This window comes from Asticcacaulis sp. YBE204 (assembly GCF_000495855.1).
Taxonomy (GTDB): Bacteria; Pseudomonadota; Alphaproteobacteria; order Caulobacterales; family Caulobacteraceae; genus Asticcacaulis.
In genome coordinates this window covers 111,289-167,161 of record NZ_AWGF01000013.1, presented here as the reverse complement: position 1 = coordinate 167,161, position 55,873 = coordinate 111,289, and the positions used below count along the sequence as shown (strand labels likewise).

Annotated in this window: 56 protein-coding genes and 1 tRNA gene (2 of these 57 running past the window's edge); 35 read left to right on the top strand and 22 right to left on the bottom strand. The window is 60.1% G+C overall.

Annotation, left to right across the window (positions count from 1 at the left end):
* From AEYBE204_RS35530 to AEYBE204_RS35480, 11 genes are all read left to right on the top strand, one after another.
* A protein-coding gene (locus tag AEYBE204_RS35530; RefSeq protein ID WP_023463399.1) for a hypothetical protein crosses the window boundary here: on the top strand, positions 1-144 show its final stretch. Its footprint begins 540 nt before the window's first position; only the last 144 of its 684 coding nucleotides appear in the window; the start codon falls outside the window, past its left edge; the stop codon is at positions 142-144.
* Positions 145-264: 120 nt separating this feature from the next.
* Positions 265-1,089 (top strand): GIN domain-containing protein, encoded by an 825-nt coding sequence (locus tag AEYBE204_RS35525; RefSeq protein WP_023463398.1) that lies wholly within the window; start codon positions 265-267, stop codon positions 1,087-1,089.
* 293 nt (positions 1,090-1,382) lie between these two features.
* Positions 1,383-1,458, top strand: a tRNA-Trp gene (locus AEYBE204_RS35520).
* Between the two features lie 119 nt (positions 1,459-1,577).
* A complete protein-coding gene (gene secE / locus AEYBE204_RS35515; RefSeq protein WP_023463397.1) occupies positions 1,578-1,880 on the top strand; it encodes a preprotein translocase subunit SecE in 303 nt (100 codons plus the stop codon).
* A 5-nt stretch (positions 1,881-1,885) separates the two neighbouring features.
* Positions 1,886-2,455 carry a transcription termination/antitermination protein NusG gene (nusG, locus tag AEYBE204_RS35510; protein ID WP_023463396.1) on the top strand — a complete coding sequence of 190 codons (570 nt, stop codon included), beginning with the start codon at positions 1,886-1,888 and terminating at the stop codon, positions 2,453-2,455.
* 97 nt (positions 2,456-2,552) lie between these two features.
* Positions 2,553-2,909: a DUF6559 family protein gene (locus tag AEYBE204_RS35505; RefSeq protein ID WP_023463395.1), complete on the top strand. Its 357-nt coding sequence runs from the start codon at positions 2,553-2,555 to the stop codon at positions 2,907-2,909.
* Between the two features lie 57 nt (positions 2,910-2,966).
* The gene (locus AEYBE204_RS35500; protein ID WP_023463394.1) at positions 2,967-3,950 is read left to right on the top strand and encodes an NAD(P)-dependent oxidoreductase; all 984 of its coding nucleotides are present in this window, start codon (positions 2,967-2,969) and stop codon (positions 3,948-3,950) included.
* A 319-nt stretch (positions 3,951-4,269) separates the two neighbouring features.
* Positions 4,270-4,698, top strand: a complete 429-nt coding sequence (gene rplK / locus AEYBE204_RS35495; RefSeq protein WP_023463393.1) for a 50S ribosomal protein L11 — start codon at positions 4,270-4,272, stop codon at positions 4,696-4,698.
* 11 nt (positions 4,699-4,709) lie between these two features.
* Positions 4,710-5,396 carry a 50S ribosomal protein L1 gene (gene rplA, locus AEYBE204_RS35490; RefSeq protein WP_023463392.1) on the top strand — a complete coding sequence of 229 codons (687 nt, stop codon included), beginning with the start codon at positions 4,710-4,712 and terminating at the stop codon, positions 5,394-5,396.
* A 102-nt stretch (positions 5,397-5,498) separates the two neighbouring features.
* The gene (locus AEYBE204_RS35485; RefSeq protein WP_023463391.1) at positions 5,499-5,753 is read left to right on the top strand and encodes a type II toxin-antitoxin system ParD family antitoxin; all 255 of its coding nucleotides are present in this window, start codon (positions 5,499-5,501) and stop codon (positions 5,751-5,753) included.
* Positions 5,750-6,049: a type II toxin-antitoxin system RelE/ParE family toxin gene (locus tag AEYBE204_RS35480; RefSeq protein ID WP_023463390.1), complete on the top strand. Its 300-nt coding sequence runs from the start codon at positions 5,750-5,752 to the stop codon at positions 6,047-6,049. Before AEYBE204_RS35485 ends, AEYBE204_RS35480 begins: the two co-directional genes overlap by 4 nt.
* Here AEYBE204_RS35480 and AEYBE204_RS35475 read toward each other — a convergent pair whose 3' ends face one another.
* Genes AEYBE204_RS35475 through AEYBE204_RS35465 form a run of 3 tightly spaced genes read right to left on the bottom strand, consistent with a single transcriptional unit; the run spans position 6,050 to position 8,463 of the window.
* Complete coding sequence (locus AEYBE204_RS35475; protein WP_023463389.1) at positions 6,050-6,856, bottom strand: ThuA domain-containing protein; 807 nt, start codon at positions 6,854-6,856, stop codon at positions 6,050-6,052.
* Positions 6,857-6,896: 40 nt separating this feature from the next.
* Positions 6,897-7,508 carry a tRNA-(ms[2]io[6]A)-hydroxylase gene (locus AEYBE204_RS35470; RefSeq protein ID WP_023463388.1) on the bottom strand — a complete coding sequence of 204 codons (612 nt, stop codon included), beginning with the start codon at positions 7,506-7,508 and terminating at the stop codon, positions 6,897-6,899.
* Between the two features lie 37 nt (positions 7,509-7,545).
* A complete protein-coding gene (locus tag AEYBE204_RS35465; protein WP_023463387.1) occupies positions 7,546-8,463 on the bottom strand; it encodes a DMT family transporter in 918 nt (305 codons plus the stop codon).
* Positions 8,464-8,571: 108 nt separating this feature from the next.
* Between AEYBE204_RS35465 and AEYBE204_RS35460 the strand changes: the two genes are divergently transcribed.
* A complete protein-coding gene (locus tag AEYBE204_RS35460; RefSeq protein ID WP_023463386.1) occupies positions 8,572-9,096 on the top strand; it encodes an Lrp/AsnC family transcriptional regulator in 525 nt (174 codons plus the stop codon).
* Here AEYBE204_RS35460 and ftrA read toward each other — a convergent pair.
* The 3 genes from ftrA to AEYBE204_RS35445 all read right to left on the bottom strand — a co-directional run bounded on the left by ftrA (position 9,093) and on the right by AEYBE204_RS35445 (position 12,464).
* Positions 9,093-10,058 carry a transcriptional regulator FtrA gene (gene ftrA, locus AEYBE204_RS35455; RefSeq protein WP_023463385.1) on the bottom strand — a complete coding sequence of 322 codons (966 nt, stop codon included), beginning with the start codon at positions 10,056-10,058 and terminating at the stop codon, positions 9,093-9,095. The genes AEYBE204_RS35460 and ftrA overlap by 4 nt on opposite strands.
* A gap of 40 nt (positions 10,059-10,098) precedes the next feature.
* Positions 10,099-10,614 carry a hypothetical protein gene (locus AEYBE204_RS35450; RefSeq protein ID WP_023463384.1) on the bottom strand — a complete coding sequence of 172 codons (516 nt, stop codon included), beginning with the start codon at positions 10,612-10,614 and terminating at the stop codon, positions 10,099-10,101.
* A gap of 65 nt (positions 10,615-10,679) precedes the next feature.
* Positions 10,680-12,464, bottom strand: a complete 1,785-nt coding sequence (locus AEYBE204_RS35445; RefSeq protein WP_023463383.1) for a tetratricopeptide repeat protein — start codon at positions 12,462-12,464, stop codon at positions 10,680-10,682.
* A gap of 439 nt (positions 12,465-12,903) precedes the next feature.
* Between AEYBE204_RS35445 and rplJ the strand changes: the two genes are divergently transcribed.
* The 3 genes from rplJ to AEYBE204_RS35430 all read left to right on the top strand — a co-directional run bounded on the left by rplJ (position 12,904) and on the right by AEYBE204_RS35430 (position 14,528).
* Complete coding sequence (rplJ, locus tag AEYBE204_RS35440; protein ID WP_023463382.1) at positions 12,904-13,419, top strand: 50S ribosomal protein L10; 516 nt, start codon at positions 12,904-12,906, stop codon at positions 13,417-13,419.
* 39 nt (positions 13,420-13,458) lie between these two features.
* On the top strand, positions 13,459-13,842 hold the full coding sequence (rplL, locus tag AEYBE204_RS35435; protein WP_023463381.1) for a 50S ribosomal protein L7/L12: 384 nt from the start codon (positions 13,459-13,461) through the stop codon (positions 13,840-13,842).
* 128 nt (positions 13,843-13,970) lie between these two features.
* The gene (locus tag AEYBE204_RS35430; RefSeq protein ID WP_031231260.1) at positions 13,971-14,528 is read left to right on the top strand and encodes a hypothetical protein; all 558 of its coding nucleotides are present in this window, start codon (positions 13,971-13,973) and stop codon (positions 14,526-14,528) included.
* Positions 14,529-14,540: 12 nt separating this feature from the next.
* Here AEYBE204_RS35430 and AEYBE204_RS35425 read toward each other — a convergent pair whose 3' ends face one another.
* Entirely contained in the window at positions 14,541-15,335 is a 795-nt protein-coding gene (locus tag AEYBE204_RS35425; RefSeq protein ID WP_023463379.1) for a hypothetical protein, read from the bottom strand.
* A 141-nt stretch (positions 15,336-15,476) separates the two neighbouring features.
* Here AEYBE204_RS35425 and AEYBE204_RS39665 point away from each other — a divergent pair, with 141 nt between their 5' ends.
* From AEYBE204_RS39665 to AEYBE204_RS35405, 5 genes are all read left to right on the top strand, one after another.
* On the top strand, positions 15,477-15,914 hold the full coding sequence (locus AEYBE204_RS39665; RefSeq protein ID WP_023463378.1) for a hypothetical protein: 438 nt from the start codon (positions 15,477-15,479) through the stop codon (positions 15,912-15,914).
* Between the two features lie 77 nt (positions 15,915-15,991).
* Complete coding sequence (locus AEYBE204_RS35420; RefSeq protein WP_023463377.1) at positions 15,992-16,642, top strand: hypothetical protein; 651 nt, start codon at positions 15,992-15,994, stop codon at positions 16,640-16,642.
* Between the two features lie 266 nt (positions 16,643-16,908).
* Complete coding sequence (gene rpoB, locus AEYBE204_RS35415; protein WP_023463376.1) at positions 16,909-20,985, top strand: DNA-directed RNA polymerase subunit beta; 4,077 nt, start codon at positions 16,909-16,911, stop codon at positions 20,983-20,985.
* An 87-nt stretch (positions 20,986-21,072) separates the two neighbouring features.
* The gene (rpoC, locus tag AEYBE204_RS35410; protein ID WP_023463375.1) at positions 21,073-25,260 is read left to right on the top strand and encodes a DNA-directed RNA polymerase subunit beta'; all 4,188 of its coding nucleotides are present in this window, start codon (positions 21,073-21,075) and stop codon (positions 25,258-25,260) included.
* 244 nt (positions 25,261-25,504) lie between these two features.
* The gene (locus tag AEYBE204_RS35405; protein WP_081724731.1) at positions 25,505-26,707 is read left to right on the top strand and encodes a glycoside hydrolase family 105 protein; all 1,203 of its coding nucleotides are present in this window, start codon (positions 25,505-25,507) and stop codon (positions 26,705-26,707) included.
* On the opposite strand, the gene AEYBE204_RS35400 is transcribed toward AEYBE204_RS35405, so the two are convergent.
* The 3 genes from AEYBE204_RS35400 to AEYBE204_RS35390 form a co-directional block, all read right to left on the bottom strand.
* Positions 26,708-27,901: a low temperature requirement protein A gene (locus AEYBE204_RS35400; RefSeq protein ID WP_023463373.1), complete on the bottom strand. Its 1,194-nt coding sequence runs from the start codon at positions 27,899-27,901 to the stop codon at positions 26,708-26,710.
* 62 nt (positions 27,902-27,963) lie between these two features.
* On the bottom strand, positions 27,964-28,671 hold the full coding sequence (locus AEYBE204_RS35395; RefSeq protein WP_162148414.1) for a ubiquinone/menaquinone biosynthesis methyltransferase: 708 nt from the start codon (positions 28,669-28,671) through the stop codon (positions 27,964-27,966).
* Positions 28,668-29,861 (bottom strand): NAD(P)/FAD-dependent oxidoreductase, encoded by a 1,194-nt coding sequence (locus AEYBE204_RS35390; RefSeq protein ID WP_023463371.1) that lies wholly within the window; start codon positions 29,859-29,861, stop codon positions 28,668-28,670. Before AEYBE204_RS35390 ends, AEYBE204_RS35395 begins: the two co-directional genes overlap by 4 nt.
* 124 nt (positions 29,862-29,985) lie before the next feature.
* On the opposite strand from AEYBE204_RS35390, the gene AEYBE204_RS35385 reads away from it, so the two are divergent.
* Positions 29,986-30,291, top strand: a complete 306-nt coding sequence (locus AEYBE204_RS35385) for an SCP2 sterol-binding domain-containing protein (protein WP_023463370.1) — start codon at positions 29,986-29,988, stop codon at positions 30,289-30,291.
* A 56-nt stretch (positions 30,292-30,347) separates the two neighbouring features.
* Here AEYBE204_RS35385 and AEYBE204_RS35380 read toward each other — a convergent pair whose 3' ends face one another.
* A complete protein-coding gene (locus tag AEYBE204_RS35380) occupies positions 30,348-31,037 on the bottom strand; it encodes an MBL fold metallo-hydrolase (protein ID WP_023463369.1) in 690 nt (229 codons plus the stop codon).
* Positions 31,038-31,255: 218 nt separating this feature from the next.
* On the opposite strand from AEYBE204_RS35380, the gene AEYBE204_RS35375 reads away from it, so the two are divergent.
* The 3 genes from AEYBE204_RS35375 to AEYBE204_RS35365 all read left to right on the top strand — a co-directional run bounded on the left by AEYBE204_RS35375 (position 31,256) and on the right by AEYBE204_RS35365 (position 36,094).
* A complete protein-coding gene (locus AEYBE204_RS35375; protein WP_023463368.1) occupies positions 31,256-32,830 on the top strand; it encodes an amino acid permease in 1,575 nt (524 codons plus the stop codon).
* Positions 32,831-32,903: 73 nt separating this feature from the next.
* The gene (gene hrpB, locus AEYBE204_RS35370; RefSeq protein ID WP_023463367.1) at positions 32,904-35,366 is read left to right on the top strand and encodes an ATP-dependent helicase HrpB; all 2,463 of its coding nucleotides are present in this window, start codon (positions 32,904-32,906) and stop codon (positions 35,364-35,366) included.
* A gap of 71 nt (positions 35,367-35,437) precedes the next feature.
* The gene (locus AEYBE204_RS35365; protein ID WP_023463366.1) at positions 35,438-36,094 is read left to right on the top strand and encodes a glutathione S-transferase family protein; all 657 of its coding nucleotides are present in this window, start codon (positions 35,438-35,440) and stop codon (positions 36,092-36,094) included.
* Here AEYBE204_RS35365 and AEYBE204_RS41000 read toward each other — a convergent pair.
* The 6 genes from AEYBE204_RS41000 to AEYBE204_RS35345 form a co-directional block, all read right to left on the bottom strand.
* On the bottom strand, positions 36,085-36,213 hold the full coding sequence (locus tag AEYBE204_RS41000; protein ID WP_023463365.1) for a hypothetical protein: 129 nt from the start codon (positions 36,211-36,213) through the stop codon (positions 36,085-36,087). The two genes, AEYBE204_RS35365 and AEYBE204_RS41000, sit on opposite strands and share 10 nt — an antisense overlap.
* 11 nt (positions 36,214-36,224) lie before the next feature.
* A complete protein-coding gene (locus AEYBE204_RS40430) occupies positions 36,225-36,362 on the bottom strand; it encodes a hypothetical protein (protein WP_023463364.1) in 138 nt (45 codons plus the stop codon).
* Positions 36,363-36,508: 146 nt separating this feature from the next.
* Positions 36,509-36,718, bottom strand: a complete 210-nt coding sequence (locus AEYBE204_RS35360) for a hypothetical protein (RefSeq protein ID WP_023463363.1) — start codon at positions 36,716-36,718, stop codon at positions 36,509-36,511.
* Positions 36,719-36,803: 85 nt separating this feature from the next.
* Complete coding sequence (locus AEYBE204_RS35355; RefSeq protein ID WP_023463362.1) at positions 36,804-37,595, bottom strand: RNA methyltransferase; 792 nt, start codon at positions 37,593-37,595, stop codon at positions 36,804-36,806.
* A gap of 4 nt (positions 37,596-37,599) precedes the next feature.
* Positions 37,600-38,532, bottom strand: coding sequence for a class I SAM-dependent methyltransferase (locus AEYBE204_RS35350; RefSeq protein ID WP_023463361.1), 933 nt, complete (start codon positions 38,530-38,532; stop codon positions 37,600-37,602).
* 43 nt (positions 38,533-38,575) lie between these two features.
* Positions 38,576-39,772 (bottom strand): glycosyltransferase family 2 protein, encoded by a 1,197-nt coding sequence (locus tag AEYBE204_RS35345; RefSeq protein WP_023463360.1) that lies wholly within the window; start codon positions 39,770-39,772, stop codon positions 38,576-38,578.
* Between the two features lie 337 nt (positions 39,773-40,109).
* Here AEYBE204_RS35345 and AEYBE204_RS35340 point away from each other — a divergent pair, with 337 nt between their 5' ends.
* The 3 genes from AEYBE204_RS35340 to AEYBE204_RS35330 are packed head-to-tail and all read left to right on the top strand — an operon-like array spanning position 40,110 to position 42,642.
* A complete protein-coding gene (locus AEYBE204_RS35340) occupies positions 40,110-40,922 on the top strand; it encodes an ABC transporter substrate-binding protein (protein ID WP_155908459.1) in 813 nt (270 codons plus the stop codon).
* On the top strand, positions 40,919-41,905 hold the full coding sequence (locus tag AEYBE204_RS35335) for an iron ABC transporter permease (RefSeq protein WP_031231247.1): 987 nt from the start codon (positions 40,919-40,921) through the stop codon (positions 41,903-41,905). The genes AEYBE204_RS35340 and AEYBE204_RS35335 overlap by 4 nt, the downstream gene beginning before the upstream one ends.
* Positions 41,902-42,642: an ABC transporter ATP-binding protein gene (locus tag AEYBE204_RS35330; protein WP_023463357.1), complete on the top strand. Its 741-nt coding sequence runs from the start codon at positions 41,902-41,904 to the stop codon at positions 42,640-42,642. Before AEYBE204_RS35335 ends, AEYBE204_RS35330 begins: the two co-directional genes overlap by 4 nt.
* A 56-nt stretch (positions 42,643-42,698) precedes the next feature.
* On the opposite strand, the gene AEYBE204_RS35325 is transcribed toward AEYBE204_RS35330, so the two are convergent.
* Both AEYBE204_RS35325 and AEYBE204_RS35320 read right to left on the bottom strand, forming a co-directional pair.
* Positions 42,699-43,742 (bottom strand): nitronate monooxygenase family protein, encoded by a 1,044-nt coding sequence (locus AEYBE204_RS35325; protein ID WP_023463356.1) that lies wholly within the window; start codon positions 43,740-43,742, stop codon positions 42,699-42,701.
* Positions 43,743-44,327: 585 nt separating this feature from the next.
* Positions 44,328-46,490 carry a lytic transglycosylase domain-containing protein gene (locus AEYBE204_RS35320; protein WP_023463355.1) on the bottom strand — a complete coding sequence of 721 codons (2,163 nt, stop codon included), beginning with the start codon at positions 46,488-46,490 and terminating at the stop codon, positions 44,328-44,330.
* A gap of 264 nt (positions 46,491-46,754) precedes the next feature.
* On the opposite strand from AEYBE204_RS35320, the gene dapA reads away from it, so the two are divergent.
* Together dapA and smpB are read left to right on the top strand one after the other, a co-directional pair.
* Positions 46,755-47,648, top strand: a complete 894-nt coding sequence (gene dapA, locus AEYBE204_RS35315; protein WP_023463354.1) for a 4-hydroxy-tetrahydrodipicolinate synthase — start codon at positions 46,755-46,757, stop codon at positions 47,646-47,648.
* A complete protein-coding gene (smpB, locus tag AEYBE204_RS35310; RefSeq protein WP_023463353.1) occupies positions 47,649-48,122 on the top strand; it encodes an SsrA-binding protein SmpB in 474 nt (157 codons plus the stop codon).
* 3 nt (positions 48,123-48,125) lie between these two features.
* On the opposite strand, the gene AEYBE204_RS35305 is transcribed toward smpB, so the two are convergent.
* On the bottom strand, positions 48,126-48,812 hold the full coding sequence (locus tag AEYBE204_RS35305) for a hypothetical protein (RefSeq protein WP_023463352.1): 687 nt from the start codon (positions 48,810-48,812) through the stop codon (positions 48,126-48,128).
* 394 nt (positions 48,813-49,206) lie between these two features.
* Positions 49,207-49,782, bottom strand: coding sequence for an NYN domain-containing protein (locus AEYBE204_RS35300; protein ID WP_023463351.1), 576 nt, complete (start codon positions 49,780-49,782; stop codon positions 49,207-49,209).
* Between the two features lie 22 nt (positions 49,783-49,804).
* Here AEYBE204_RS35300 and folK point away from each other — a divergent pair, with 22 nt between their 5' ends.
* Entirely contained in the window at positions 49,805-50,392 is a 588-nt protein-coding gene (folK, locus tag AEYBE204_RS40115; protein WP_081724730.1) for a 2-amino-4-hydroxy-6-hydroxymethyldihydropteridine diphosphokinase, read from the top strand.
* Here the strand turns inward: folK and AEYBE204_RS35295 are convergent.
* Entirely contained in the window at positions 50,353-51,318 is a 966-nt protein-coding gene (locus AEYBE204_RS35295) for a DMT family transporter (RefSeq protein WP_023463350.1), read from the bottom strand. The two genes, folK and AEYBE204_RS35295, sit on opposite strands and share 40 nt — an antisense overlap.
* A gap of 97 nt (positions 51,319-51,415) precedes the next feature.
* On the opposite strand from AEYBE204_RS35295, the gene AEYBE204_RS35290 reads away from it, so the two are divergent.
* The 5 genes from AEYBE204_RS35290 to pyrE all read left to right on the top strand — a co-directional run.
* Positions 51,416-52,009 carry a hypothetical protein gene (locus AEYBE204_RS35290; protein ID WP_023463349.1) on the top strand — a complete coding sequence of 198 codons (594 nt, stop codon included), beginning with the start codon at positions 51,416-51,418 and terminating at the stop codon, positions 52,007-52,009.
* A gap of 127 nt (positions 52,010-52,136) precedes the next feature.
* Complete coding sequence (gene rpoZ, locus AEYBE204_RS35285; RefSeq protein ID WP_023463348.1) at positions 52,137-52,496, top strand: DNA-directed RNA polymerase subunit omega; 360 nt, start codon at positions 52,137-52,139, stop codon at positions 52,494-52,496.
* A gap of 422 nt (positions 52,497-52,918) precedes the next feature.
* Positions 52,919-55,126, top strand: coding sequence for a bifunctional (p)ppGpp synthetase/guanosine-3',5'-bis(diphosphate) 3'-pyrophosphohydrolase (locus tag AEYBE204_RS35280; protein WP_031231240.1), 2,208 nt, complete (start codon positions 52,919-52,921; stop codon positions 55,124-55,126).
* Positions 55,119-55,637, top strand: coding sequence for a hypothetical protein (locus AEYBE204_RS35275; RefSeq protein ID WP_023463346.1), 519 nt, complete (start codon positions 55,119-55,121; stop codon positions 55,635-55,637). The genes AEYBE204_RS35280 and AEYBE204_RS35275 overlap by 8 nt, the downstream gene beginning before the upstream one ends.
* 127 nt (positions 55,638-55,764) lie before the next feature.
* A protein-coding gene (gene pyrE / locus AEYBE204_RS35270) for an orotate phosphoribosyltransferase (protein ID WP_023463345.1) crosses the window boundary here: on the top strand, positions 55,765-55,873 show its start. Its footprint extends 479 nt past the window's final position; only the first 109 of its 588 coding nucleotides appear in the window; it begins with the start codon at positions 55,765-55,767; the stop codon falls past the right edge of the window.

The window sequence follows — 55,873 nt, the reverse complement described above, 5'->3', positions numbered from 1 at the left end:
GCACACTCACTTACGGATACCGCGCGTATTCTTAAAAGGGACAGATCGGACATGCCGGATGCAGAATTGGCGTCACTGCTTGGCGTCGATATCGATCATGCCCGTGCTATTCTGAAGGCAAGTTCGCGACACACTTCCCGTTAAAATCGTCATCTTGCGAACTCCTGTTACATTACAAGTGCTTCATGACAGCTAATTAAGTTGTCACCGACGCTCGCCGTGCGGCAAAATCGTTTCATCAGATCCATTTAGGGGACTAACGAAATGATCAAATCCGTACTGGCGGGCGTTGCCGTATCCGCGCTGGGCACTATTGCCGCGCAGGCCCACGCCGCCACCGAAGTCGAACTCAAGAACGTCGCTGCCCGCGTCATCGTTACGCCGGAAGACCGTAGCGACGTCAAGCTGACCGTGGCCTACGGCAAATCCACCCTGCCGAAAATCCTGATCGCGACGCGCGGCGACCGTCTGATCGCCAACGGCCAGCTGGGCAAGAGCGTCCATTGCAGCGGCCCCAATGCTCGCATCACCGGCAAAGGCACGATCGCTCAGGGCGATCTGCCGGTCATCCATATCCGCGTGCCGCGCGACGCCAAGGTATCGGCCGGCGGGGCGGTCTATGGCCGGATCGGCGCCACGCGCTCGCTGGAGTTTGCTTTGGGCGGTTGCGGCGACTGGACCGTGGACGACGTCGAACAAAAGGCCGAACTGAGCATCGGCGGTTCCGGCACGGTGCGGGCGCGCAATCTGGGCGAGGCGGAAATCGCCGTCGGCGGTTCGGGCGACGTCTATGCCAATCGCGTCGGTAAGCTGGAAGGTGCCATTGGCGGATCGGGTTCGATCAATGTCGCCGAAGTGCGTGGGCCCGTCGAAATCGCCATCGGCGGTTCGGGCGATGTGCGGCTGGACAAGGGGTTTGCGCCCAAGGTCGAGGTCAGCATCGCTGGTTCGGGCAATGTGCGCTTCAACGGCGAGGCGCAGGACGTGGAACTGTCGGTCGTCGGCGCCGGCGACGTGACGATTCGCAAGGTCACCGGCAAGGTCTCCAAGAGCGTTATGGGGTCGGGCAACGTCCATATCGGTAACTGACATTTTTTGTCGCGGTAAATTCCTACAAGGAACGTGACATCGCTATCTCCGCCGGTTCATCACGTCCCGGCGGCGATCCAGGAAACGGCCTGATCCATTGTGATCCTGCATTTCTCTGGTTCTCCAAACCTTGAAAGCGCAGTCACGCTCCTGTGGCTGCGCTCTTTTTTGGTTTACCTGCCGTTTTTTCGGTGGATTTTACGCAGCCGTGGCTTGCCCTTGGGCGGAACCACTGATAAACGGCTGCCCTCTCAGGGATTTGTGCGCGGCGTTTGCCATCGCCTAAGACCGATAGGGGTATAGCTCAGCTGGTAGAGCGCCGGTCTCCAAAACCGGAAGTCGTGGGTTCGAGTCCCTCTGCCCCTGCCATTTTTTCAGGTTTCCGTTTTTTCTGCAAAGCCGGGACCTTCACTTTCGAAGTGAGGCTTGAAATTCGCGTTTCCGGCCTCATTTCTGTTGTTCAAACAACTGTTCTGGAACCGCAACCCATGGCGAAAAAGCCGACTTCGACCACCACGGCAGACAGCGCGCGCAAGGTCAGCGTCGCGCCCGTGACCACGGCGCGTACCGCCGGTACGGACACCGTCACCCCGAAGAAGCGCACCAGCCCCGCCAAGTTCATCCAGGAAGTGCGTCAGGAAGCGCGCAAGATCACCTGGACTTCGCGCAAGGAAACCTGGATCACGACCGTCATGGTGCTGATCATGGTGTTGGTAGCCTGCGTGTTCTTCTATATAATCGACGGTGGCCTCGGATTCGTGGTCAACTTCCTTATCAATATCGGACGCTAATCAATATGGCCGAAACTCTCGAAGCTGCTCTGGCTCCCAATCCCCGCCATAAGTGGTACATCGTCCACGCCTATTCCAACTTCGAGAAGAAGGTGGCCGAATCCCTGCGCGATCAGGCGAAGTCGCAGGGCCTTGAGGACAAGTTCTCCGAAATCCTCGTGCCCACCGAAGACGTCGTCGAAATCCGCCGCGGCCGCAAATTCAACTCGGAACGCAAGTTTTTCCCCGGCTACGTGCTGGTGAAGATGGAAATGACCGACGAAGCCTATCACCTCGTCAAGAACACGCCCAAGGTCACCGGCTTCCTCGGTTCGGGCCTGAAGCCCGTGCCGGTCAGCGAAAAAGAAGTCCAGCGCATCGTCGGTAACGTCGAAGTGGCCGCTGAAAAGCCCAAGGTCGTCCTGTCGTTCGACATCGGCGAGAAGATCAAGGTAACCGACGGCCCGTTCGCTTCGTTCGACGGTGTGGTCGAAAGCGTCGATCAGGATCATGCCCGCCTCAAGGTGTCGGTGTCGATCTTCGGTCGCGCCACCCCGGTCGATCTGGAGTTCTCGCAGGTCGAAAAGACGGTCTAAGCGCCGTTCCAATCTGGAATTTGGAGCCCCGTGCAGACCCTGCGCGGGGTTTTCTTTTTTTGGGCGTTCTGTGCTAAGATACGACCGGAGGATGATCATGGGATGGTTTGAACGTTTCAGATTGCGCCGCGCGGTACGCCGATACGCCCGCTATGTGCCCGCCGCCTTGCGCAAGGGGTGGGGGAAGTCCGAGTTTTACACCCCAGGACAGGTCGAATCCGTTCTGAACGCCCTGAAAATGACGGACGGTTATCAGGATCTGGCGCGCGCGGTGTTTCTGACGGAAACCGATTTCCTCGAAGCTTCGGATGGAAACCTGAACCTCTCTTACGATGAAATCCGCGACCTGTTTTTCAGCTTTTCATCCGTGTCCGGTTATGGGCAGTACGAACACGCACCGTTAAGTGACGGCGATGCGGTTAACCGGTATGGCGTCGGATGGAGCCGCGAATAATATATGCGTTGAAAGCCGATCGGAAGTTTGCTTTGCCTTCACAGGTTGGAGGCGCACATGAAAATTCTGGTGACCGGCAGTTCGGGACATCTGGGCGAGGCGCTGATGCGGACGCTTCGGGCGCGCGGCGACGATGTCGGCGGTGTCGATATCCTGCCGTCGCCCTTTACAGACCATGTCGGCTCGATTGCCGACCGGGCGTTCGTTGCGCGCTGCATGGAGGGTGTCGAGGCGGTGCTGCATACGGCGACCCTGCACAAGCCGCATGTGGCGACCCACAGCCGTCAGGACTTCATCGATACCAATATCACCGGCACGCTGAACCTGCTGGAGGAAGCGGCGGCGCGAAAGGTGAGGGCGTTCGTCTTTACCTCGACGACCAGCGTCTTCGGTGACGCGCTGGTGCCGCCACCGGGCGAGCCTGCGGCGTGGATCACGGAGGACGTCGTACCTGCGCCGAAGAACATCTACGGGGTGACCAAGACCGCTGCCGAAGACCTGTGTCAGTTGTTCCATCGCAATCACAGGGTACCGTGCATCGTCCTGCGTACCTCGCGCTTCTTTCCGGAACCCGATGACTCGAAGGCGGCGCGCGAGGCTTTCGACGATACGAACCTCAAGGTGGTCGAATATCTCTATCGCCGCGTCGATATCGAGGACGCGGTCAGCGCGCATCTGCTGGCGATCGAGCGGGCAGGCGATATCGGCTTCGGCAAATATATCATCAGCGCTACGACGCCGTTTCAGCCGTCGGACCTTGCGGCCTTGCGCGAACACGTGCCCGATGTGGTGCGCAGCTATGTCGATTATGAGGATGTTTTCGCAGCGCGCGGTTGGCGGATGCCGGAGCGGCTGGACCGGGTCTATGTCAACGCCCGCGCGCGCCGCGATCTGGGCTGGGCGCCGAAGCACGACTTTGCGTCACTGATCGACGGTTTGAGGCGCGGCGAAGACCCTGTTAGCCCTCTGGCGCGTCAGGTCGGCATCAAGGGCTATCATGACGAAGCCTATGCCGACGGCCTGTTTCCAGTGGAGAGTTAATTATACCTCCCTGCACTTCAGTGCGGGGGGGCCGCACGAACCGACGAAGTCGGTGAGATGTGGTGGTGGGGTGCCTTTAATCTCAACGAGTATAGTCGCTGGATCGCTTGGTAGGCCCACCCCACCCGTCATCGCTCTGCGATGCCACTCTCCCCGCCAGCGGGGAGGTATAAGAATAAGACCGATCCCCCTTGCGCTCTTTACCCTTATCGTCTATAGCGCCCGCTCTTCACTCACAGTGAAGTCAAATCCGTGGGAGGGGCGACCCAGACCACGGCTCACAACGTCCCAAAATACCGGGACTTTATGGAGATATCCAATGGCTAAGAAAATCCTGGGCTACATCAAGCTCCAGGTGAAGGCCGGCTCTGCCACGCCTTCGCCCCCCATCGGCCCGGCTCTGGGTCAGCGCGGCGTCAACATCATGGGTTTCTGTAAGGAATTCAACGCCCGTACTGAAAACGTCGAAAAAGGCACGCCGCTCCCGACCATCATCACGGTCTATCAGGACAAGTCGTTCACCTTCGTCACCAAGACGCCGCCGGCGACCTTCTTCATCAAGCAGGCGCTGAACCTGAAGTCCGGCTCGAAGCTGCCGGGCCGCGATTCGGCCGGTTCGATCACGCAGGCTCAACTGCGTGACATCGCTGAAAAGAAGATGAAGGACCTTTCGGCACACGACATCGACGCCGCCGCCAAGATCATCGAGGGCTCGGCCCGTTCGATGGGTCTGAAGATCGTCGACTAAGGGGAAATCTGATGACCAAAATTGCAAAGCGCATCAAGGCTTGGAACGTCGAAGGCGAAAAGCTGCACGGCCTGACCGAAGCCCTCAACGTGGTGAAGTCCAACGCCAAGGCCAAGTTCGACGAATCCGTCGAAATCGCCGTCAATCTGGGCGTTGACCCGCGTCACGCCGACCAGCAGGTCCGTGGCGTCGTTCAACTGCCGTCGGGCACCGGCAAGGACGTCCGCGTCGCCGTGTTCGCCAAGGACAAGAAGGCCGAAGAGGCTCTGGCCGCGGGTGCCGAAGTCGTCGGTGCCGAAGACCTGGTCGAAAAGATCCAGGGCGGCTTCATGGACTTTGACCGCGTCATCGCGTCGCCGGACATGATGGCTCTGGTCGGTCGCCTCGGTAAGGTGCTGGGTCCGCGCGGCCTGATGCCGAACCCGAAGGTCGGCACCGTGACCCCGAACGTCGCTCAGGCCGTCAAGGACGCCAAGTCCGGTGCGGTCGAGTTCCGCGTCGAAAAGGCCGGTATCGTTCACGCCGGCATCGGCAAGACCTCGTTCACGGTCGAACAACTGGAAGCCAACGCCAAGGCGCTGGTCGATGCTCTGGTTAAGGCCCGTCCGTCGGGTGCCAAGGGCCTCTATGTCCGCAAGATCTCGCTGTCCTCGACCATGGGTCCGGGCGTGAAGGTCGACACCTCGTCGGCTGTCTAAGTCTTGCGACAATAGACGAAATTAAAGCCGCTCCGGCAACGGAGCGGCTTTTTTGTTGCCGGAAGGTGGGTTGATAATTATTATCAGGGCCGGAGGTGCCTCATGCCCAGCAGCGTCAATCTCGGTCCCCATCTTGAAGACGTGGTGACCAACCTGATCACGTCCGGTCGCTACAGTTCACGCAGCGAGGTTCTGCGCGAAGGTGTGCGTATCATCGAAGAACGCGAAAAGCGTCTGGCGGCTCTGGATGCCGCTATCGCGCGGGGTATCGCCGATGCCGATGCGGGCAGGGTACACGATGCTGACGATGTGCTGCGGGAGGTGACGGCGTCGCTTAAGGCAAAATACGGTACATGAGGCTGATTTTCGCTACTGCGGCCCGCGACGATTTGAGATCGATCGGCGAATATATAGCCGAAGATAACCCGACGCGCGCCATTACGTTCGTCGCTGAACTTGTAACCGCAGCCAAGGCATTGATCATAGCGCCCTATGCTTTTGCGCTTATGCCGAGATACGAACGCTCCGGTATCCGGCGCAAGCCTTATAAGCGATATGTCATCTTCTATCGCGTCGAGGACAATAAGATCGTTGTCATCCATATTCTCAACAGCGCTCAGGATCATGAAGCGTTACTGTTGCCAGACACCTGATCAGCACATCTTAGCCTTCTTATCCTTCGCCCATTCCAGCGCGCCTTCTATGTGGGTGAGAAACACCGGATCGGACCAGTCCGTGATCTGGTGCCCCAGGGCCGTAAAGAAGACGCCGCCCTTGCCTATGCATTTCGTCCAGATGATCGGATGGTCCTTGCCCATGCGTCGTTTGTCACCGGGGTCGTAGGTCGTCTCATCGGCGGTCGCCAGCACATGGACGCCGGGACCGCGCGGATTTCGGTCGAAGCTGTACCATTCTTCGTTGCGCGTCCAGTTGACCGGTAGCTTTTTCATCGCCGGATGGGCCGGGTCTTCGATGCGGACGACGCCGTCCTGAATTTGCGGGTGCCCCCCGAAACCCGCCCCTATGACATGGTCGATGTACCACGGCCACGGATGGCGGCTGGTGCCGCCTGCGCCGTGCAGGGCGACGATGCGGCCGCCGTTTTCGAGCCATGTCTGAAAAACGACCTTCTGTTCCGGCGTGAACAACTCCCCCGTCGAGTGGTTGAGGACGACCACGTTGAAACGTTTCATGTCCTGCGCGTTGAAGATAGCGGCATTGCTGGTCTCATAGACCGCCCAGCCGCGCCGGGTCGCGATGTCGATGACGGCTTTGGCGGTGGCGGGCATGCTGTCGTGCCGCCAGTCATTGGCCTTGGACAGGATCAGGATGGCCGGGCGTTTGACGGTTTTCGGCACGACCGGGGCGACCGTCTCGAAAACGGGTGTGGTCACGCGCTCGGCGGCAACCGGCAGGGCGGCGAGGGCGATGAAGCCCGCCACAAGGAGTGATTTACGCATGGTGTTTCCTCTTATTTTTGAGAGGACTATGCGCAGAGTTTTACGCTACGGCAAGGGCGGGCGTGCCGCTGTGGAAGCGGAACTCCGGATCGGGATCGCTGATGAGCGCCTGTTCGACCGGGCGGATGGCCTCGATGCGGCGGGCGATGTCGTCGGCGTCGCCGTAGAGATGCGCCAGCTTGAGATAGTTGGTGAAATGGCGGCCTTCGCTGTCGAGCAGGCCCTTGTAGAACTTGCCGAGTTCGGCATCGAGATACGGCCACAGGGCCCCGAAGCGCTCGCACGAGCGCGCCTCGATAAAGGCCGAGACGATGAGGATATCGGTCATCATGCCGGGTTCGCTGCGTCTAACCATCCGCCGCAAGCCCATAGCATAGCGCGACGGCGTCAAAGGGCGCAACTCAACGCCGCGCTTCTTCATCAGCTTCATGACCTGCTCATGATGGACCAGCTCTTCGCGGGCCAGCCGCGACATGGCGTTCATCAGGGTCTCGTGCGTATTGTACTTGGCCATGATGTTGAGCGCGTTCGACGCGGCCTTGTACTCGCAGTTCTTGTGATCGAGCAGCAGGATGTCCTGATGCATAAGCGCCGCGTCGATCCACGCGCGCGGGGTCTCAGAGCCCAGAAAGTCGATGATATCAGCCAGCATGGGCGGGTGTTTGCCAAAGCCGCCGACTGAAATCAAGCTATTCAGCCGGCTGGGCGATGGCCACGGGTTTGGTTCGCAGGGTCAGCAGCAGGATGGTGGCGATGATGCAGGCCGTGCCGATGACATCGAACACGCCGAACGGCACGTTCAGCCACAGAACGGCGATGACGGTGGCCGACAAAGGCTCGGCGCTGGCCATCAGGCTGGCGGTGCGCGCGCCGATCAGCTTGGTCGCCTGAATATAGGCGAGGAACGCGATCAGGGTGCCGCCGATAATGGCGAAGGACGCGGCTCCGAGCGTCCCGGCGTCCCACGTGCCGCGCATGTCCCACGGGGCGTGGATGAAACTGAACGCGACGCCGCCGATCAGCATGGCCCACCCCAGAACCACGGGGGCCGGATAATGGCGCATCAGGGTAATCGGCTGGATCGAATAGACGGCAAAGGCCACCGCCGAGGCCAGTCCCCAGAACAGGGCGGCGGGCGAAATCGACAGGCCGCCGGGATTGCCGTGGGTCACCAACAGGAAGGTGCCGCCGACCGCGAGCGCAATCGACAAAGCTTCGAACGGACCGGGCAAACGCTTTTCGCGGAAGGCATACCAGGCGGCGATCATCACCGGGCCGGTATATTGCAGCACGGTCGCCGTGGCGGCGTTCGATTCCCGGATAGCGGCGAAATAGGTATATTGCACCGAGATCATACCGAGCATGGCGAAGGCGAACAGGCGCTTGAGATTGGCCTGATCACGCCAGATCGCCCACACAGCGCGTGGATAGCGCACGGCACAGATCGCCAGCAGCGCCGCGCCTGAAATCAGCATCCGCACCGTGACCATCCATTCGGCGCTGACGCCCTTGGTCTCGAACAGGTATTGCATGGCCGTGCCGGACACGCCCCACATCAGAGCGCCGAGAAAGGCCAGACCGTAACCCTGAGACGCCGCGCTGCGCATGACTGTTCCTTGTAGAGTGCTTTAGCAGGGAATATATTGCGGCAATGACGATAAGTGCGCTCTTAAACGGAGCCTTGTGCGAGAAAATGTCTCATTCAGGCGCGTGATATGAAAAATTTTACCCCGGACGCTTTCGACTACGCCATCCTCGATGCGGTGCAGGCCGACAATAAGGTGCCGCTGCGGGAACTGGCCGAACGCGTCAACCTGTCCACCGCCGCGGTTCAGCGGCGCATCCGGCGGCTGGAGGACGAAGGCGTCATCACGCGCAATATCGCGGTCATCGAGCCGCACCGCGTCGGCTTACCGATCACCATCGCCGTCGAGGTGACGATGGAGCGCACCCATATCGACGAACTCGATGCCATGCGGGCCTTGCTTACCGCCGCGCCGGAGGTGCAGCAATGCTACTATGTGACGGGCGAGGCCGACTTCGTGCTGATCGTGCTGGTCGAGACGATGGAGCAGTACGAGGCGCTGGCGCGGCGGCTGTTCTACGACAACCGGAACGTCAAGACCTTCAAGTCGATGGTGACGCTGGACCGGGTAAAGGTGGGGTTGAGTGTGGACCTTTCCGAGCGCATTCCCAAAAGTGGGAACCGGTTTTGGGCCCCAAATGCGCGACCAGATTAAAGCCGTTGAAAGGTCTGGCGATAGGCGGTCGGGGTGGTCGACAGGTTTTCACGGAAATGATGCCTGAAATTGGCGGCGCTGCCGAAACCGCAGGTCAGCGCAATGCTGTCGATAGGCTCCGGCGTCGCCTCCAGCATATCGCGTGCGATTTGCAAGCGAACCTGCATCAGCCATTTGGCGGGCGTCGTACCGGTGGCTTCCTCGAAGCGGCGCAGGAAGGTGCGTTCGCTCATGCCGGCGCGGCGGGCCAGTTGCGCCACGGTGTGCGGGCATTCGACGTTTTCACGCAGGTAATCGAGCAGCGGCCCCAGCCGGTTGCGCTCGTATTCGATTGGCACGGATTTCGGGATATATTGCGCCTGACCGCCGTCGCGGTGCGGCGGCACGACCAGGCGGCGCGCGACCTTGTTGGCGGCTTCGGGGCCGAAGTCGCGACGGATCAGATGCAGGCACAGATCGATCCCCGCTGCGCTGCCCGCCGAGGTCAGGATCTGGCCTTCGTCGATATAGAGCACGTCCGGCACCAGCTCGATATCCGGATAGGTTTCAGTGACATAATCCACATACTTCCAGTGCGTGGTGGCCTTGCGCCCTTTCAGCAGGCCCGCCGCCGCCAGCACGAAGGCGCCGGAGCAGATGGTGACGATGCGCGCCCCGCGATCGTGGGCGCGCTGCATGAGGTCGATCAGCGTGTCGGGGATCGGTTTGTCCATTGGCCAGCCGGGGATGATGATCGTGCCTGCGGTTTCCAGCCACGCGCGCGGCGCGTCCGCCGTGACGCTCAGGCCTGCCGTCGTCCGACACGGCCCGTCATCGAGCGACACGACGCGAAAACGGTACCAGTTCGGCCCCATCTCAGGCCGCTCAAGGCCGAACAGTTCCACGGCAATTGAAAATTCGAACAACGGCATCCCGTCGAAGGCGAGGGCGCAGACATCACGATTGAAATCAAGGTTTGGCATGATTGGCAATATGCGCTGAAATCCTGCCATTGGCAATGGATCAGCCCGCCGGGATATTGGCCACATTGCGGGCGCAGGTGCGCAAAGCCGTGGCTGCAAACCCTTTGTTTTTCATGTCGAAGGTGCCCATCGGTTTGCCCTCGAAGGTCACGCTGACCACCTGCGCCTTTTCGAGCATTCCCATGGCTTCGCCGGTACTGGCCGGACCTGACGGGTTCTTGTCCCAGCCCGCCCACAGGCCCTGCACATAGCCGTTGCGATAGCCGCCCCATTTCGCCGTCGTCTTGCCGACGCCCTTGAAATCCAGCGTCATCGGCTTTGACTGATCCTTGGTGTCCTTGTCGTCGACGATCTCCCAGCGGTTCTGGTGGATACTGGCGCTGAAGGTGCCATCGATATGCAGCAGGAAAGTGAGGGTGCGGCCGTCGGCGCGCGGATAGTTCAGGGTGCAGCGGTCGCGACCGACCTCAAGCTGAAAGGCATGGGTTTCCGGCTCGGCGGCAAAAGCAGCAGGCGTGGCCAGCATAGTGGCGACAGCAAACAGAGCGATGCGCATGATGAATCCTCTCTAGCGCATCCCGAAACTGTGAAACGGTTTTCGGATAAGATGCGCGTTAAATACTAACGGCAATAGGGGTTGGATGACGGGCAGGCGGTCGTGGAACCGGACAGATAGTTGTACATCTGGTTCCAGTTGGAATTGTCGATGATCGAGGACACGCTCTGGCCGGAATAGCTGCTCGACTTGTACGGCGTGTAGGTCGACCCCGACGAGACGTAGTTGGCGTAGGCCGAGGCGTTCCACCGCGACCAGCGCTCGTACTGCGCCTTCTGATAGGCGGCGAATTCCTCGGCGCGGCGCTTGCTTTCGACGCGGATCGGTTCGGCCAGCATGGAGCGATAGATGCCCTCGGCCATTTCGCTGCCGCGGCTGGCGGCGATCAGCATGTAGTTTTCGCCCTTTTTGCGGTCTTCCTTGACGCCGTCGCCGTACCAGTAGGCCATGCCGATCCATATGGCGGCTTCGACGTGGCCGACGCGCGCGGCGTTCTCTATCGCAATGATGCCCTCGGCCTTGCGCGAGGTGTCGAACACGCCGTCAAGGCCATAGACCAGCCAGCCGCCGATAACCCACGCTGCGTCTTCGTTCCCTTCCTGCATCAGGCGCACGACGGCATTGACGCCTTCGTTACGGTCGGCGGTGCTGGCCGATTTGACGTATTTTTGCGCTTCGGCCAGTTGTTGCGTGACCGTCAGGCTGGGGTCGATCTTGGGGATCGTGCTGCGGATGCCCGGATTGCCATCGGCGACCATCTTGGCGTATTTGCAGCCATTGGCCCAGCCGAGCCGGCACGACTTGTCGAGGAGCGCGATGGTCACGCCGCCGTTCCCCGCAATGCCCAGACCCTTCTGATAGGCGTAGGATAGCTCGTCGCAGGCCTGACCGTTATTCAGGTCGCAGCCCCGGCGCATAAAATAGAGCCCCTCCATCTGGTTGGTGGTGGCGCCGGGCGTCTTGCCGTACATGCCGATCTGCCCGATGACGACGCAGGCCACACTGTCGCCCGCTTGACATGAGGTATGCAGGAACTTCTCGCCCTTATTGAGCGACGCCTTGTCGCCCTTGATCAGAAACATACCGTAGAGGCGGCAGGCGCGCACCCGGTCGCCGGTCGAACTGACGCAGCCGGTCTCGGAGGCGGCGCGGGCCTTGGTGGCGTCGATGGGAACGCCTTTGCCGGTGTTATAGGCCTCGGCCAGACCGCTACACCCCCAGGCTTGCTTGGCGGCACACCCTTTCTCGAAAAGCGGTACGGCCTTTTTGTTTAAAGCCACATCGGTCGTTTCATCGAACCACTGGCGTGCCTGAATCCAGCAGCCGTCGTCGTCATTCGCCGCGCAGGCCTGCGCAATCAGGGCGTCGGCCTGCGCGCGGTTCTGCGCGGCGTCGGGACCGCGCATCAGGGCCTGAGCCAAGGCCGAACAGGCCTTGGGCGTCTTGTAGGTCTCGCAGCCGGTCTTGGCGAATTGCCGTGCCATGTCAACATTGACGAAATTGGCCTCGCCCGACAGGACGACCTCGGCGGTGCGCGCGCAAGCGTGGCCGCTGCCCGCCTTGCAGGCCAGCCGCCAGTAGCCCAGCGCAACGCGCATATCGGGCCGGATGGCCCCCAGCCCCGTCTCGAACGCCCCGGCCAGTTTCACACATTCGGCGACCTTGCCACTGCGGCAGGCCTTGTCCCAGGTCATCGACACGCCCCACAGTCGGTAGGGCATGTTCTGATGGCCGGTATCGATGAAAAAGTCGCGGCTATCGTCGTAGCGCGACGGCAGCTTTTCCGCCGCCATAGCGGTGCCGCTGATAGCTATCAGCAGGCAAACGAAACGCAGGATTTTCGCAAACATGGCCAGCCCCGTGATCGAAGACCGGAAGAGTCACAAAACGGTGTTTTCCCCACAACCCATGTTCAGGGGTAGTGGCGCGGCCTGACGGGATTTGTAATAAAGCCGCCAAAAGCGTGGGGCAGGGCTTGATTTTACGCGGACTTGCGGATAAAGAGCGCCCCTCGGCTAGAAAGAGCAATCTTTCCTGTCGTTCTGTCCGAGACCTTCGAGGGAGCAGGGGCCACCTGTTCCGTAATGCACCGGGAGCCCCCGGGCGTCGAAATTGAGACGGGACGCGAAACGCCTCAAGATATCACGTTCTCCCTTAAAGAGTACGCGATCCTTGTGTTTTTTGCCTCTCATCATGGACAGTGACTTCATCGTTTCGGGCAACCGGAGCGCTTAAGTCGTACGCTTTGCGGGATTGTCCCGTAAAGCAATTCCTCAACCGGAGGCCACAATGGACCGCGCTAAAAAAGCCGAATCGATTGAAGAGCTCAAGAGCGTCTTCGCCGAATCCGGCTCCGTGGTTGTTGCCCAATATTCGGGCATGACCTTTGTGGAAATGGCTGATCTGCGCCTGCGTCTTCGTAAAGAAGGCGCCGTGCTCAGAGTGTTTAAGAACCGTCTGGCTCAAAAGGCTCTGGACGGCTCGGTCGGCGAAGCGGGCGACGCCCTCTTCAAGTTCCCGACCGTGCTGGCCTATGCCAATGACCCGGTGACGGCCGCGAAAATCTCCGCCCAGTACGCCAAAGAGAACGACAAGTTCAAAATCGTTGGCGGCATCATGGACGGTACTGTTCTCAACGCCGACGGGGTCAAGGCGCTTGCCACCCTGCCGTCGCTCGACGAACTGCGCGGCAAGCTCATCGGTCTGCTTCAGGCCCCGGCGACCAAGGTTGCCGGCGTGCTTCAGGCGCCCGCGGCTCAACTGGCTCGCGTCTTCAACGCTTACGCGACCAAAGAAACCGCTTAACAGCTCATTCCCATCCCATCTTACCTTTAAGGAAATACAATGTCTAAACTGGAACAACTGGTCGCCGACCTGTCCGCCCTGACCGTTCTCGAAGCCGCTGAACTGTCGAAGCTTCTCGAAGACAAGTGGGGCGTCTCCGCCGCCGCTCCGGTCGCCGTTGCCGCCGCTGGTGGCGCTGCCGCTGCCCCGGCTGAAGCCGTCGAAGAGCAAACCGAGTTCACCGTCGTCCTCGTGGACGGTGGCGACAAGAAGATCAACGTGATCAAGGAAATCCGTGGCATCCGTGCAGACCTCGGTCTGAAGGAAGCCAAGGACCTGGTTGAAGGCGCGCCGCAACCGGTCAAGGAAAACATCTCGAAGCAAGAAGCTGCCGACATCAAGTCGAAGCTGGAAGCTGCTGGTGCCAAGGTCGAAGTTAAGTAAGTCGGGTGCCCCCGACCGGGGGTACTTGGAGCGGTATCGCTCAACTTACTAAAAATGCAGGCTCGGGAGTTCGCTCCCGGGCCTGTTTTTTCTTGATGCGGCTGTTATACTGCAAGCGGGGGGAACACATGTCATATAAGCATTTTCTTATTGTCGGCCTGATATTTTTCGCCAGCTCTTATGGTCTTGAATATTCGGCTGCGGGAGGAAATATCAATCTGTGGCGAAATATCTGGCTCGCCAATCCGACATTTTCTTTTCAGGCTGCGCTGCTTTTTACGGTTGCCTTTTTGAGTTTCCAGACCACTTGGCGACATCGCGCCGCAGGCGCAGTATTATTTTGTGGCGTAAGCGCCATCCTTGTTCTGGCGGCTGCGGCTTTCCTTGATCCGGAACCGGTTCATCTCATAAATGCCATTGCCTATACGGGCGCGGGCGCGTGGATCGCCTACTGCGTTTCGACATATGTATTGCCGTTAATCGCCAAGGGTAACCGCAGCATCATAAACATCGGGCTGTTTGGGTTGAATGCCTTAGGATTTGTCGTTTTTATCTTTGTAATGGCGGGATACCTCATAGAGGCGTCCGGATTGAAAACAGGGATATTATACAGTCTGGGCGCACTGGTGGGGGGCTTGATCCAGTATGTTCGTCGCAAGATGGCAGAGCGGACGGAACCCGACTGAAGCGAGTTCACACTATCCCCGCGGCGGCATAGGCGGACGGCCGCCGCCGAAGCCATTGGGGGGCGGGCCCATCCTGGATGCCTGACGCGGGCCATCGCCCAGAGCCAGAGTCACCGTGCCGACAAACCCCTCACGCACATTGCCGGTAAGCTTCACCGTCTGGGCCTCGCGTTCGGTGGCGGTGTTGTCTCCGAAGACCATATCCGTGTCGAAACTGACCCGCGCCAGATTATTTGTGCTGGCCTCATAGCCTTCCGCCTCGCGGTAGATCTGCTCGCATAGCGCGCGGTCGAAAGCGAACTGCGTGGTGGCGATTTTGTCGTCGGCGCTGTGGGCAGTGGCGAGCGAGGGATAGACCTCGACATGAATATGGGGCATCCGACCGTCGTAGCAGCCGGGAACGATGGTCAGGAACTCGGCCACGCCGTCCTTATCCGTCGGCTGCACACCGCGCAGGAAATCCTCTTTCGGCAGGGCGTAGAGCGAATACTGCCCGTCGCGGGTGCAGTTCCAGATATAGACGGCGTGATCGGCCAGCGGACGGCATCCGGCACCGGTCAGCCGGATGCGCAGGGTCAGGGGCACGCCCGCTGCCATAGCGCCCGTATTGCCGCTGGTGCGGATATCGCGGCGCTCGATGAACGGCAGTTTCAATGCATTGGGGCTTTCTGTCGCCGATGCCCTTATGCCCGGCGGTCCCCGGCGCGAGCCGTCGGCGGGGAAGGGACCTTCGGTCTCTTCGGGCAAGGTGACGCAGGTGTCGGCCAGAGCCGGACCGGCGATAGCGGCGCTTCCTATCAAAGACATAACGTGGCGACGGGACGGGAACGGTTTACGCATGGGGCCTCACTTGAACTGAGCTTAGTCTAAAGACTTCACACGGCGGTATGATGTCGCCGCCGCAAGACGGGCGGTTTTGTCGTGGCAATCCCTGTGTTAGATTGCCGCATGACGCCCGAACTCAGACTGTCACTCGACCTGATCCGCTCGATTATGCCGCAGGACCAACCGTGGTGGATTATCGGCTCGACCGCGCTCTGTCTGAGTGGTGTCGATATCGTGCCTAAGGATGTCGATGTCTTTGCGTCGTCTGCCGTGATCGAGGCCGCGCGGATAAAGCTGAACGCCGAAACCATGCCGCCGCGCCCGGACGGCAGGTTCCGCTCCAACCCCTATTTCCAGCACACGCCCGAAGGAGGCGTCGAGATCGACTTCATGGGCGATCTGGAGGTGTTTTCAGGAGGCGAATGGGGTAAATTGCAAATTGAAAGTGAGGATTGGGTTGATGCTCTGCCGGTACCTTCGCTTGAAGAGCAAGTGCGTATATTGCATCTGTTCGGAAGAGATAAGGATATTGTGCGCGCCAATCGTCTGGTCCTCCCCTGATTTCAGGGGATGCACAAAAAAACGGATAGTTTCAGGATGCAGTCTATTGTGGTAGTTTTGCTGAAAGGGAGGGGGGCATGAATACACCGTCACAGTTTCAGACTATTATTGACAAGCGCAATCGTGATGCCGGCATTCGGGATATTCCAGAACCGAAAACGACCGGCATTTATAAGGCGATAGACATCGCCATGGTAGTGATTAGTTTTAGCCAGGCGCTTGTGTTTGCAAGCTTTCATGACAAAAGCTTAAGTACCGAATGGGAGTATTTCTTCGAGTCTTTAGTAGCGCCGATTTTTCGCAATATTGCAGTGTTTGCTAAGGCCGATGATCCACCGACATTATTTTATCTCACTATCCTTCTCATTAGTCCGCTCTTAGTCATAGTGCAGGATAGGCGTTTCCCTATGAAGGTATGGGCTTTGGTCGGCTCGATATGTGTCATGGCAGGCGCTATGTTTTCATCTTCCACGTCCGCGCCGTACGCCGTTGTTTTGGCTTTCATCGTCTGGTATCTGGGTCAGGTGATAGCGACACACTTCATCCGCCTGTCAAAGACGTTCAGAATCGTCAATAACGACAGAGTCGTTGCCGGGTGCTGTTTGTTTGTTGCTCTGTTTATCATTGGTGTCGGCGTGCCCGATATTTCCAACTACGTCCTGCCGTTGGTTGCGGGCATTTTTCTCGGCATTTGGATGTGGTTTTACAAGCCCGCTGAGAAAGTTTAAATCTCCCCTCGACATACGTGGATAAGTAGGCTATGGCACACTCCCTTTTAAGGCGTACTGCGCCTTGATATAGGCCCGAATGCCGGTTTTATGCTCTTTCCACCGGTGAGGGGCCTTAAGCTTTCTGAAGCGAAAGCCTTTGAAAAACAGCGTCTTTGGCGGAAACGTCATAAAAGAGCAGGCGCATAAAACGTTTCTCAAAATGCCCCGTTCGCGGGGTGATACCTAAAAATCTAAACGCGTTTAAACGCTTTCAAGGAATAACGATGGCCCTGTCGTTCACCGAAAAGAAGCGGATTCGTAAGTCTTTTGGCCGAATCCCCGAAGCGATCCGTATGCCGAACCTGATCGAGGTTCAGCGCTCCTCCTACGAACAGTTCCTGCAACGCTTCGTCCGCGCCGTCGAGCGCGTCGACGACGGTCTGGAAGCCGTGTTCAAGAGCGTCTTCCCGGTCAAGGATTTCAACGAGCGCGCCACGCTCGAATACGTCTCGTACGAGTTCGAAGAGCCGAAGTACGACGTCGAAGAATGCATCCAGCGCGACATCACCTATGCCGCGCCGCTGAAGGTCAAGCTGCGTCTCATCGTGTTCGAAACCGATGAAGACACGGGTGCCCGTTCGGTCAAGGACATCAAGGAGCAGGACGTCTATATGGGCGATATCCCGCTCATGACGGACAAGGGTACCTTCATCGTCAACGGCACCGAGCGCGTGATCGTCTCGCAGATGCACCGTTCGCCGGGCGTCTTCTTCGACCACGACAAGGGCAAGACCCACTCGTCGGGCAAGCTCCTGTTCGGCGCGCGCATCATCCCGTACCGCGGTTCGTGGCTCGACTTTGAATTCGACGCCAAGGATATCCTCTATGTCCGTATCGACCGTCGCCGCAAGCTGCCCGCCACGACCTTCCTGGCCGCGCTGGGCATGGACGGCGAAGAAATCCTGACGACCTTCTACGACGTCGTGCCTTACGAAAAGAAGGGCGATGCCGGCTGGGTCACGCCGTACAAGTTCGAGCGCTGGCGCGGCGTGAAGCCGGAATTCGACCTGATCGACGCCGACAGCGGCGAAGTGGTCGCTCAGGCCGGCACCAAGATCTCGGCCCGTTCGGCCAAAAAGCTGGGCGACACCGTGAAGTCGCTCCTGCTGTCGCCGGACGCGCTCAATGGCCGTTATCTGGCCCGCGATGCCGTCAACTTCGAGACCGGCGAAATCTATGCCGAAGCCGGTGACGAGCTCGATCCCGCTGCCATCGCCGTGCTGGAAGCGCAGGGCTTCACGACCATTGACGTGCTCGACATCGACCACGTGACGGTCGGCGCCTATATGCGCAACACGCTGCGCGTGGACAAGAACACGTCGCGTGAAGACGCTTTGTTCGACATCTACCGCGTCATGCGTCCGGGCGAGCCGCCGACGATCGAAGCCGCCGAGGCCATGTATCAGAGCCTGTTCTTCGAAATCGAGCGCTACGACCTGTCCAGCGTCGGCCGCGTCAAGATGAACATGCGTCTTGAGCAGGACGTCTCGGACGCCGAGCGCGTGCTGCGCAAGGACGACATCCTGAAAATTCTCAAGATCCTCGTCGGCCTGCGCGACGGTCGTGGTGAAATCGACGACATCGACAACCTCGGCAACCGCCGCGTCCGCTCCGTCGGCGAACTGCTGGAAAACCAGTACCGCGTCGGCCTGCTGCGTATGGAACGCGCTATCAAGGAGCGCATGTCCTCGGTCGATATCGACACGGTCATGCCGCACGACCTCATCAACGCCAAGCCGGCTGCCGCTTCGGTGCGCGAATTCTTCGGCTCGTCGCAGCTCTCGCAGTTCATGGACCAGACGAACCCGCTGTCGGAAATCACGCACAAGCGTCGCCTGTCGGCCTTGGGCCCAGGCGGTCTGACGCGTGAGCGCGCGGGCTTCGAAGTCCGCGACGTTCACCCGACGCACTATGGCCGTATCTGCCCGATTGAAACGCCGGAAGGCCCGAACATCGGTCTGATCAACTCGCTGGCCACCCACGCCCGCGTCAACAAGTACGGCTTCATTGAATCGCCTTACCGCCGCGTCATCGACGGGGCTGTGCAGGAAGACGTGACCTACATGTCGGCCATGGAAGAGTCGAAGCACACCATCGCTCAGGCGAACGTGCAGATTCAGAACGGCAAGTTCGTCGACGACCTGACCACGGTCCGCATCAACGGCGAAGTGACGCTGGCCGGTGTGGAACAGGTCGACTATATGGACGTGTCGCCGAAACAGGTCGTCTCGGTCGCTGCCGCGCTGATCCCGTTCCTTGAAAACGACGACGCCAACCGCGCCCTCATGGGCTCGAACATGCAACGTCAGGCCGTGCCGCTGGTGAAGGCCGACGCGCCGTTTATCGGCACCGGCATGGAATCGGTCGTCGCCCGCGACTCCGGCGCCACCATCGCGGCCCGCCGCACCGGTGTCATCGAGCAGGTCGACGCGACCCGTATCGTTGTTCGCGCCACGGAAGAAACCGACCCGGCCAAGCCCGGCGTCGACATCTACCGCCTGTCGAAGTTCCAGCGTTCGAACCAGAACACCTGCATCAACCAGCGCCCGATCGTAAACGTGGGCGACAAGGTCGCTGCCGGTGACATCATCGCCGACGGTCCGTCGACCGATCTGGGCGATCTGGCGCTGGGCCGCAACGTCCTCGTGGCCTTCATGCCGTGGAACGGCTACAACTTCGAAGACTCGATCCTGATCTCCGAACGCATTGTCCGCGACGACATCTTCACCTCTATCCATCTGGAAGAGTTCGAAGTCATGGCCCGCGATACGAAGCTTGGGCCGGAAGAAATCACCCGCGACATCCCGAACGTCGGCGAAGAAGCCCTGCGCAACCTCGACGAAGCCGGTATCGTGGCCATCGGTGCCGAAGTCCAGCCGGGCGATATCCTCGTCGGCAAGGTGACGCCGAAGGGCGAAAGCCCGATGACGCCGGAAGAAAAGCTCCTGCGCGCCATCTTCGGTGAAAAGGCTTCCGACGTCCGCGACACCTCGCTGCGTCTGCCGCCGGGTGTGGCCGGTACGATCGTTGAAGTCCGTGTCTTCAACCGTCACGGCGTCGAAAAAGACGAACGCGCCATGGCGATCGAGCGTCACGAAATCGAACGCCTCGGCAAGGACCGCGACGACGAACTGACCATCCTTGAGCGCAACATCTACGGTCGCCTCAAGGAAGTCATCCTCGGCCAGACCGCCGTCTCCGGCCCGAAGGGCATGGGCCGCGGCGAAGTCACCGAAGAGAAGCTGGGCGAAGTGTCCAAGGGCCTCTGGTGGCAGATCGCGCTCGAAGACGAGAAGCTGATGGGCGAACTGGAAGCCATGAAGCGCCAGTTCGAAGATGCCCGCAAGCGTCTGGACCGTCGCTTCGAGGACAAGGTCGAGAAGCTGCAACGCGGCGACGAACTGCCGCCGGGCGTCATGAAGATGGTCAAGGTCTTCGTGGCTGTGAAGCGCAAGCTTCAACCGGGCGACAAGATGGCCGGCCGTCACGGCAACAAGGGGGTTATCTCCAAGATTCTCCCGGTCGAAGACATGCCGTTCCTCGCCGATGGTGAGCACGTGGACATCGTTCTGAACCCGCTGGGCGTGCCGTCGCGCATGAACGTCGGTCAGATCTTCGAAACCCACCTGGGCTGGGCCTGCGCCAATATCGGCAAGCAGATCGCCAACCTCCTCGAAGAGTGGCAGAACGGCGGCCAGAAGCAGGCGCTGATCGATCACCTGAAGGGCGCCTACGGTGCCGATCAGGAACTGCCGGAAACGGAAGAAGAGCTGATCGAGCTGGCCAAGAACCTCGCGCGCGGCGTGCCGATCGCGACCCCGGTCTTCGACGGTGCGCACATCAACGACATCGAGGACATGCTCGAATTCGCCGGCCTCAACCGTTCGGGTCAGTCGATCCTGTTCGACGGCCAGACGGGCGAGCAGTTCAAGCGTCCGGTCACCGTGGGCATCATCTACATGCTCAAGCTGCACCACCTGGTCGACGACAAGATCCACGCCCGCTCCATCGGGCCGTACTCGCTCGTTACCCAGCAGCCGCTGGGCGGTAAGGCGCAGTTCGGCGGTCAGCGCTTCGGGGAAATGGAGGTCTGGGCTCTGGAAGCCTATGGTGCCGCCTATACCCTTCAGGAAATGCTGACCGTGAAGTCGGACGACGTGGCCGGCCGGACCAAGGTGTACGAAGCGATCGTCCGTGGCGACGACAGCTTCGAAGCCGGTATCCCGGAATCGTTCAACGTCCTGATCAAGGAAATGCGTTCGCTGGGTCTCAATGTCGAATTGGAAAATGGTCAAGGGTAAAGGCTGAGGGGTCGCAAGACCCCTCAAATACCCCGTCACCGCATCTGATTTGTTTTTCGGGCGATACGCCCAAATTGGAGTACTGGAATGAACCAGGAAGTCCTCAATATTTTCAATCCGGTCCAGGTCGCCCCGACCTTCGACCAGATCCGCATCACCCTGGCCTCGCCCGAAAAGATCCTGTCGTGGTCGTTCGGCGAGATCAAGAAGCCGGAAACCATCAACTACCGGACGTTCAAGCCGGAACGCGACGGCCTGTTCTGCGCCCGTATCTTTGGCCCGACCAAGGATTACGAATGCCTGTGCGGCAAGTACAAGCGCATGAAGTACAAGGGCATCATCTGCGAAAAGTGCGGCGTCGAAGTGACGTTGTCGCGCGTTCGTCGTGAGCGCATGGGCCACATCGAGCTGGCCTCGCCGGTCGCTCACATCTGGTTCCTGAAGTCTCTGCCGTCGCGTATCTCCATGTTCCTCGACATGGCGCTGAAAGACGTCGAGCGCGTCCTGTACTTCGAAAACTACATCGTCACCGAGCCCGGCCTGACGCCGCTGAAGCTGAACACGCTTCTGTCGGAAGACGAATACTACCGCTATCAGGAAGAATTCGGCGACGACAGTTTCACCGCCGAGATCGGCGCTGAGGCCATCCGCAACATGCTGATGTCGATGAACCTCAACGAGGTCGCCGACAAGCTGCGCGCCGAACTGGCGGACAACCCCTCGGAAATGAAGGCCAAGAAGGCCTCCAAGCGCCTCAAGCTGATCGAGGCCTTCCTCGAATCCGGCAACAAGCCCGAATGGATGGTCCTGACCGTCGTGCCGGTCATCCCGCCGGAACTGCGTCCGCTGGTGCCGCTGGACGGTGGCCGCTTCGCCACCTCCGACCTCAACGACCTCTATCGCCGCGTCATCAACCGGAACAACCGTTTGAAGCGCCTGATGGAACTGCGCGCGCCGGACATCATCATCCGCAACGAAAAGCGTATGCTTCAGGAATCGGTCGACGCCCTGTTCGACAACGGTCGCCGTGGCCGCGTCATCACCGGCGCCAACAAGCGTCCGTTGAAGTCGCTCGCCGACATGCTGAAGGGTAAGCAAGGCCGCTTCCGTCAGAACCTGCTCGGCAAGCGCGTCGACTATTCGGGTCGTTCGGTTATCACCGTCGGTCCGGAACTCAAGCTGCACGAGTGCGGCATCCCGAAGAAGATGGCGCTGGAACTGTTCAAGCCGTTCATCTATGCGCGCCTCGACGCCAAGGGCCTGTCGGGCACCGTCAAGCAATCGAAGCGCATGGTCGAGCGCGAGCAGCCGCAGGTGTGGGATATCCTCGAAGAGGTCATTCGCGAACACCCGGTCCTGCTCAACCGCGCGCCGACGCTCCACCGCCTCGGCATCCAGGCCTTCGAGCCCAAGCTGATCGAAGGCAAGGCGATCCAGCTGCACCCGCTCGTCTGTTCGGCCTTCAACGCCGACTTCGACGGTGACCAGATGGCCGTCCACGTGCCGCTGTCGCTCGAAGCCCAGCTCGAAGCGCGCGTCCTGATGATGTCCACCAACAACATCCTGTCGCCCGCCAACGGCAAGCCGATCATCGTGCCGTCGCAGGATATCGTCCTCGGCCTCTACTACCTGTCGCTCGTGAAGGACAAGGAAGCCGGCGAAGGCATGATCTTCGGCGACCTCAACGAAATCCAGCAGGCGCTCGACGCCGGCGTGGTTTCGATGCACGCCAAGATCAAGTGCCGCTTTACCCAAAAGGACGAAGACGGCGTCGTGCGCACCAAGGTCGTCGATACGACCCCGGGCCGCATGAAGATCGGCGCGCTCCTGCCGTACAATGAGAACATCGGCCTCAAGGTTCTGGATAAGACCCTGACCAAGAAGGAAATCGGCAACCTCATCGACATCGTCTACCGCCACTGCGGTCAGAAGGCGACGGTGATCTTCGCCGACCAGATGATGGCGCTGGGCTTCAAGGAAGCGGCCAAGGCCGGTATCTCCTTCGGCAAGGACGACATCGTTATCCCCGACACCAAGAAGGGGATCGTCGAAGAGACCCGCAAGCTGGTCGAGGAATACGAGCAGCAATACGCCGACGGTCTGATCACCAAGGGTGAGAAGTACAACAAGGTCGTCGACGCCTGGTCGAAGGCGACCGACCGCGTGTCGGACGAGATGATGAAGGAAATCAGCCGTAAGCACCTTACGGAAGATGGCCGCGAAAAAGAAATCAACTCGATCTACATGATGGCCAACTCCGGCGCCCGCGGTTCGCAGGCCCAGATGAAGCAGCTCGGCGGGATGCGCGGCCTGATGGCCAAGCCGTCCGGCGAGATCATCGAAACGCCGATCATCTCGAACTTCAAGGAAGGCCTGTCGGTTCTGGAATACTTCAACTCGACCCACGGTGCCCGTAAGGGCCTCGCGGATACCGCGCTGAAGACCGCCAACTCCGGCTACCTGACCCGTCGTCTCGTCGACGTCGCTCAGGACTGTATCATCATGGAAGAAGACTGCGGCACGACCCGTGGCATCACCATGCGCGCCGTCGTCGAAGGCGGTGACGTGCTGGTGTCGCTCGGTGCCCGCGTCCTGGGTCGCACCACGGCCGAAGACATCCGTGACGTCGCCTCCGGCGAAGTTGTCGTCGCTGCCGACACCTATATCGACGAAAACGTTGTCGAGGAAATCGAGAACTCGGGCGTTCAGTCGGTGAAGGTCCGTTCGGTCCTGACCTGTGAAGCCGAACTCGGCACCTGCGCGGCCTGCTACGGTCGCGATCTGGCCCGCGGTACGCGCGTCAATATGGGCGAAGCGGTCGGCGTCATCGCGGCGCAGTCGATCGGCGAGCCCGGCACCCAGCTGACCATGCGTACCTTCCACATCGGCGGTACGGCGTCGGTGGCCGAGCAGTCGTTCTACGAGACGACCTCGGACGGCGTGATCAAGCTGTCGGCGGCCCCGACGGTTCAGGGCGCGCACGGCGATCTGATCGCCATGTCGCGTAACACGGTCATCACCATCCACCACGATGGCAAGGACCGCGAAACCTACAAGGTGCCTTACGGCTCGCGTCTGCGCGTCAAGGAAGGTTCCGAAGTCAAGAAGGGCCAGCGTCTGGCGGAGTGGGACCCCTATACCACCCCGATCATCACCGAAGTGGGCGGCAAGATCCGTTTCGAGGACCTCACCGACGGTCAGTCCGTCCGCGAGGAAACCGACGAAGCCACGGGTATCACCAACCGCGTCGTCACCGACTTCCGCGCTTCGTCGCGTGCCGCCGATCTGCGTCCGACCATGGGCGTGATCGACGATGCCGGCACCTACAAGCGTTTGGCCAGCGGGGCGGAAGCCCGTTACCTGCTGCCGGTCGGGGCCATTCTCTCCGTCGGCAACGGCGACGAGGTCCGTCCGGGTGAAATCATCGCCCGTATCCCGACCGAAGGCGCCAAGACCCGCGACATCACCGGTGGTCTGCCGCGCGTCGCCGAACTGTTCGAAGCCCGCCGTCCGAAGGATTGCGCCGTCATCGCCGAAATGGATGGCCGCGTCGAATTCGGTCGCGACTACAAGAACAAGCGCCGCATCAAGATCACTCCTGAGGATGGTTCCGAAGCGGTCGAATTCCTGATCCCGAAGGGTAAGCATATCTCCGTCCACGACGGCGATATCATCCAGAAGGGCGACTACATCATCGACGGTAACCCCGATCCGCACGATCTGCTGCGTATTCAGGGCGTCGAGGCTCTGGCCGAATACCTCGTCAACGAGGTGCAGGAAGTCTACCGTCTGCAAGGCGTGCCGATCAACGACAAGCACATCGAAGTCATCGTGCGTCAGATGCTGCAAAAGGTCGAAATCCTCGAACCGGGCGACACGGGCCTCATCCGTGGCGACCACCTCGACAAGGCCGAAGTCGATGTCGAAAACCTGAAGGCGGAACGTCGTGGTGGCCGCGCCGCCCTGACGCAGCCGATCCTTCTGGGGATCACCAAGGCGTCGCTGCAAACCAAGTCGTTCATCTCGGCGGCATCGTTCCAGGAGACCACCCGCGTCCTCACCGACGCTTCGGTCAACGGCAAGATCGATACCCTCGACGGCCTGAAGGAAAACGTCATCGTCGGTCGTCTGATCCCGGCCGGTACGGGTGCCTATCTCCGCTCGCTCCAGCGCGTGGCGATGAAGCGCGACGAGGCTCTGGCGCACCAGCGCGAAGAGACGATGGAACCGCTGCCGGCGGAAGTCCTGCTCGAAGGCCCCGTGGCTGGCGAGTAAGCGTTAAGCGCATTCCAAAAAGTGTTCAGCGGTTTTTGGATCAAATGCGCGACAAGCAAAAGAAGGCAAGGGGGCTCGCCCCCTTGACCCGAAACTGTCAAAGCCCTCGAACTCAGGTTCGGGGGCTTTTTCTTTGGCTCCTGTCTAAATACCAAATCGTTTGACGATAGCGCGGTGCCCCGTGCTATGAATCAAGCTGCGCTTAAAAACAGAATAAGGCCGTGGCGCGGGCAGGGAGATAAACATGGACCGACGTTTATTCTGCGTTAGCGCGGCAGCCTTGCTTCACGTTGGTGTTCCGGCGCAGGCCGCCGTGCCCGCCATGCAGCGACACCCCTTCACGCTTGAGACGAAGACGCGTGAGCGACTTACTAAACTCGGTCGGGACGTCCCCGCCTTCGTTAGTTCCTACCTCTCGCATTTCCAACCGCACACGTCGGTCTGGGGATACGAAGACGGTGTGGTGTGGACGGGCATACTACAGCTTTATGACGCCACCGGGGATAAGGCGTTCCTAAACTACGTCTACGACGATATGCACACGCGCGTCGCCTCCGATGGCGCGTTACCGTTGTTCAAGCCCATCCCGTACAATATCGACATGATCAATGCGGGCCGGGTGCTGCTGCCCCTGCACAAGGCCACCGGCGAGGCGCGCTTTCGCAAGGCGATAGACGTGCAGTTCGAGCCGCTGAAAACCTTCCCGCGCACCAAGACCAGCAATTACTGGCACAAGGCGCGCTATCCGTGGCAGGTCTGGCTCGACGGCCTCTATATGGGGCAGCCGTTCCAGACCCAGTATGCCCGCGTAACGAAAAATCCGGCCCTGTTCGCCGATACGGTGAACCAGATAAGGACGGTGGAGAAAATCCTGCGTCACCCCGGCAACGGTCTTTACTACCACGGCTGGGATGAAAGCCGGGCACAACGCTGGGCCGATCCGAAGACCGGCCTGTCGCCCAACTTCTGGGGCCGCGCGATGGGATGGTGGGTCTGCGCCCTGATCGATACCTACGACCTGTCGGACGGTTTCGATGCGCAGGGCCGTGCCGATATCGCGCGCATCCTGCGTCAGACGATCGAGGCGCTGCTGGCGGTGCGCAGCCGTGACGGCCTGTGGTATCAGGTGCTCGATCAGGGGACGCGCGCCGGTAATTACGAAGAGGCCTCGGCCTCCGCCATGATCACCTATGCGATCCTGAAAGCGGCGCGGCTTGGTATCGTCGATGCACCGACGCGGGCCGAGGGTATGAAAAGCCTGTCGGCGTTGATCGAACGTTTCGTCACGCCCACGGCGCTGAATGGTATCTGTCAGGTCGCGGGTCTCGGCGGGACGCCCTATCGCGACGGCAGTTACGACTACTACCTGTCGGAAAAGATCGTGGCTAACGATCCGAAAGGCGTCGGTGCCCTGTTCATGGCTCTGGCTGAGGCGTTGCGGGTCTGATCAGGCTGTTTTCGCGCTCAGGCGGCGATAAAGCCACGGTTCCACAAGCGATACCACCACCAGAACCGCCGCGCTGACAAAGGCCAGGCCCAGCGCGTTCAGAGGCAAAGCGCCGTAAAACGCGCCTGCACCAATGCCGATAAAGGCAACGATCCCGGCCATATGCAAGGGTGCCCATGCACCGCTCGTGACGCGGATAAACAGCAGATTGCCGAGCAGATAGAGCGCGGGACCGCCGAGAATGGAGGCGACATTGACGATCCCGGCTTCCTCATGCGGGTGCATCAGCACATGTTCGTCGCCGACCGCCGTCAGGATGATCCCGGCGATCAGCAGTAGATGGATATAGGTATAGGCGACCTGCGCCAGTTCGCCGGGCAGTTCGGCGTGCGCGATCTTGTGGCTGGCCTTGCTGGCCGTGATACCGAAATAGAGCCACCACATGGCGATACAGGTGACGAAGGACTGCAAAAAGGCCAGGGTCGTATCGAGCGACAGGGCTTCGTGCGCGAAGCTGGCCCCCATGACGAGGATCGACTCGCCCAAAGCGATGATGACGAACAGGCCGCAGCGTTCGGCCAGATGCTCGCCGTCCACGTCCCAACTGGCAAACGACGATTTGCCGATCACTGGCACCCAGTAAAAGGCGCGCGGCCCGATATACTCGATCAGCAGAGCTACGGCCCACAGGCCCAGACGCAGGTCGCCGTCACTAAACGCGCCCCATATCCAGAAGATACCCGAGGTCGCGAACCACGTCGTAATACGGATAAAATTCAGATGGTTTTCATGACTGTGGCCTCGCACGGTGATGGCCATGAACAGCGACCGTCCGACCTGCATGGCGACGTAACAGCCCGCAAAGATCAGGCCGTGGACCGGACTCGAAAACGCTTGAGGCAGTGAAGTCGTCAGGCCGAGCCCTACCAGCATCAGGACGAACAGCATGACGCGAACCGGGCCGCTTTCGGGGTTCATCCAGTTGGTGACCCACGAGGTATAGATCCACACCCACCACACGGCGAGCAGCAGCAGCAGGGTTTCCAGCGCGCCGCGCGGCGTGAAATGGGCCAGAAGCGAGTGCGACAACTGCGTGATCGCGAAGACGAAAACGAGGTCGAAGAACAGTTCGATGAAACTGACCCGACCCGAATGGACGGCGGTGCGGTCGCGGAACAGGTGAGAGGAGGGCATTAGGTCACCGTGAAAAGGAGTCGTAGCATAAGACCGTAGTTTTTCCGGCCTGTGAAGATCGGTCAGAGGGGTTTATGTGCGCGGTGAATGGCGACTATGCCCAGGCTGAGCGGGCGGACGCTAACCGCCTCGAAATGCTTGCTTTCCAGATATCGCGTGAAGGTCTTGCCGTCCGGAAAATCGTGGATGCCGCGCAGCAGGTAGTCGTAGGCCGACCGGTCGCCGCGCGCGATCAGTTGTCCCATGACCGGCAAGCACAGGTTCATATAGGTCAGATAAAGCGCCTGAAGCGGCGCCCAACCGATACGCGACGCTTCGATACACAGAAAAACGCCACCCGGTTTCAGGCAGCGGTAAATTTCGCGCAGGGCGGCGTCGCGATCTACGATCTTCATCCCGAATGCCATGCTGATGACGTCGAAGCTATCGTTCGGCACGTCGCGCATGTCGCCAGCGTCGATGCGGGCAAAGGTAACGGCCCGATCTTCCAACTTGGTCCGCGCCACGTCCAGCATCGGCAGGCAGATGTCGGAAACCACCACCTGCCCGCGGCGTGTCGAGGCGTTCAGGACGCGTTGGGGGATGTCGCCCGTGCCGGAGGCGAGGTCGAGCCAGTCGCCGGAACAGGCCGTGACCTCGGCGGCAAAGGCACGCTTCCACAGGCGCTGAATGAAGAAGCTGAAATAGTCGCAATAACGGTCGTAGTCGCGCGCGATACGGGCGAAGACGTCGTCGGTCTGCGGCTGAAATTGCGCGGCGTTTTCCGTCACAGGGCTTGCCCCGCCGCCCAGCCCGAAGACCAGGCCCATTGAAAATTATAACCGCCCAGCCAGCCCGTGACATCGAGCGCTTCGCCGACGACGTACAGGCCCGGACACAGGGCGCTCTCAAAAGTTTGCGAAGAGATGTGCTGGGTGTCAATCCCGCCGACCGTGACTTCGGCCGTGCGGTAGCCTTCGCTGCCGTCGGGGACCAGACTCCACGGCTGTAGCCAGGCATTGATCGCCATCAGCTTCTTGTCCGACAGGTCGGCGATGCGTGTTTCACCGTCGATGATCGCGGCTTCGAGGATGCGGTCGGACAGGCGTTTCGGCACGACCTCCGACAGAACATTGGCGATGTGCTGCCGCGGGGTCGAGCGGCGGCGATCCTTCAGCGTCTCCATCACATTGATGTCGGGGCGCAGGTCGATCTCGACGGCCTGACCCGGCGTCCAGTAAGACGAGATTTGCAGGATCGACGGGCCCGACAAACCGCGATGGGTAAACAGGAATCCATCATTGAATGACTTCTTGCCGATCCTGACGCGCGCATTCAAGGAAACGCCGGAAAGGCCTTCTATATATTGCAGTTTTTCACCACCCAAGGTGAAGGGTACCAGGCCGGCGCGGGTAGGGACGATATCGTGCCCGAACCGCCGCGCCACGTCATAGGCAAAGCCGGTCGCGCCCATCTTGGGGATCGACAGCCCGCCGGTGGCCAGCACCAGATTTTGACATTCGATGACGGCACCGGGCACACTCAGGCGGAAACCCTCCGGTGTTTTTTCGAGATCGCTCACCGGGCTTTGCAGCCAAAGTTCACCGCCGTGCGACTTGAGATCATCGAGCAGCATGTCGATGATGTCCATCGCCGAATTATCGCAGAATAGCTGGTTTTCGGCCTTGTGATGATAAGGAATGCCGCGCGCGACGACGCGATCCAAGAAATCCCAGGGCGTGAAGCGTTTCAGCGCCGACTTGCAGAAGTTCGGATTGGCCGAAATGTAATTCTTTTGCGCCGCGTCCAGATGCGTGAAATTGCAGCGTCCACCGCCGGAAATGCGGATTTTCTCCGCTGGTGCTTTGGCGTGGTCGATGACGACAACCTTGCGCCCGCGTTTGGCGGCTTCGATGGCGGTCATCAGGCCCGCAGCCCCGGCGCCTATGATTGCGGCGTCGAATGTACGCGGTGCGGTCATAACCTATCCCAAAAATTTTACCGAGACCTGACCTTAAGTCACACTTGTTGAAACGGAAATTGCCGTTAAGGTCAATTTGAACGGCGCGACTCGCGTCTCATACAAATATCCGGAGGAATGTACCATGACCGATCTGGCCGCCATCACACAAAAAATCGCTTCCGCCGTGGGCGAGAACTCGGGCCTTGGCAAACGCATCAAGCTCGACTTCGGCGACGAGGGCAAGATTCTGATCGATGCCGCCAATGTGCCGAACATCGTCAGCAACGACGACGGCCCCGCCGATACGACGGTTGTGGTATCGCTGGACAATCTGGTGGCGCTGAAACAGGGGCAACTCGACCCGATGATGGCCTTCATGTCGGGCAAGCTGAAAGTGCTCGGCGACATGGGCATCGCGCAAAAACTGATCCCGCTGCTCAAGGGGTAAGCATAAAGAAAAACAAAGGCCTGAGGATAAGTCCTCAGGCCTTTTCTCATATGGGTTCAACCCGGTCCCGACCGATTGGGCACCGATGCGGCGATTACGCGGTCGCCGACATAGGGGTTGGACTGGCGCTCCTGTGCGAAGCTCGACATCGGCCCGTGACCGCAGACGAAACGTACATCCCCCAATGGCCATAGCCGCGTCGTGATGGCGTTGATCAGGTCGGCGTGGTTACCGCGCGGAAAGTCCGTCCGTCCGATCGAGCCCTTGAACAAAATATCGCCGACCTGCGCGAACTGCGACGGCGCGTGGTAGAAGATGACATGGCCCGGCGTGTGACCGGGACAGTGGATGACGTCCCACGTCGTTTCGCCCAAGGTCACCGTATCGCCGTGATTCAGCCAGCGGTCCGGCTCGAAGCTTTGCGCGTCGTAGATCCCCCAGCGCTGGGCGTCCTCCGGGATGCGCTCGATCCAGAAGCGGTCGTCCTCGTGCGGGCCTTCGACCGGCGCACTGGTCGCCTCGCGCATGGCCTGAGTCCCGCCCGCGTGGTCGGCATGGCCGTGCGTGACCCAGATTTTCTCAAGCGTCAGGCCGCGTCGGTTGATCTCGTGCAGCACCGGCTCGATATCGCCGCCAGGATCGATCACCGCCGCCTTGTTGGTTTTAGTACACCAGACGACGGTGCAGTTCTGCTGCAACGGGGTCACCGGGGCGACGAACAGGCGGACAGGGGGTTCAGCAGTCATAACGATTCCACGATGTTTTGTTCTACATACACTGTAGTACCTTGTCACAACAGGCTTTATGACGCATTTGCGAAGATGGTTGCAGATTGAACCTTTGCATTATAGTCTCGATTAAATCGACGTATCGCACCGAAATGTCGGCAAAATTTTTGGGGGCTTGGCGGATTCCTTAAGGGGGGACTCCCTGAGCTTAAATCAAAGTTCATAAAGGGTGACAAATGAACACTTGGCGCATCAAGCCACTCGATGCGATTCTGGCGACGGCGGAGAAAAAATCGCTCCACCGCTCGCTTGGCGCATTCCAACTGACCATGCTGGGGATCGGCGCCATTATCGGCACCGGTATCTTCGTTCTGACCGCCGCCGCCGCACAAAAGGCCGGGCCCGGTATGATGTTCTCGTTCATCGTCGCCGGTATCGTCTGTGCCGTGGCCGCGCTGTGCTACTCCGAACTGGCCTCGATGGTGCCGGTGTCGGGTTCGGCCTACACCTATACCTATGCGGTGATGGGTGAACTGATGGCCTGGATGGTCGGCTGGGCGCTGGTGCTCGAATACGCTGTGGCAGCGTCCGCCGTCTGCGTCGGCTGGTCGGGCTATATCATGGGGCTGGTCAAAAATACGACCGGATTTGCCTTACCAGAGCTATTGGCTAATGGACCGGCCTGGGGCATGAACGGCTTTGTTCCAAGCGTTGATTTCTCGCACGGCATCGTCAACCTGCCGGCCATCGTCGTTGCCGGTCTGGTGACCTGGCTGCTGGTCATCGGCACCAGCGAAAGCGCCAAGGTCAATGCCCTGCTGGTGGTTATCAAGGTCACCGCACTCACCGCCTTCATCGTCCTCAGCTTGCCGCTGATCAAGGGCGAGAACTTCACCCCCCTGATGCCGACGGGCCTGTTCGGCAGCAACGGCATGGGCGTCATAGGTGCCGCCGCCTCGATCTTCTTCGCCTATGTCGGCTTCGACGCCGTGTCGACCGCCGCCGAAGAAACCAAGAACCCGCAACGCAATGTGCCCATCGGTCTGATCGGTTCGCTGGCCATCTGTACGGTCTTCTACCTGCTGGTCGCTGCGGGCGTCATCGGTACGGTCGGCGCCCAGCCGATCACCGACGCGGCGGGCAAGTTCCTGTCGCCGGATGGTGCCGACTTTGCCGCCGCCTGTAAGGCCGCTGCCGAAGGTTCCGCCCCGATCGTCTGTTCGCGCGAAGCTCTGGCTGAAACCCTGCGCCGCATCGACTTCCCGCTGATCGGCAACCTCGTCGGTCTGGCCGCCTCGATCGCCCTGCCATCGGTTATCCTGATGATGATCTACGGTCAGACGCGTATCTTCTTCGTCATGGCCCGCGATGGTCTGCTGCCGGAAAAGCTGGCCGACGTTCACCCCAAGTTCAAGACCCCGTGGAAGATGACCATCTTCACCGGTATCTGCGTTGCCGTCGCCGGGGCCTTCTTCCCGGTCGGGCAACTGGCCGATATCTCGAACTCCGGTACGCTGTTCGCCTTCTTCATGGTGGCTATCGCCGTCATGGTCCTGCGCAAGACCGATCCGGACCGCAAGCGTCCGTTCAAGACGCCGCTGGTGTGGATCGTGGCCCCGATCGCTATGGTCGGCTGCGTCGGCCTCTACCTCAACCTGCCGTTCATCGCCAAGATGGTGCTGCCGGTGTGGGGTGCCATCGGTCTGGTGATCTACTTTGCCTATAGCCGCGGTCATTCGCACGTCGGTCGTGGTCATATCGAAGTCCACGAGGACGACGCCGATTTGCCGCCACCTCCGGCGACGACATAACTCTGATGAAAGCGCCCGGTTCCGCCGGGCGCTTTTTTCTTGCCGTGTCAGGTGACGCGGATTAGGCAGGGACATGCTGCCTATCGAAGAGATATTTCCCGCGCTGACTGCGTACCTCAGAGACCGGACGACGGCGATCATCATTGCGCCGCCGGGGGCGGGTAAGACGACGGGTGTGCCTTTGGTGCTGCTCGATGCCGCGTGGCTGAGCGGGCAGAGGATCGTCATGCTGGAACCCCGCAGGCTGGCGGCGCGGGCGGCGGCCATGCGTATGTCTGAGACTCTGGGGGAACCGGTCGGACAAACCGTCGGGTTCCGGGTGCGCGGCGAAAGCAAGATATCCAAACAGACGCGCATCGAGGTCGTCACCGAAGGCGTCTTTTCGCGCATGATTGTAGACGACCCGGCGCTGGAGGGGATTGGCTGCGTCATTTTCGACGAATTTCACGAACGTAGCCTCGACGCCGATCTGGGGCTGGCCTTCGCGCGCGACAGTCAGGGTGTGCTGCGCGACGATCTGCGGATACTCGTCATGTCGGCAACGCTTGACGGCGAGCGCGTCAAGGGCGTGCTGGACGACGCCGAAATCTTCCACAGTCTGGGGCGTGCCTTTCCGGTGACGACGCACTATGTCGGGCGTGATCAGGCCCTGCGGATGGAAGACGACGTGGCAAAGACTGTGTGCCGCGTGGCGCAAAAACTGACGCCGGAACGCGCCGAGACCTTGCTGGTATTCCTGCCGGGGCAGGGCGAAATCCACCGCGTGGCCTCGATCTTGTTTGAGAAGGGATTGCCGGACCATATTGATCTGCATAAGCTTTATGGGGCGATGGACCCGTGCGACCAATCGGCCGTGTTGAGCAAAAACAAGCCGGGACATCCGCGTATCGTATTGGCCACAGCTATCGCCGAAACCTCCTTGACGCTCGACAAGGTGTCGATGGTGGTCGATAGCGGCGTGGCGCGGCTAGGGCGTTTCGATCCGGCGCGCGGCGTGGTGCGCATGGTGACCGAGCGCATCTCGAAAGCTTCCGCCGATCAGCGCCGGGGCCGCGCCGGGCGGACGCAAGAAGGCGACGCCTACCGTATGTGGGACGAGGAAAACGACCGTGCGCTGATCCCGTTCGCGCGGCCGGAAATTCTTGAGACCGACCTGTCGCGATTGGTGTTGGACCTGCGTCTGTGGGGGGCGAAATCGACCGAGGGTCTGGCCCTGCTCGATCATCCACCCAAGGCGGCGTTTCAGGAGGCCGAGAGCCTGCTTAAGGGCCTTGGTGTTTTGGACTCGAAGGGCGATCTGACCGACCATGGCCGGATGGTCGGGCGGCTGCCGCTGTCGCCGCGTCTGGCGCATATGCTGCTGCTGGCGGCGCGCGATGGCGTGGCCGAGACCGGGGCGGCGCTGGCGGCCTTGTTGTCGGAAAACGGACTGGGCGGCAAGGCGGCGGACCTCGATTTGCGGCTGGAAGGCCTGAACCGCGATCGTTCGCCCAAGGCGTCTCAGGCGCGGTCGCTGGCGCAGAACTGGGCCAGACAGGCGCAATCGCTGATCGGTGCATCCAAGGGTAAGGCCGGGGCGAAACCGGCCCATGCCTTGCTGGCCGAATGCTTCCCGGAACGCGTGGCCAGGGCGCGCGGCAAGCCGGGTGAGTTTGTCATGGCCAATGGCCGGGGCGTCTATGTGGACGAGCACGATGTGCTGGCGAAGGAAGCCTATATCGCTGTGGGTGATCTCGGTGGCGGAGCGGGGCGCGATCGGATTTTGCTGGCCGCGCCGTTGACCGAAAACGAGATACTGAGCCTGTTTGCCGACCGGCTGGAGGCGCGTGTCGTGCTGGAACGCAACGGCGGAAAATTCAAGGCCGTCGAGCAAAAACGCCTCGGTGAACTGATCCTCTCGGCGCGGCCTTTGGCGCAGGTGCCGCCAAAGCTGCTGATTGAAGCGGAAGTTGAAGAAATCCGGCAAAAAGGGTTGAAAGCGCTTAAATTTTCCGAGAACGCCGAAAGCCTGCGCGAACGCGTCAATTTTCTCCATGTGCAAGACCTGGCGTGGCCCGATATGTCGGATGCAGCGCTTCTGGCAGGCCTGAGCGACTGGCTGGGGCCCTATGCGGCGGGCAAACCGTTGTTGTCTCTGTCGGCCAGCGACGTGTCGCAGGGCTTGCTGGGGATGCTTGACTACGATCAGCAACGGCAACTCGACCAGTTGGCGCCGGAAAGCCTGCGACTGCCGACCGGTTCGGGTGCCCGGATCGACTATGCGGCCGAAGGTTGGCCGCGGGTGTCGGTGCGGGTGCAGGAGCTTTATGGCGTTACTCAGCACCCTGTCGTCGGGCCGAACCGAACGCCGGTGACTCTGGCGCTTCTGTCGCCGGCGCATCGGCCTATCCAGATCACCCGCGATCTTCCGGCTTTCTGGAAGGGTTCGTGGTCGGAGGTGCGTACCGATATGAAGGGCCGCTATCCACGCCACGTCTGGCCCGAAGATCCCGCCAGTGCGGCACCGACCACGCGGGCAAAACCCAGAGGCACATAAAGCGGCGCTTAAACACATTTAATCCATATGCCGGACGTGGGCGTAATTATACCTGCCATTGGAGATACGCCATGATTACGGTTCATCACCTCAACAATTCCCGTTCGCAGCGCGTCCTTTGGCTGCTGGAGGAACTGGGTCTCGACTACGAGGTCGTGCACTACGAGCGCGATGCCCGCATGTTCGCGCCGTCGGAACTGAAGGACATCCATCCGCTCGGAAAATCCCCCATTATCGTCGATGGCGAGGTGGTGGTCGCCGAGACCGGCAACATCGTCGATTATATTCTGGAGACCTACGGACGGGGAAAACTGGTTCCGTCCGATGCGGCAGAGCGGCGGCAGATGACTTACTGGATGCACTATGCCGAAGGCTCGGCCATGCCGTTATTGCTGTTAAAACTGGTGTCGTCGCAGATCCCGAAGCGCGTGCCGTTTTTGATCAAGCCGATTGCACGGCTTATTTCCGGCGGTCTGGAAAGGTCCATGGTCGAACCGGGCCTAGTGGCGCATTTTGCCTTTTGGGAGTCGTCGCTCGAACCGACCGGCTGGTTCGCCGGTGACAGTCTGACCGCCGCCGACATCATGATGAGCTTCCCGCTGGAAGCGGCGGTCAGCCGTGCCGGAGCTAATGCCTTGCCGAACGTCACCGCGTTCCTGACGCGCATTCATGGCCGGGACGCCTATAAACGCGCGCTGGAACGCGGCGGCGATTACGCCTATGCGTGATCCTTATGGACGACGGGTGGGCGCGGCTTTTGCGGTTGGCCGTCCTTGACGATGATAATGCAGGCCGACAACGAGATGGTGAGAGCACCCAGAAGGGCGAATTTCAGGACTGTTTTCATATGGATTGTCCTTACTTGGTCGCGACGGTTTTGTTGGTTTCGTGCTTTTCAGTGTGCGTCACGCGCGACCCGCTATCGGCATAGATGATGCAGCCCGACAGGGTGGCGGCCAGCGCCGCGGCGGCGATAAGTTTCAGCGCAAGTTTCATGAGATGGCTCCTTTTCTTAGGTTGAACAAAGGGCCAAGTTCCCAACCCATGCCCTGTAGCCAAGGCATAGAGTACCTTTTCTGAACGCAGGCTGAATGACAAAATTGTAATGAAAATAGCCGGTTAAAGCTGAGGTTTAAACCGGCTTAACGTGACACCGTTTTCTTGTCTTTACGCTCGTAATATTGCTCGCAGCGGCGGTCGTCATAGACGCGATCGCAGCGGGGTTCTTCGTAGTTGGTTGGCGAGTCCTGATAATAGTCGTAATAGGCGGGCGGGTCGTCGTAGTGCGCACACGCCCCCAGCGCCATAATGGTTACCCCCAATCCGGTCGCCTTGAGGATAGAGCGGGTCATATCTGAAGCCTTTCATTGATGACTTCAGGCTGCGCTGTTTCCCCGACAAAGCGAAATAGGAAAGGTTAATGGTGTTGTAAAACGCTTATAAGCCGCTTGCCGCATAGATCATGATGCCGGTCGCTACCGACAAATTCAGGCTGTCGGCGCGGCCACGCATCGGAATCTTGACGTGCATGTCGCAGGTCGCGGCGATGTCGGGCGTCAGGCCGGACTGCTCAGTGCCCATGAGGATCAGGGTCGGGCGTTGATAGGGCGCGCTGCGGTGGTCGTGTGACGCCGTCAGAAGGGTGCCCACGACCGAACCGGTCCAGCGGGCGCGGTCAGTGATAAACTCTTCACGCGTGCATTTGACGATCGGCAAGGCGAAGATCGAGCCCATCGTGGCGCGCACGGTTTCGACGCTGAACGGATCGACGCAATCACCGATCAGAATGACACCGCCGATAGCCGCCGCGTCGGCGGTGCGGATGATCGTCCCCAGATTGCCGGGGTCGCGGACCTGCTCCAGCGCCACCCATACGTCGTTGGTCTGCGGATCGATATCGCTCAGGCGTTTGGTGAGTTGCGGAAACACCGCCAGCACCATCTGCGGGTTTTCCTTGCGCGCGACCTTTTCGAGGATTTCGCGCGTCACTTCCAGTACCTGACCATTGGCCTTCAGCGTCGCGTCGATGGCGCGTTCGAGCAGCGGATGGTGGTCGGCGTCCTTGCCATAGACCAGAATCTGCGGCGCGAAGCCCTGATCGAGCGCGTCGATGATGATCTTGAGGCCTTCGGCCAGGAACTGCTGCGTCGCTTCGCGTTCCTTGCGCATGTGAAGCGCGCGCAGGTCCTTGATCGTCTGATTTGTGAGGGAGGTTATCTGCTTGATCATGAGCTTAGACCGGCTCCTTCATCCAGCGTGCGAAGAAGGAGAGACCGATCTCACGCGGGGCGATGTCGACGGCTTTGGCACCCTTCGGTGTCTTGCCATCTTCGATCAGGGTCAGTTCGCCGTAGTCGATGCGCCCCGGACGCTGCCCGATCGATTCCGCCATCAGGTGCGCCAGGGCCGGCCCCGACACACGGGCGGCATAGGCGTTGAGCAGGAAGAAGGCTGCATCGTCCGACAGCAATTGCGCGCACAGGCCGAGCATTTCCGGTAGATCCTCGAACAGACGCCACACTTCGCCGGTCGGGCCACGGCCATATTTCGGGGGATCGAGAATAATCCCTTCGTATTTAGAACCGCGCTTGACCTCGCGCTGCACGTATTTGCGAGCGTCCTCAACGATCCAGCGAATGGGGGCGTCTTCCATGCCCGACAGTGTCGCATTCTCGCGCGCATAGGTGACAGATTTTTTCGACGCGTCGACATGGGTGACCCGGGCGCCGGCGGCAGCGCAGACGAGACTGGCGACGCCGGTATAGCCGAACAGGTTCAGGACACGCGGCTGATCGGCGCGCTTTTCGAGGGCGGCCTTTTGCCAGGCCCAGTTGGCGGCCTGTTCCGGGAAGAAAGCCAGATGGCGGAATGAGGTAAAGCGTCCGTAGAACTTTACGCGATCGTAGCCCAGCGCCCACTGTTCATCCGGACGGCGGCGGAAGGCCCAGCGACCACCATCTTCGTCTTCGTTCTCGGCGTCGAATACGGCGTCGGCGGTGTCCCACAGGGCCGGATATTTCGGCGACCACCAGCATTGCGGCTCCGGACGGATGACGAGATAATCGCCATAGCGTTCAAGCTTACGACCACCGCCGGAATCGACAAGGGCATAGTCGCGCCACGGCGTTGTGCGCAGGGTCAGGGGATGGTCGCTGATCAGGGTCATGTTTCGGCACATAACGCTCCCGACCGTTTCCGTCAAAGTTTATTCAATCCGGCTTGGCTAATGGCTCGTGATCGGTCTTGTCCCAATGAAAGGGGCGGGTGATCAACTGATATAGCGCAAAGGCGGCGCTGATCGACTGCAAACCCCAGTAGACCGGGGCGTGAAGCAGGTCGCCAAGGGTAAATACGGCGCCTGCGCGCCGGGTGCCGATCTTCAACGCCCATAAGGCACTGCCCGTGCCGATAATCAGTAATATCCAATCCTGGAGCGGTAGCACGAACGGGCCGAATTCCAGAACCTGCAACATCGCATTGGCCAGCAGCAGGGCGGTGAAAGGCGCATAACACAGGGCCGACATGGCGCTCAGGCCGACACCGAGGCCGAGCGCCAGAGCGACCGCCGGCCTTACGTCTTTCAGGCGACGGGTATGGACGATGATCGTCTGCATATAGCCCTTTATCCACCGCGTCCGTTGCGGAATCCATGTCCTTAACGTGGTTGGCGGGCTTTCCAGCGTCGGTGAGGTAATGACCTCGCTACGATATCCAAGTTGCGCCAGACGCAGGCCGAGATCGGCGTCTTCGGTCACATTGTACGCATCCCACGCGCCAATCGATTTCAAAACGGACGCTTTGAAGTGATTGCTGGTCCCCCCCAGCGCGAACGGCAGGCCCCATGCTTGAAAGGCAGGCAGCAGGACGTCGAACTGTACGGCGTATTCGGCGGTAAATTGCTTCGAAATGAAGGTCTCGCCGCGTATGGGCCGCAAGGGCGCTTGCAGGCAGGCCAGATCGGCGGGGCCGGCTGCAAATCGGTGCGCGGCTTCAAGCAACTGATGCGGGTCGGGTTGATCTTCGGCATCGTAGATGACGATCAGATCGCCTCGCGCCCGGTCAAGGGCATAGTTCAGGGCGCGTGGCTTGGTGCGCGGAAAGCCGTCCGGCACGCGGATGACGCGCATGTAGCCTAGATCCTGACGGGTATTCAGCAAGGCTTCGAAGGCGATCAGGGTCTCCGAGTCATCGTCTTCCAATGCGAACAGCACCTCAAACCGGCCGCGCGGATAGACGAGCGCATCGAGCGCTGTCGTCAGTTGCGAAACGATTTTCGCTTCCTTGTACAGGGCGACGATCACGCTATAGGTCGGCAGATTTTCATTCGACGCATCAAGCAACAGGTCCGCTTCCGGAAGGTTTTGTGCTACGGTTGTCGCTATGGCGCGCATCAGGGCATTGAGCATAAATACACCCCAGCACGTCCAATACAGCGTGCTGATCAGGTAGTCAGGTGCCGCTATAGCCGTGGCGATGACGGCTGCGGATGTCGCCCCCAAAAAAGCGAATTGCCAGGATGCCGGACGGGATCGTGCTGAAAAAAAGTCGCCCAGCGGTATGATCTGCGTCGGCGGCTTTGCGGAATCGCGAGGCGGCGCATATGATGGTTTTCGTCCGGGCGTGACGCGGACAGAGGGGCGCATGCGACGCGCGGGACTGTGAAGCGGTGGTGCGATGGTATGTCCCCTGACCGTCTTAACTGCCGAACGATCCCTTGGGTAATATAAGACTGAAAACAGAGTTGTGGATAACCAATTGCGGGTAGTATTAAGTCTAAAAATTATCACCTTTTGGTTGTGTCTGTCTGTTCCTGTCAGCGCGGCACCCTTGCGCGTCGTATCTCTGGATATGTGCGCCGATCAATATGTGCTGGCGTTGCTACCGAAAGACAGGATCGCCGGATTGTCGTTGCGGGCGCGCCATCGGGACTCCTATTTCAAAGCGCGCGCCGAGGGTTTGCCGTTGCGTCGGGCGAATTTGGAGACGCTTTTGATGCTGAAACCCGACGCCGTGGTGCGAACCTGGGGGGGGGATGCCAAACTTCTCAAAGCACTTGAGGTACGCGGTATAAAGATAATTCAGATCAATGAAGTGGGGAATTTTACTCAGGCAAAGAATGAGGTAAAATCTGTAGGGCAAGCCTTAGGTGTAGCGCAGGAAGGTGTGCATCAATCTTCGAAGATGTCTGCGGCGTTGGACAAAGTGCAAAAGCCGTCTCAGATGCGTCGCGTCCTCTATTATACACCTTCGGCGTACTCGGCGGGTAAGTCGACCTGGGTCGGACAACTGATCTCCGCGACCGGGAATGAGTTGGTCGCCGAGCAGGACTATTTCTATTACCTGTCGCCGGAAACTTTTCTGAGCGCGCGTGCCGATGTTTACGCTTTGGGCTTTTACGGCGACGCCTATGCGATGCGCCGCGCACCAGGCCGACACCCTTTGGTGCGCCAACGCATTGCTAAGTCACCGCATGTGACCATCCCCAGCCCGATGTTGGCGTGCAGCGCGTGGTATTCTGCCTTTGATTTGCCGAAACTGGCTGAAAGACTGAAATGAAACCTACTTTGATTGCCGGTTTGATAGGCGTAGCGGTTGTCGCCATTGTCGGATTGATGATGTTGGGCGATGTATCGCTGACGGCGACGGACTATGCCGACGCGTTCCGCTCGCCGGACAGCATACCGGCTCAGATCCTGTGGCAGATACGTTTGCCGCGGAACCTGTGCGGGTTTCTTGTCGGCGCAATGCTGGGCGTGGCGGGGGCGATCTCACAGGGTTATTTCCGCAATCCTCTGGCCGAACCCGGCATTATGGGTGTTTCGGCAGGGGCCGGGCTTGGGGCGGCGGTGGCGATCGTCTTCGAGCTGGGTCTGACATCGTGGGGCGTCGAAGGATTCGCGCTTCTGTTTTCTGGTTTGATTTCGCTGATTATTCTGGCGTTCGTGGCGAAGTTTCCCGACCGGCAGGCCTTGATTCTGCTCGGCGTCGGCCTGTCGAGCCTGTGCGGGGCGCTGATGGCGCTGGTGTTCAACCTGTCGCCGTCGCCGGTAACAACGGCCGAAATCCTCGGCTGGATGATGGGCTCGGTCGAAAACCGTAGCTGGGAAGACGCGGGACTAGCTACGGCGGGGTTGGTGGTGGCCGGGATCATGGTCGCGCGACTGGGACGCGGATTGCGTATGCTGAGCCTTGGCGAAGACACGGCGCGGTCGCAGGGTGTCAATGTCAAGGCGGTCGCGGCGCTGTCGGTGCTGTCGATCAGTGTGCTGGCCGGCTTGTCCGTGGCGGTGGCCGGTGTCATCGGCTTTGTCGGTTTGGCGGCACCGCATTTCGTGCGCACGCTCGGTATTCGTGACCCGTACAGTCTCATATGGCCTTCGGGACTGGCCGGAGGGCTGATGGTCCTGCTCGCCGACGCCTTTATCCGCGTGATCCCGTCGAGTACCGATATCCGGCTGGGAGTGCTGACGTCGCTGATCGGCGCGCCTTTGTTTGCGTTGTTGGCGTGGAAAAGCGCGAAGCAATGGGTGAGCCAATGATCGAGGTCGCTTCTCTTGAAGTGCGTATCGGCGCGACCGTGGCCGTCGCCTCGGTTGATGTCCGGTTTGACAAGGGCCGCTTTTACGGCGTAGTCGGCCCGAACGGTTCCGGCAAGACGACCTTGATCCGTGCGCTGACCGGGCTGCTTATGCCCGATGCGGGCGAAGTGCGGATCGATGATCATGATCTGTCCTCCCTGTCGTTGTCGCAGCGCGCGGCGCGGATAGGCTATTTACCGCAGGATCGCACCATCGCCTGGGATTTGAGTGTAGTCGAGGTCGTGCGACTGGGGACAAAGAACAGTGACGTCGCCGTGGTGGCCGAAGTCTTGGCACAGGTCGGACTTGAGGCGCTTAAGGAGCGTGGCGTCTTTTCGCTATCCGGTGGGCAGCGCGCGCGGGCTTTGCTGGGGCGGCTTTTGGCGACACGGTGTCCGGTCCTGCTGCTCGACGAGCCCCTGACGGCGCTCGATCCGGCGTGGCAGCGGCAGGTGCTGCTGATCCTGAAAGACATGGCGGCGCGGGGTCATACGGTGATCGTCAGCCTGCACGACCTCGGTCTGGCGGCGCAGTTCTGCGACGAGGTCTGCGTGATGCTTGAGGGCCGTATCGCGGCGTTCGGTGCGCCGGAACAGGCCTTTACGTCGGAGGTTCTGGCGGAGGTGTTCGGCCTCTCCGGCGAATTGCGGACCGAGCCGGACGGTCTGGCCCTGCATCTGGCGGCGCAACCGCTTTAAGCGCATGCCGAAAAGTGTGTAACGGTTTTCGGAAACAAATGCGCGACAAACAAATTCTAAGCTTTCATTTCCTGCACCAAGACCGCCATTAGCTCGGCAGCGGGCAAGTACCGCGCCAGCGGTGCGCCCTGACCGGCCCATTGCGCGCCGAAACCGCCTTCGCCTTTGGCCTTGGCCGCGGCGTTGAGCGCCTTGCCTGCATCGTAGGCGATGGGATAGTCCGGTGGCGTGCCGGTGGTTTCCTGCCCGAACGCGGTGAAGCGGTTGGCGAGGCACCGTGCGGGGCGGCCTGAAATGGCGCGGGTCATCAGGGTGTGGGCGTCAGGATGGGTCAATGCCGCTCGATAGGCAGCATTGGCGTGGCTTTCCGGGCAGGCAATAAAGGCTGTCCCCAGTTGCACGGCAACGGCCCCAAGATCCAGCGCCGCCCTTATGCCGTGCCCGTCCATGATGCCGCCGGCGGCGATGACCGGCAGGTCGCACCGGCTGACCAACAGACGGGTGAGGGCAAAAGTCGTCAGTGCGTCGTCGCGCGCGTCGGGATCGAACATGCCGCGATGACCGCCCGCCTCGAAACCCTGAGCGACGATGCCGTCCAGACCGGCGGCTTCGATAGCCTGCGCCTCGGTTAGGTTGGTCGCGGTGGCCAGCAGGACGCACCCGGCGGCTTTCAGCGCGGCGATGCGGCGGGCGTCCGGCAAACCAAAATGGAAGCTGACGACCGGCGGCGCGGTTTCGACCAGGACGGCCAGCATGTCATCATCTTCGGCAAAGCTTTTGTAGATCGCATATATGCGGTTCGGCGGCACGGCGTCATAATCAAAAAACAGCGGCGACAACGCCCCTAGCCACATGGCCTCGCGGATGCGATCGGGCTGTGGCGGCGTATGGACGAAAACATTGACGTTGAAGGCGCGATCGGTTTGCCTGCGGACCGCTTCGATCATGGCGCGAGCGGTAATGGGATCGCTGGCACCGACGGCGATGGAGCCAAGACCTCCGGCATTCGATACCGTTGCGGCCATCTCCGGCGTCGAGACTCCGGCCATCGGGGCCTGAACGATCGGCAGACTGAGGTTCAGGCGATGCAGGAGAGTCATGGTCGGCGGGCTTTGTGACGAAGTAAGATGGGAACCACAGATTACACAGATTTCACAGATTAAGCGCGAACCACTGACCGGGGATTGATGGCGGGCAGCTACTTGTATTTGCGATTTTAGATTATCCGCAGATTATGCGGGTCGAACACCTGAGTTTACCCGAACGCCAACGCACCGAAGGCGCTCTCAATCTGTGAAATCTGTGTAATCTGTGGTTCCTGAAAATAGGATACGCAGACTAAATGGTAACGGGGTGGCACGACATCGTTACCGCTCGGATATCTGTGTTCATCTGTGGCCATCTGTGGAGAAACTTAGTAAACTAACCACCAATCTGGCTGTGGGGCCGTACGCAAAGGGTCTCCACAGATGGCCACAGATGAACACAGATAGAATGGGCCGTTTGCCTATCCGAAATCACATTTACGAACATTCGCGAGGTACCTTCCTCCGGCATCCAGACATTTGTCTTGTTCCCAAAAGCGGGCCAGAGACGGGGTCAGCCAGAAACTGGCGGCGATTAAAGAGGCGGCGATGCCGCCGATGGCAAAGATAACTATTTTGAATCGCCGGTGACGCGGCATCCTACTCCCCCGCCTTGGCTTTCAGATCGTTATAATTGACCGGTCCGGTCGGCAGTGACCCCGTATCCGATGCATCGTCGGCGTCGGGCGTATAGAGGATTATCATGCCGCGTTTGAGGTCTGCCATCGGTGTCAGCGGCGCGGTGCCGCCATTCAGGCGTGCGCGATAAACCACCGTGTTTTCCATTACCCGCATCATGTAGTTGCGCGTCTCGGTGAAGGGCGTGCATTCGATAAAGCTCAACGGATCGGCGGTTTCGCCGCGCGGGTCGCCGCAATCGACGATCCACTGCGGCGGACGGCCCGGCCCGGCATTGTACCCGGCGGCGGCCATGACGTACGACCCGCCGAAGCGATCGACCAGTTCGCCGAGGTGATAGGCCCCCAGCTTCATATTGTAGTCGGGCTCATACAGCATCGAGTCCGAATAGCTCATCGACATGCGCCGCGCGACGGCCCTGGCGGTCGGCGGGATGAGTTGCATCATACCTCGGGCATTGGCACCAGAGCGCACCATCGGATCGAAGCCCGATTCCTGACGCGTAATGGCCAGAACGAACGCGCCTTCCGGCGATTTGACGGCGGGCAGGGCGCGCAGCGGATAGGCGCGTTCGGGCAGGTAGAAGCCGCGCTGCTGCGCCACACGGGCCACGCGCATGGCCAGATCCTGCGTGCCATAGGTGCCTGCCAGGTCGACCAGCAGGGCCTGTTCTTCGGCATTGGGCAACACGTCGTCGAGCGCGAGGATCAACGCGTTGAACAGATCGCGCTCGCCCGCCTGACCGAGGATTTTCGCCGCCTTGACCATGTCGCGGTTAGCAAAACGCGCGCGGTCCTCAGGCGTCGGCACAGGCTCCTTGCCCAGCGTGATCGAGGTCTTGCCCCCCTTTTCGGCGGCCAGTTGTCCATAGAAGGCATAGATGAACTGCCCGCCTTCGACATAGTTGGCCTGTGCTTTTTGCGCGTCGCCCGCCTGACCGCGCGCCTCATAGGCGCGGCCCAGCCAATAGTGGGCGCGACCGCGCGTGATCGGCGACGTCCCGGCTTCGCGGATCTTGTCGAAGTGCGCGATGGCGAGATCGGGTCGGTTGAGTTTGATCAAGGCCGTCCACCCGGCGAAGAACTCGCCCTCGGCCTTCTTTTCGCCGTTGGGGAAGCCGCCGCCCTTCATGGCGTCGTAGGCGGCTTGATAGTTGCGGGCCTTGAGCGCGGCGCGGAAGTAGCTGAGGCGCTCGGTCCACAGATTGGTGATGGCAGCTTCGGAGGCCGGGGCGGGCGGCAGGTCGGCCAGCAGACCGAAGCCCAGCGCCTCAAGCTTCTGACGACGCAGGAAACGCAGGCGCTCATAGGCCAGCACCGGATTGCGCGGACTGACGCTGAGGGCGGCCTCATAAAGCGTCGTCGCCGAGGCCGAACCCGACCGCAACGCCATAACGGCGGTGGCGACCTGACGGCTCGTCTCATCGACCAGCGGCAGCAGCGCCGAGGTCGCCGGACCCTGCGTGCCCAGCAGAAGCGTGTTCAGGCGCACCTTATGATCGTCGGCGGTAAGATAGCGTCCGAAACTGGCCTGAAAGCGCGACTGATCGGTCAGGTCGAAGGCCTGATCGCGCCACCAGGCTTTCGCAAGCGTCGCCGCTTCGGTGGTCTGGCCCTGACGCTCGTAGGCCGAGATCAGCGCCATCGCGCCATCGACCGTGAGCGGCGGCGCGCCCTTGAACCACTCGATGGTCTGCTGCGGCGTCATGCCGGAATTGAGTATCTGCTTTTCGGCGGCGATCTGGCGCTTCTGTTCGCGTGGCCAGCCCCACAGGTCGCGGCGCGCGCCGTCCAACGCCGCAAAGCCGTAGATGTCGCCGTCATTGGTGATAATCGACCACAGAACGATCTTTTTGGCGACGGGATCGCTGATCGAGGTGCGCAAGGAGTCCGCGAGCGCAAAGTTCTTCGAGCGCGCGGCGGCCAGCGCCTGCTTCATTGCGGCGGAGTCCGATTCGGAGATCAGGCCGGCGACATAGGGTTGCGGCGCAGTAGGGGTGCTACCGTCCTGCGCCATGACCGGCGACAGGGCGACGCACGAAAGCGCAATCAGGCTGACCCCCAGGGCGGCGCGGAAGGAGATGTGGCGCGTCACCGCTTTGAAAGTACCTGAGTTTTGCGTCATGCGGGAACCTCTGTCAGTTTTGAAATATATGGCCGCCGTTTCCGGCGTAAATATGAACTTTCACGTCTCTTAGCCCGATTTTCGGGCGACACGCATCACAGATCGATCACAAAAAGCGTTAGTAACTAAGGGTGTCCGTTTATCTGCCGCAGTGCAACCGAAACCGTCGCGGCTGTTTTTCTTTTTATAAAGTCGTTGCAGCAAATCCATTGTGGTTTTAAGGCTCTTTTCCTTAATTGACGCCTGCATCAGGACACGACTCTCATGACCACCGCCGACCGAATTCCCCTGTTTTCCGGAGTGATTACCGCTCTGGTGACGCCGTTCAAAGACGGTCAGGTGGATTATGCGGCGTTCAAAACCTTGGTCGAGACTCAGATAAAAGCGGGCGTTCATGGCGTGGTGCCGGTCGGCACGACGGGCGAAACCTCGACGCTCTCGATGGAAGAGCACAAGGAAATCGTGCGCCTCTGTGTTGAGACCGCCGCCGGACGTATCAAGGTCATCGCCGGGGCGGGGTCGAACAATACGCTTGAGACACTTGAACTGGCGCAACACGCCAAGGCCGTCGGTGCCGATGCCGTGCTGGTCGTCGTCCCCTATTACAACAAGCCGTCGCAGGAAGGTTTATATCAGCATTTCAAGGCCCTGAACGATTCGGTTCAGATCCCGGTCATGCTCTATAACGTCCCGGGCCGTACCGTGATCGACATGTCGAACGAGACCATCGTGCGCCTGTCGAAGCTGCCCAATATCGTCGGCATCAAGGACGCCACGGGCGATCTGGTCCGCATGAGCCAGTTGCGGATCGCCATCGCGCCGGGCTTTGCCTTTATCTCCGGCGACGACCCGACGCTGCTGGGCTATATCGCGCACGGTGGTCACGGCGTGATTTCCGTCACCTCGAACGTCGCGCCCGCCGAAATGGTCGCGCTTTATGAAGCCGCTGCCGCAGGCGATTTCACCACGGCGCGCGATTGGCAGGACAAGCTGATCACCCTGCACAAGGTGCTGTTCGCCGACGCCTCGCCGTCGCCGACCAAATACGCCCTGAGCCAGTTGGGCCAGACGACCGACGAGGTGCGCCTGCCGATCGTCGCCTGTGCCGACGCCGTGCGGCCGCTGGTCGACGACGCTATGAAACTCGCGGGGCTGTAAGTGGCCGAACCTCAATCCAACTATAAGCAGATCGCCGACAACCGTCGGGCACGGTTCGACTACTTCCTCGAAAACAATACCGAGGCGGGGATCATGCTGACCGGGACCGAGGTCAAGTCGCTGCGTCAGGGCCGGGCCAATATCGCCGAGTCCTACGTCTCGATCGAAAACGGCGACGAACTGGTGCTGATCAATGCCGACATCCCGCACTACGGCTTTGCCAACCGCTTCAATCACGATCCGCGCCGCCATCGCAAGCTGCTGATGCACCGGCGCGAGATCGCGCGCTTCATGATCGCCGTGCAGCGTGAAGGCATGACCATCATCCCGACGAAGCTTTACTTCAACGACAAGGGCATGGTGAAGGTCGAGATCGCTCTGGCCAAGGGCAAGAAGCTGCACGACAAGCGCGAAACCGAGGCCAAGCGCGACTGGGGCCGTGAAAAGGCGAGAATCCTGAAGGACCACGGTTAAACTTTACGGTCCGGCGCCGAGCGTGAACGGTATTCTGGGCGGGCGAAACGCAGCGGGATTATCGCTGGGACGGTCAGGATCGTAGGGTGCGCCGTCGGGCCAGAACCCCGTGGCCTCGGCCTTGTCCATGGCGTCGCCGTCTTCGACGATCTGAGGCCGGTTGGGATCGAAGGGCGACCCATCGTCGAAATAGCCCTTGAAGGCGTCGCGCTTGTATTTCATCGCCAGCAGTTTTTCGTAAAGCTGCTGGCCGTAGCTGTCCATTGGCTTGTCGAGTTCGGCTTCGCGCTCAAGCTCGTCTAATTGCGCCGAGGTCAGCGGCTTGGGCGGCGCGTAAAGCTGCGTCCACAGGCGCTCGGTGGCCAGAATAAACCGCCCCGCGCGTTCGCCTTCGAGAAAGTCGGTCGGCTTGGGTAATTGCCGAACGGCCTGAACGATCAGGTCGGCCTGATCGCGGAGGCGCTGACGTGCCGGACGGATGGTGTCGCGCTGGTCGGGGCGGGTGACGCGCATCAGCACGACGTCGGCAACCCGGATCATGCGGACGGCGCGCTCGCCATCGAGATAGGTTTCCGGCAGGTCGATGTCTTCGATGGCCTCGGCGATTTCGGACGCGAATTCGCGCAGCTCCGCGCGGCGCTGTCTCAGTGCGCGGGCGTCGTCTTCGGCGTTGAAGGCGGTTTCATCCATCGTGTCATGGTAAGCCTGGGCGTTTGTGGGAGGATAAGTTCAAGGTTCTCCACAGATGGCCGCAGATGCACACAGGTGGCGTTCATTTTGCCTTATCCGTGGCTAAGAACCTTTGGTAACGAAAGCAGGCAGGAAGAGGGAGAACCACAGATTACACAGATTTCACAGATTAGGTTCGTTGCGGCTTGAGGATAAGCCTCAAACACGATGTGTGCGGTGTCTCACGAATGACGCGCAAAGCGCATCCAATCTGTGAAATCTGTGTAATCTGTGGTTTCAAATCTTGCGGACGCGGCCACTTGGCACCAACCTGACCGCTCATAAAGAATGTCTGTGTGCATCCGTGGCCATCTGTGGAGAACCTTGCCATAGACGCCACGCGACCAACCCAGTCCTAATCCTCGAAATCTTCGGCGAATTTCGGCGCGGTGTTCTGCTGCTGACGCGGGCGACCGACGACATTGGCCAGGTCGGCCAGATCGACGAAGGTGTCGGCCTGACGGCGGAGTTCGTCCGACGTCATCGGCGGCTGCGACTTTACCGTCGAGACGACTGTAACGCGGCAGCCCTTGCGTTGAACCGCTTCGATCAAACGGCGGAAGTCGCCGTCGCCGGAAAAGAGCACCAGATGGTCGGCGTGATCGGCGATTTCCATCATGTCGCAGGCGATTTCAATATCCATGTCGCCGCGCCAGCGCTTGCGACCCTGGGCGTCCGTATATTCCTTGGCGGTTTTGGTCACCAGCGCGAAACCGTTATAGTCGAGCCAGTCGACCAGCGGGCGGATCGGCGAATAATCGTCGCCTTCGACCAAAGCTGTGTAGTAATAGGCGCGCACAAGGATGCCGCGCTTGCGGAATTCGTCGAGCAGCTTACGGTAATCGATGTCGAAATTGAGCGCCTTGGCGGCCGAGTACAGATTGGCGCCGTCTATAAAAAGCGCAATTTTATCGGTGGGATAAAAACTCATGGAAATATCTTTCGTTTAAAAAATGCCGGATAAAATACTTAAATCAGATCGGTCGACGCCCCTGCGGGGACAGGGCATCTATATCGCCTTCGGTTCCAATATGCCCTTTGGCGGTTATACTGCATTGCAGCTATTGGACCATGTTGTCAAGCGACTGAGTAGGGCTCACGTAACTGTTGAACAGGTCTCAAGCCTGTGGCGCTCGAAAGCCTGGCCGAATCCGGAAGATCCACCGTTTCACAACGCGGTTATGCGTGTAACGGCAAATTGTGATCCCATCTCATTGCTTGAAACATTGCACGCGATAGAAGCTGAAACCGGTCGCAAAAGGTCTGAAGATTACGAAGGCGTAATAAAATTACCGGTCAATGCGCCGCGTGTACTTGATCTTGACCTGATTGCTTTTGACGATCAGATACTAAGTAGCCCTTTAACTCTGCCGCATCCGCGAGCCCACGAACGCGGGTTCGTCATGGGACCAATGGCTGAAATCGCGCCGGACTGGGTTCATCCCGTGCACGGCAAAACGGCGCTTGACCTATTCGCTCAGGTTACCGTGGCCACGGATGCCTATGCGGCCGAAGATACCGCAGGCTTGCTCGGTCGCTGATCGAGCCACATATAAAGCCCGACACCGCCCAACACCAAGGCCGTGCCGATAACGTCCGACGCGCTGATCGTCTCGTGCAGGATAAAGGCGCTCATCATCAGGGTGAAGACCGGATTGACGAAGCCGATCACCGCATTGGCCTGCGACGAAATGCGGGCGAGGGCGAAATTGATCAGATAGCCCGGCAGGACCGTGGCGCCGATCGCCAGTCCGAGACACAGCCACACTAATCCGGGCTGAGCGAGGAGAGACGGCACGGCGCTGAGCCGATGCGTCACGCCGAAATGGACGAAGGTGGCGAGCGCCGCGCCGACCATGGCGACCGAGGTGAACAACGACGGCCCCATGCGGGCGATGACCGGCTTGGCCAGCAGCAGATAAAGCGCAAACGCAACGGATGAGGTCATGACCCACGCCGTGCCGATGGCGATGTCGTGCCCGTGTTCGCCCCCATGACGTGTGAAGTCGCTGACGAAGACGAAGGCAAGACCGGCGTAGGCGATGACGAATGCTGGCAGGGCCAGAGGTTTCAGCTTCTGACCGAAGAACGCTGCGCCGAACAGGATGACGAACAGAGGATAGGTGAACAGGATCAGCCGCTCGAACTGCGGCGTCAGATGCACAAGGCCTTCGAAGTCGGTATAGCTGGCGAACCAGTAGCCCAGCACGCCCACGGCCAGGGCCCTGAGATAGATATTGAGCGGTAATGGTTCGCGCCCGCGCTGGCGATAATGGGTAATCAGGCCGATAATGACGAAGAACGGCGTGGCGATCAGCAGACGCAGCATCAGAAGCGTCGTGGCATCGACGTGGTATTCATAGGCCAGCTTGATAAAGATTCCCTTGGTCGCGAACAGGAACGAACCGGCGAAGGCGAGGGCGTAGCCGCCCCATTTGAGGATCGCGTTTTGAAACGTACGGGTCATAGCACGGCTATAGGCTTCGGGCGTATCTCAGGCAAGACCGTGGAGGCTCTTGACCGTACAATCTTGACGGGTATGATGAGGCGCGGGAGGAGGGTTTATGAAATATATTCCAATGGTTATGGGGCTCCTTTTAAGCACGCCGGTTTGGGCGGACGAGGCCTTGTGCGACCTTGAATCCGACGGTCGGTCGTTCACGCATCTGGCGCAGGAAGGTACATCGAAGGTCGAGCGACTCGATGTGCCCGAAGGCGCGGGGGCTTTACGGTTCGAAGCCCGGTTTGCGGCCTTTCGCGACTATGATTACTTCATGCCCAATTTTCAGATTCGGTTCAAATCGCGCGACAACCCGGAATTCAATCTGATGTTCCGGATGCGTATGGGCGACGAGGCGATCATCGCCACGACCGATCTGTTGACGGACGGCAATACCAGTCCCCATGCGGACGGCCCAAACATCAGAGGGTTCGAGTACCGTGGCCGGGCGCGTCAACCGTTCCGTGCCGATATACTGTGGACCGCGCAGGGCGAATATACGGTACGCATCTACACCACGGACAAGGGCTTCGATGGCCCCTACACCAGCCGGACCCGATCGGCAGGCGCACCGGTACAGGTCTATGTCATTTCCCAGGCGGCCAAGATGGAGATCAAGAACCTGCGTTTCGGCAAGGTCTGTGCCGCCATACCGTGAGGAATTTCTTGTTTTTTGATGCAACTCTGTTTAAGAGGATGCCCAACGAGTTTAACAAGCGCGGTCAGCCTCACAGGTGCTCCTGTCTGGCGACGGCGCTTTTGTCACTATTTACAAAGGGTTCTCAATGGCTCGCGTTACCGTCGAAGATTGCGTCGAAAAGGTCGAAAACCGCTTCAATCTGGTGCTTCTGGCCGCGCATCGCGCCCGCGCCATCTCCAGCGGTTCGGCCATCCTGCTCGACCGCGACAACGACAAGAACCCGGTCGTCGCCCTGCGCGAAATCGCCGACGACGTTCTGTCGCCGGACAGCCTGACCGAAAGCCTGATCGCCTCGCTGCAACGCGTCGACGAGCGCACCGAAGCTGAGGAAGAGGCCGAAACCCTCGCCCTGCTGGCCGATCCGTCGCACATGCAGATGTCGGAAAGCGAACTGATCCGCGCCCTGCAATCGGACCGCGACGGTGGTCAGGAAGAGCGCTACTAAGCTTTATTCCAGAATTTTCGCTCAAACGCCGCTCCTCACGGGGCGGCGTTTTTGTTTTGAATCCTTCACAGTCTTACCGGCCTTTTTACTGGCGAATATGGCGAAGCGGGGTTAAGCTTCCCATGTGTGGCGGGGTCCCTTCAGTCTAAGGCACCTGCATGTTAAAAAAGAGTCTGGTATCTATGACGGCAGAAGGACAATCGGTATTCGCACCCCAGGCCTCCGATCCGGATGTGCCTGCCGTGCCGCCCGGTTTCCCGGAGGAAAAACCCTCCGAACTGCCGCCCGGTGAGCCGAAGGAGGGCGATGTCCGCCCGCCGCCGGAAACACCGCCCATCGATCCGCCCGCGGAAACCCCGCCTTTGCAGCCGCCGGTGGAAGCTCCACCCAGCGACCTGCCGAACGAGATTCCGCCCCCCGCGATGTCGTCAGAGGAGGTGCAGGCCGCAAAGCCTGCACCCAAACGGCGTTTCCTGCGTCAGATGGAGCTGATCGACCGCGTCGCGGCCTACGATCCGACCGTAGATGAGGCCATGCTCAACCGCGCCTATGTCTATGCGATGCGCATGCACGGGGCGCAGCTTCGCGCGTCGGGCGATCCCTATTTCGCCCACCCGATCGAGGTCGCGGGCATCCTGACCGACTATCGCCTCGATGCAGCGGCGATTGCGACGGCGCTGCTCCACGACACCATCGAGGACACGCCGGCGACGCGCGAGGAAATCGCTTCGATGTTCGGCGAAGAAATCGCGCAGCTGGTCGAGGGCGTGACCAAGCTCACCCGGCTTGAGCTGCAATCGGAATATACCAAGCAGTCGGAAAACCTCAGAAAATTCATACTCGCCATCTCGAAGGATGTGCGGGTGCTGCTCGTGAAGCTGGCGGATCGCCTCCACAATATGCGCACCCTGCAATACGTCCCGGAGCATAAGCGTGAACGGATCTCGCGGGAAACGCTTGAGGTCTATGCGCCGCTGGCCCGTCAGATCGGCTGCAACCGTTTCGCCACCGAACTCGAAGAACTGGCCTTCAGCTTCATCAATGCCGACGGTCGCGACGCCATCATCCAGCGCCTCGAAGACCTGCGCGAGGAAAAGGGCACGGCAGTCGCCGACATCGCCGAAGATATCCGCGACACCCTTCACGCCGCCGGGATCGAGGCCCGCGTCACGGGCCGTGAAAAGTCACCCTATTCGATCTGGCGCAAGCTGCAACGCAAGTCGATCGGCTTTTCGCAACTGTCCGACATCATCGCCTTCCGCGTCATCGTGACGACCGAGGACGAGTGTTACCGGGCTTTGGGCGTCCTGCACCGCGAATGGCCGTGCGTACAGGAGCGCTTCAAGGACTTCATCTCGACGCCGAAGTCGAACAACTATCAGTCGCTGCACACCACCGTCGTCGGTCACAAGGGCTCGCGCATCGAGATGCAGATTCGCACCGACGTGATGGATCGCGTGGCCGAAGAGGGGCTGGCGGCGCACTGGGGCTACAAGAATTCCTCCTACGGTTTCGACGAAGAGGCCGCGACGCTGATGGCCGGGCGCAATCCGATCGCCAATCTGCGCGCCATCGTGCAGATCGCCGAAAACGGCGGCGATTCCGAAGAGTGGGTCGAACACGCCAAGCTGGAAATGTTCCTTGATCAGGTCTTCTGCTTCTCGCCGAAGGGCCGCCTGATCTCGCTGCCGCGCGGGGCCATGCCGCTCGACTTCGCCTATGCCGTCCATACCGAGGTCGGCGATACCGCCATCGGCGCCATCATCAATGGCGAGCACAAGCCGCTCAGGACCGAATTGCAAAACGGCGATCAGGTCGAAATCATCACTGGCGTCGAGGCGCGGGTCAATCCGGACTGGCAGTCCCTGACCTTTACGGGCAAGGCGCGTGCTGCCATCCGCCGCCATATCCGTCAGACGCAAAAGGACGATTTCATCAAGTTGGGGCGCTCGGCCATCGAACGCGCGGCGGCTCAGGTCGACAAGACCCTGATCGACATAAGCTGGCGCGCGGCCTTCGAGCGCTTTCAGGTCCAGTCAGAGGACGAGGTCTTCGAACTATGCGGGCGCGGCAAGATCACCCCGCTCAAGGTGCTGGAAGCGATCTATCCCGGTCTGAAACTGCCGGCGACCCTGACGACCGACTCGTTCAGCCGTATTCGTGACGGCGACGACGCGGCGGCCTATGTGCGCGGTCAGGCGCTGAAAGCCAATCAGAAGATCTGGTTCTCGCGCTGCTGCTCGCCGGTGCCGGGTGACCGCATCGTCGGCATTGTCAGCGAAAATCAGGTCCACGTCCATTCGATCGAATGCGAACGCCTTGAGGCCTGGGAAGGGCAGAAGGACGCGTGGATCGACCTGCAATGGACGCTCAACGCCGAAAAGAACACCATTTCCGCCGCCCGCATCCGCGCCAATATGCGTAACAAGCCGGGCGTTCTGGGGCAGGTCTGTACCCTGATCGGCGAGGCACGCGGCAATATCGTCAATATCCACCTGACCAATCAGCAGGTCGATTTCCTCGATGCGGAGTTTGAGGTCGAGGTGATGGATGCGCGTCACCTGACCAATATCAATGCCGCTATCCGCACGAATCCCTCGGTCGAAGGGGTCGAGCGGATTCGTGGGTGACCTGATAGACTTCAAAGCCAGACGCAAGGTGCCATTTGCCGAACTGACGTCAGTGCCTCAGCCGCAGATGGGCGTTCCGTTTCCCATAATCGTCGCCTATGACTGGGACACTCTGGTCGTTTATGAAGCCGAGGGCTCACCCAATATTTTTCCCGATCTCCAACCGGGCGGCATGAGTTCCCATTCGCAAGGGCCTACGGTGGTGCTGCGGTTCGGTCACGTTTATCAGCATCGCTTTGGTCAGCCCGATGAAAATACGGTCGCACAGCACCCTTTGTATCGATGCGGACTGGATACCTATACCGCCGTCGAAATATTCGAGTCCCCATGGCTGAATGAGGCAAATGACGAAGCTTTACGGCATTTCTTCATTGCGTTTCACGACTCGTCTTTTGAATGTCTGGCGAAACAGCTGGACGTCAAGGTCATATGGAAACCTCATGAGTTTGAGACGATAGCCGAGCTCATGAGTGAATTTACGACTCCGGGCTGGTGGGAAGCTAAACCGTAAGGCGGAGACTTAGCATTTTTTGCCTGAGCCCTTTAGCTTGTGACGGCTCTGCGTTAAAGGGGACCATCCTTTTCTGAATCGCTTTTACGCCCGGCGTAGAACGATATTTCACAAGCGACCGAACCTCATGACCTCTGAAGACGTAATCAACGAATTTCGCGCCGCCAATGCCCTGCGCGAGGGGCATTTCGTGCTGTCGAGCGGCCTGCACAGTCCGCTGTTCCTGCAAAAGAACC

Coding starts and splice junctions, on each gene's coding strand:
- AEYBE204_RS35525 (WP_023463398.1), top strand. CDS start 265: ATGATCAAATCCGTACTGGCGGGCGTTGCCGTATCCGCGCTGGGCACT.
- secE (WP_023463397.1), top strand. CDS start 1,578: ATGGCGAAAAAGCCGACTTCGACCACCACGGCAGACAGCGCGCGCAAG.
- nusG (WP_023463396.1), top strand. CDS start 1,886: ATGGCCGAAACTCTCGAAGCTGCTCTGGCTCCCAATCCCCGCCATAAG.
- AEYBE204_RS35505 (WP_023463395.1), top strand. CDS start 2,553: ATGGGATGGTTTGAACGTTTCAGATTGCGCCGCGCGGTACGCCGATAC.
- AEYBE204_RS35500 (WP_023463394.1), top strand. CDS start 2,967: ATGAAAATTCTGGTGACCGGCAGTTCGGGACATCTGGGCGAGGCGCTG.
- rplK (WP_023463393.1), top strand. CDS start 4,270: ATGGCTAAGAAAATCCTGGGCTACATCAAGCTCCAGGTGAAGGCCGGC.
- rplA (WP_023463392.1), top strand. CDS start 4,710: ATGACCAAAATTGCAAAGCGCATCAAGGCTTGGAACGTCGAAGGCGAA.
- AEYBE204_RS35485 (WP_023463391.1), top strand. CDS start 5,499: ATGCCCAGCAGCGTCAATCTCGGTCCCCATCTTGAAGACGTGGTGACC.
- AEYBE204_RS35480 (WP_023463390.1), top strand. CDS start 5,750: ATGAGGCTGATTTTCGCTACTGCGGCCCGCGACGATTTGAGATCGATC.
- AEYBE204_RS35475 (WP_023463389.1), bottom strand. CDS start 6,856: ATGCGTAAATCACTCCTTGTGGCGGGCTTCATCGCCCTCGCCGCCCTG.
- AEYBE204_RS35470 (WP_023463388.1), bottom strand. CDS start 7,508: ATGCTGGCTGATATCATCGACTTTCTGGGCTCTGAGACCCCGCGCGCG.
- AEYBE204_RS35465 (WP_023463387.1), bottom strand. CDS start 8,463: ATGCGCAGCGCGGCGTCTCAGGGTTACGGTCTGGCCTTTCTCGGCGCT.
- AEYBE204_RS35460 (WP_023463386.1), top strand. CDS start 8,572: ATGAAAAATTTTACCCCGGACGCTTTCGACTACGCCATCCTCGATGCG.
- ftrA (WP_023463385.1), bottom strand. CDS start 10,058: ATGCCAAACCTTGATTTCAATCGTGATGTCTGCGCCCTCGCCTTCGAC.
- AEYBE204_RS35450 (WP_023463384.1), bottom strand. CDS start 10,614: ATGCGCATCGCTCTGTTTGCTGTCGCCACTATGCTGGCCACGCCTGCT.
- AEYBE204_RS35445 (WP_023463383.1), bottom strand. CDS start 12,464: ATGTTTGCGAAAATCCTGCGTTTCGTTTGCCTGCTGATAGCTATCAGC.
- rplJ (WP_023463382.1), top strand. CDS start 12,904: ATGGACCGCGCTAAAAAAGCCGAATCGATTGAAGAGCTCAAGAGCGTC.
- rplL (WP_023463381.1), top strand. CDS start 13,459: ATGTCTAAACTGGAACAACTGGTCGCCGACCTGTCCGCCCTGACCGTT.
- AEYBE204_RS35430 (WP_031231260.1), top strand. CDS start 13,971: ATGTCATATAAGCATTTTCTTATTGTCGGCCTGATATTTTTCGCCAGC.
- AEYBE204_RS35425 (WP_023463379.1), bottom strand. CDS start 15,335: ATGTCTTTGATAGGAAGCGCCGCTATCGCCGGTCCGGCTCTGGCCGAC.
- AEYBE204_RS39665 (WP_023463378.1), top strand. CDS start 15,477: ATGACGCCCGAACTCAGACTGTCACTCGACCTGATCCGCTCGATTATG.
- AEYBE204_RS35420 (WP_023463377.1), top strand. CDS start 15,992: ATGAATACACCGTCACAGTTTCAGACTATTATTGACAAGCGCAATCGT.
- rpoB (WP_023463376.1), top strand. CDS start 16,909: ATGGCCCTGTCGTTCACCGAAAAGAAGCGGATTCGTAAGTCTTTTGGC.
- rpoC (WP_023463375.1), top strand. CDS start 21,073: ATGAACCAGGAAGTCCTCAATATTTTCAATCCGGTCCAGGTCGCCCCG.
- AEYBE204_RS35405 (WP_081724731.1), top strand. CDS start 25,505: ATGGACCGACGTTTATTCTGCGTTAGCGCGGCAGCCTTGCTTCACGTT.
- AEYBE204_RS35400 (WP_023463373.1), bottom strand. CDS start 27,901: ATGCCCTCCTCTCACCTGTTCCGCGACCGCACCGCCGTCCATTCGGGT.
- AEYBE204_RS35390 (WP_023463371.1), bottom strand. CDS start 29,861: ATGACCGCACCGCGTACATTCGACGCCGCAATCATAGGCGCCGGGGCT.
- AEYBE204_RS35385 (WP_023463370.1), top strand. CDS start 29,986: ATGACCGATCTGGCCGCCATCACACAAAAAATCGCTTCCGCCGTGGGC.
- AEYBE204_RS35380 (WP_023463369.1), bottom strand. CDS start 31,037: ATGACTGCTGAACCCCCTGTCCGCCTGTTCGTCGCCCCGGTGACCCCG.
- AEYBE204_RS35375 (WP_023463368.1), top strand. CDS start 31,256: ATGAACACTTGGCGCATCAAGCCACTCGATGCGATTCTGGCGACGGCG.
- hrpB (WP_023463367.1), top strand. CDS start 32,904: ATGCTGCCTATCGAAGAGATATTTCCCGCGCTGACTGCGTACCTCAGA.
- AEYBE204_RS35365 (WP_023463366.1), top strand. CDS start 35,438: ATGATTACGGTTCATCACCTCAACAATTCCCGTTCGCAGCGCGTCCTT.
- AEYBE204_RS41000 (WP_023463365.1), bottom strand. CDS start 36,213: ATGAAAACAGTCCTGAAATTCGCCCTTCTGGGTGCTCTCACCATCTCG.
- AEYBE204_RS40430 (WP_023463364.1), bottom strand. CDS start 36,362: ATGAAACTTGCGCTGAAACTTATCGCCGCCGCGGCGCTGGCCGCCACC.
- AEYBE204_RS35360 (WP_023463363.1), bottom strand. CDS start 36,718: ATGACCCGCTCTATCCTCAAGGCGACCGGATTGGGGGTAACCATTATG.
- AEYBE204_RS35355 (WP_023463362.1), bottom strand. CDS start 37,595: ATGATCAAGCAGATAACCTCCCTCACAAATCAGACGATCAAGGACCTG.
- AEYBE204_RS35350 (WP_023463361.1), bottom strand. CDS start 38,532: ATGACCCTGATCAGCGACCATCCCCTGACCCTGCGCACAACGCCGTGG.
- AEYBE204_RS35345 (WP_023463360.1), bottom strand. CDS start 39,772: ATGCTCAATGCCCTGATGCGCGCCATAGCGACAACCGTAGCACAAAAC.
- AEYBE204_RS35335 (WP_031231247.1), top strand. CDS start 40,919: ATGAAACCTACTTTGATTGCCGGTTTGATAGGCGTAGCGGTTGTCGCC.
- AEYBE204_RS35330 (WP_023463357.1), top strand. CDS start 41,902: ATGATCGAGGTCGCTTCTCTTGAAGTGCGTATCGGCGCGACCGTGGCC.
- AEYBE204_RS35325 (WP_023463356.1), bottom strand. CDS start 43,742: ATGACTCTCCTGCATCGCCTGAACCTCAGTCTGCCGATCGTTCAGGCC.
- AEYBE204_RS35320 (WP_023463355.1), bottom strand. CDS start 46,490: ATGACGCAAAACTCAGGTACTTTCAAAGCGGTGACGCGCCACATCTCC.
- dapA (WP_023463354.1), top strand. CDS start 46,755: ATGACCACCGCCGACCGAATTCCCCTGTTTTCCGGAGTGATTACCGCT.
- AEYBE204_RS35305 (WP_023463352.1), bottom strand. CDS start 48,812: ATGGATGAAACCGCCTTCAACGCCGAAGACGACGCCCGCGCACTGAGA.
- AEYBE204_RS35300 (WP_023463351.1), bottom strand. CDS start 49,782: ATGAGTTTTTATCCCACCGATAAAATTGCGCTTTTTATAGACGGCGCC.
- folK (WP_081724730.1), top strand. CDS start 49,805: ATGCCGGATAAAATACTTAAATCAGATCGGTCGACGCCCCTGCGGGGA.
- AEYBE204_RS35295 (WP_023463350.1), bottom strand. CDS start 51,318: ATGACCCGTACGTTTCAAAACGCGATCCTCAAATGGGGCGGCTACGCC.
- AEYBE204_RS35290 (WP_023463349.1), top strand. CDS start 51,416: ATGAAATATATTCCAATGGTTATGGGGCTCCTTTTAAGCACGCCGGTT.
- rpoZ (WP_023463348.1), top strand. CDS start 52,137: ATGGCTCGCGTTACCGTCGAAGATTGCGTCGAAAAGGTCGAAAACCGC.
- AEYBE204_RS35280 (WP_031231240.1), top strand. CDS start 52,919: ATGTCGTCAGAGGAGGTGCAGGCCGCAAAGCCTGCACCCAAACGGCGT.